General features: G+C 43.8%; 48 protein-coding genes, 2 tRNA genes and 1 other RNA gene (2 of these 51 running past the window's edge). 24 read left to right on the top strand and 27 right to left on the bottom strand.

Annotated elements, in window-relative coordinates:
• The 8 genes from moaA to modB all read left to right on the top strand — a co-directional run.
• Positions 1–153, top strand: partial view of a GTP 3',8-cyclase MoaA gene (gene moaA / locus JMX70_RS00750; RefSeq protein WP_201588780.1) — the end only. It extends 951 nt beyond the left edge of the window; 153 of the gene's 1,104 nt are visible here — the last part of the coding sequence; its start codon lies off the left edge, out of view; it ends in the stop codon at positions 151–153.
• 67 nt (positions 154–220) lie between these two features.
• Positions 221–751: a molybdenum cofactor biosynthesis protein B gene (gene moaB, locus JMX70_RS00745; RefSeq protein ID WP_089555991.1), complete on the top strand. Its 531-nt coding sequence runs from the start codon at positions 221–223 to the stop codon at positions 749–751.
• 3 nt (positions 752–754) lie between these two features.
• A complete protein-coding gene (gene mobA / locus JMX70_RS00740; protein ID WP_201588778.1) occupies positions 755–1,525 on the top strand; it encodes a molybdenum cofactor guanylyltransferase in 771 nt (256 codons plus the stop codon).
• A gap of 71 nt (positions 1,526–1,596) precedes the next feature.
• Positions 1,597–2,142, top strand: a complete 546-nt coding sequence (gene moaC / locus JMX70_RS00735) for a cyclic pyranopterin monophosphate synthase MoaC (protein WP_201588775.1) — start codon at positions 1,597–1,599, stop codon at positions 2,140–2,142.
• Between the two features lie 79 nt (positions 2,143–2,221).
• Positions 2,222–2,512, top strand: coding sequence for a MoaD/ThiS family protein (locus JMX70_RS00730; RefSeq protein WP_201588773.1), 291 nt, complete (start codon positions 2,222–2,224; stop codon positions 2,510–2,512).
• 135 nt (positions 2,513–2,647) lie between these two features.
• On the top strand, positions 2,648–3,139 hold the full coding sequence (locus JMX70_RS00725; RefSeq protein WP_102077822.1) for a molybdenum cofactor biosynthesis protein MoaE: 492 nt from the start codon (positions 2,648–2,650) through the stop codon (positions 3,137–3,139).
• A gap of 174 nt (positions 3,140–3,313) precedes the next feature.
• Positions 3,314–4,219, top strand: coding sequence for a molybdate ABC transporter substrate-binding protein (modA, locus tag JMX70_RS00720; protein WP_201588771.1), 906 nt, complete (start codon positions 3,314–3,316; stop codon positions 4,217–4,219).
• 210 nt (positions 4,220–4,429) lie between these two features.
• Positions 4,430–5,131: a molybdate ABC transporter permease subunit gene (modB, locus tag JMX70_RS00715; protein ID WP_201588769.1), complete on the top strand. Its 702-nt coding sequence runs from the start codon at positions 4,430–4,432 to the stop codon at positions 5,129–5,131.
• Positions 5,132–5,180: 49 nt separating this feature from the next.
• On the opposite strand, the gene JMX70_RS00710 is transcribed toward modB, so the two are convergent.
• The 5 genes from JMX70_RS00710 to msrB form a co-directional block, all read right to left on the bottom strand.
• The gene (locus JMX70_RS00710; protein ID WP_201588767.1) at positions 5,181–6,197 is read right to left on the bottom strand and encodes a D-cysteine desulfhydrase family protein; all 1,017 of its coding nucleotides are present in this window, start codon (positions 6,195–6,197) and stop codon (positions 5,181–5,183) included.
• A gap of 189 nt (positions 6,198–6,386) precedes the next feature.
• A tRNA-Asp gene (locus JMX70_RS00705) sits at positions 6,387–6,463 on the bottom strand.
• Positions 6,464–6,514: 51 nt separating this feature from the next.
• Positions 6,515–6,590, bottom strand: a tRNA-Val gene (locus JMX70_RS00700).
• Positions 6,591–6,886: 296 nt separating this feature from the next.
• Complete coding sequence (locus JMX70_RS00695; protein ID WP_201588765.1) at positions 6,887–7,372, bottom strand: glutathione peroxidase; 486 nt, start codon at positions 7,370–7,372, stop codon at positions 6,887–6,889.
• 131 nt (positions 7,373–7,503) lie between these two features.
• Entirely contained in the window at positions 7,504–7,926 is a 423-nt protein-coding gene (msrB, locus tag JMX70_RS00690; protein WP_144297195.1) for a peptide-methionine (R)-S-oxide reductase MsrB, read from the bottom strand.
• Positions 7,927–8,350: 424 nt separating this feature from the next.
• Here msrB and JMX70_RS00685 point away from each other — a divergent pair, with 424 nt between their 5' ends.
• Positions 8,351–9,982 (top strand): aminotransferase class I/II-fold pyridoxal phosphate-dependent enzyme, encoded by a 1,632-nt coding sequence (locus JMX70_RS00685; RefSeq protein ID WP_201588763.1) that lies wholly within the window; start codon positions 8,351–8,353, stop codon positions 9,980–9,982.
• A 99-nt stretch (positions 9,983–10,081) separates the two neighbouring features.
• Here the strand turns inward: JMX70_RS00685 and JMX70_RS00680 are convergent, their stop codons facing one another.
• Both JMX70_RS00680 and JMX70_RS00675 read right to left on the bottom strand, forming a co-directional pair.
• A complete protein-coding gene (locus JMX70_RS00680) occupies positions 10,082–11,689 on the bottom strand; it encodes an inorganic phosphate transporter (RefSeq protein WP_201588761.1) in 1,608 nt (535 codons plus the stop codon).
• Between the two features lie 679 nt (positions 11,690–12,368).
• Positions 12,369–14,021, bottom strand: coding sequence for an ATPase (locus JMX70_RS00675; protein WP_201588759.1), 1,653 nt, complete (start codon positions 14,019–14,021; stop codon positions 12,369–12,371).
• A 282-nt stretch (positions 14,022–14,303) separates the two neighbouring features.
• Here JMX70_RS00675 and JMX70_RS00670 point away from each other — a divergent pair, with 282 nt between their 5' ends.
• From JMX70_RS00670 to JMX70_RS00650, 5 genes are all read left to right on the top strand, one after another.
• Positions 14,304–15,014 carry an FFLEELY motif protein gene (locus tag JMX70_RS00670; protein WP_201588757.1) on the top strand — a complete coding sequence of 237 codons (711 nt, stop codon included), beginning with the start codon at positions 14,304–14,306 and terminating at the stop codon, positions 15,012–15,014.
• Positions 15,015–15,426: 412 nt separating this feature from the next.
• Complete coding sequence (gene ubiE / locus JMX70_RS00665; RefSeq protein WP_369811322.1) at positions 15,427–16,275, top strand: bifunctional demethylmenaquinone methyltransferase/2-methoxy-6-polyprenyl-1,4-benzoquinol methylase UbiE; 849 nt, start codon at positions 15,427–15,429, stop codon at positions 16,273–16,275.
• A gap of 214 nt (positions 16,276–16,489) precedes the next feature.
• Positions 16,490–17,185 carry a ubiquinone biosynthesis accessory factor UbiJ gene (locus JMX70_RS00660; RefSeq protein WP_201588755.1) on the top strand — a complete coding sequence of 232 codons (696 nt, stop codon included), beginning with the start codon at positions 16,490–16,492 and terminating at the stop codon, positions 17,183–17,185.
• Between the two features lie 90 nt (positions 17,186–17,275).
• Positions 17,276–18,934, top strand: a complete 1,659-nt coding sequence (locus JMX70_RS00655) for an ABC1 kinase family protein (RefSeq protein WP_201588753.1) — start codon at positions 17,276–17,278, stop codon at positions 18,932–18,934.
• Between the two features lie 180 nt (positions 18,935–19,114).
• Positions 19,115–20,551, top strand: a complete 1,437-nt coding sequence (locus tag JMX70_RS00650; RefSeq protein ID WP_201588751.1) for an FAD-binding oxidoreductase — start codon at positions 19,115–19,117, stop codon at positions 20,549–20,551.
• Positions 20,552–20,773: 222 nt separating this feature from the next.
• Here the strand turns inward: JMX70_RS00650 and ruvB are convergent, their stop codons facing one another.
• The 5 genes from ruvB to JMX70_RS00625 all read right to left on the bottom strand — a co-directional run bounded on the left by ruvB (position 20,774) and on the right by JMX70_RS00625 (position 26,064).
• Positions 20,774–21,754: a Holliday junction branch migration DNA helicase RuvB gene (gene ruvB / locus JMX70_RS00645; RefSeq protein WP_201589625.1), complete on the bottom strand. Its 981-nt coding sequence runs from the start codon at positions 21,752–21,754 to the stop codon at positions 20,774–20,776.
• Between the two features lie 203 nt (positions 21,755–21,957).
• On the bottom strand, positions 21,958–22,578 hold the full coding sequence (gene ruvA / locus JMX70_RS00640; RefSeq protein ID WP_201588749.1) for a Holliday junction branch migration protein RuvA: 621 nt from the start codon (positions 22,576–22,578) through the stop codon (positions 21,958–21,960).
• 104 nt (positions 22,579–22,682) lie between these two features.
• The gene (fba, locus tag JMX70_RS00635; protein WP_144297718.1) at positions 22,683–23,720 is read right to left on the bottom strand and encodes a class II fructose-bisphosphate aldolase; all 1,038 of its coding nucleotides are present in this window, start codon (positions 23,718–23,720) and stop codon (positions 22,683–22,685) included.
• A 467-nt stretch (positions 23,721–24,187) separates the two neighbouring features.
• Complete coding sequence (locus JMX70_RS00630; protein WP_191692201.1) at positions 24,188–24,574, bottom strand: hypothetical protein; 387 nt, start codon at positions 24,572–24,574, stop codon at positions 24,188–24,190.
• 287 nt (positions 24,575–24,861) lie between these two features.
• Positions 24,862–26,064 (bottom strand): phosphoglycerate kinase, encoded by a 1,203-nt coding sequence (locus tag JMX70_RS00625; protein WP_201588747.1) that lies wholly within the window; start codon positions 26,062–26,064, stop codon positions 24,862–24,864.
• Positions 26,065–26,486: 422 nt separating this feature from the next.
• On the opposite strand from JMX70_RS00625, the gene JMX70_RS00620 reads away from it, so the two are divergent.
• Positions 26,487–26,816, top strand: a complete 330-nt coding sequence (locus tag JMX70_RS00620) for a TraR/DksA family transcriptional regulator (RefSeq protein ID WP_144297721.1) — start codon at positions 26,487–26,489, stop codon at positions 26,814–26,816.
• A gap of 95 nt (positions 26,817–26,911) precedes the next feature.
• Here JMX70_RS00620 and JMX70_RS00615 read toward each other — a convergent pair whose 3' ends face one another.
• Positions 26,912–27,580 carry a thiamine phosphate synthase gene (locus JMX70_RS00615; RefSeq protein ID WP_201588745.1) on the bottom strand — a complete coding sequence of 223 codons (669 nt, stop codon included), beginning with the start codon at positions 27,578–27,580 and terminating at the stop codon, positions 26,912–26,914.
• A gap of 92 nt (positions 27,581–27,672) precedes the next feature.
• Positions 27,673–28,752: a serine hydrolase gene (locus JMX70_RS00610; protein WP_201588743.1), complete on the bottom strand. Its 1,080-nt coding sequence runs from the start codon at positions 28,750–28,752 to the stop codon at positions 27,673–27,675.
• A gap of 449 nt (positions 28,753–29,201) precedes the next feature.
• On the opposite strand from JMX70_RS00610, the gene JMX70_RS00605 reads away from it, so the two are divergent.
• The 3 genes from JMX70_RS00605 to JMX70_RS00595 all read left to right on the top strand — a co-directional run bounded on the left by JMX70_RS00605 (position 29,202) and on the right by JMX70_RS00595 (position 33,601).
• A complete protein-coding gene (locus JMX70_RS00605; RefSeq protein ID WP_102076814.1) occupies positions 29,202–29,837 on the top strand; it encodes a response regulator in 636 nt (211 codons plus the stop codon).
• A 74-nt stretch (positions 29,838–29,911) separates the two neighbouring features.
• Positions 29,912–31,810 carry a sensor histidine kinase gene (locus tag JMX70_RS00600; protein ID WP_227671108.1) on the top strand — a complete coding sequence of 633 codons (1,899 nt, stop codon included), beginning with the start codon at positions 29,912–29,914 and terminating at the stop codon, positions 31,808–31,810.
• A 63-nt stretch (positions 31,811–31,873) separates the two neighbouring features.
• Positions 31,874–33,601 (top strand): sigma-54-dependent transcriptional regulator, encoded by a 1,728-nt coding sequence (locus JMX70_RS00595; protein ID WP_201588740.1) that lies wholly within the window; start codon positions 31,874–31,876, stop codon positions 33,599–33,601.
• 69 nt (positions 33,602–33,670) lie between these two features.
• Here JMX70_RS00595 and JMX70_RS00590 read toward each other — a convergent pair whose 3' ends face one another.
• Both JMX70_RS00590 and gpmI read right to left on the bottom strand, forming a co-directional pair.
• Positions 33,671–35,338, bottom strand: coding sequence for a S41 family peptidase (locus JMX70_RS00590; RefSeq protein WP_227671107.1), 1,668 nt, complete (start codon positions 35,336–35,338; stop codon positions 33,671–33,673).
• Positions 35,339–35,632: 294 nt separating this feature from the next.
• Positions 35,633–37,291 (bottom strand): 2,3-bisphosphoglycerate-independent phosphoglycerate mutase, encoded by a 1,659-nt coding sequence (gpmI, locus tag JMX70_RS00585; RefSeq protein ID WP_191692209.1) that lies wholly within the window; start codon positions 37,289–37,291, stop codon positions 35,633–35,635.
• A gap of 246 nt (positions 37,292–37,537) precedes the next feature.
• Here gpmI and ssrS point away from each other — a divergent pair.
• Positions 37,538–37,733: non-coding RNA, 6S RNA (gene ssrS, locus JMX70_RS00580), on the top strand.
• Positions 37,734–37,870: 137 nt separating this feature from the next.
• On the opposite strand, the gene JMX70_RS00575 is transcribed toward ssrS, so the two are convergent.
• A complete protein-coding gene (locus JMX70_RS00575; RefSeq protein WP_201588738.1) occupies positions 37,871–38,488 on the bottom strand; it encodes an FxsA family protein in 618 nt (205 codons plus the stop codon).
• A 152-nt stretch (positions 38,489–38,640) separates the two neighbouring features.
• Between JMX70_RS00575 and ruvC the strand changes: the two genes are divergently transcribed.
• Positions 38,641–39,225 carry a crossover junction endodeoxyribonuclease RuvC gene (ruvC, locus tag JMX70_RS00570; RefSeq protein ID WP_201588736.1) on the top strand — a complete coding sequence of 195 codons (585 nt, stop codon included), beginning with the start codon at positions 38,641–38,643 and terminating at the stop codon, positions 39,223–39,225.
• 148 nt (positions 39,226–39,373) lie between these two features.
• On the opposite strand, the gene JMX70_RS00565 is transcribed toward ruvC, so the two are convergent.
• From JMX70_RS00565 to JMX70_RS00550, 4 genes are all read right to left on the bottom strand, one after another.
• Entirely contained in the window at positions 39,374–40,354 is a 981-nt protein-coding gene (locus tag JMX70_RS00565) for an META domain-containing protein (RefSeq protein WP_201588734.1), read from the bottom strand.
• A 289-nt stretch (positions 40,355–40,643) separates the two neighbouring features.
• Entirely contained in the window at positions 40,644–41,303 is a 660-nt protein-coding gene (locus tag JMX70_RS00560) for a glutathione S-transferase family protein (RefSeq protein WP_102076821.1), read from the bottom strand.
• Between the two features lie 242 nt (positions 41,304–41,545).
• On the bottom strand, positions 41,546–42,184 hold the full coding sequence (locus JMX70_RS00555) for a peroxiredoxin (protein ID WP_068406656.1): 639 nt from the start codon (positions 42,182–42,184) through the stop codon (positions 41,546–41,548).
• A gap of 420 nt (positions 42,185–42,604) precedes the next feature.
• On the bottom strand, positions 42,605–44,344 hold the full coding sequence (locus JMX70_RS00550) for a glutamine--tRNA ligase/YqeY domain fusion protein (protein WP_201588732.1): 1,740 nt from the start codon (positions 44,342–44,344) through the stop codon (positions 42,605–42,607).
• Between the two features lie 274 nt (positions 44,345–44,618).
• Here JMX70_RS00550 and JMX70_RS00545 point away from each other — a divergent pair, with 274 nt between their 5' ends.
• Both JMX70_RS00545 and JMX70_RS00540 read left to right on the top strand, forming a co-directional pair.
• Positions 44,619–45,134: a peptidylprolyl isomerase gene (locus tag JMX70_RS00545; protein ID WP_068406650.1), complete on the top strand. Its 516-nt coding sequence runs from the start codon at positions 44,619–44,621 to the stop codon at positions 45,132–45,134.
• A gap of 77 nt (positions 45,135–45,211) precedes the next feature.
• Positions 45,212–46,054, top strand: coding sequence for a UDP-2,3-diacylglucosamine diphosphatase (locus JMX70_RS00540; protein ID WP_201588730.1), 843 nt, complete (start codon positions 45,212–45,214; stop codon positions 46,052–46,054).
• 146 nt (positions 46,055–46,200) lie between these two features.
• Here JMX70_RS00540 and JMX70_RS00535 read toward each other — a convergent pair whose 3' ends face one another.
• The 3 genes from JMX70_RS00535 to surE all read right to left on the bottom strand — a co-directional run bounded on the left by JMX70_RS00535 (position 46,201) and on the right by surE (position 49,581).
• Positions 46,201–47,505: a lytic murein transglycosylase gene (locus tag JMX70_RS00535; RefSeq protein WP_201588728.1), complete on the bottom strand. Its 1,305-nt coding sequence runs from the start codon at positions 47,503–47,505 to the stop codon at positions 46,201–46,203.
• Between the two features lie 112 nt (positions 47,506–47,617).
• Positions 47,618–48,421 carry a M23 family metallopeptidase gene (locus JMX70_RS00530; RefSeq protein ID WP_201588726.1) on the bottom strand — a complete coding sequence of 268 codons (804 nt, stop codon included), beginning with the start codon at positions 48,419–48,421 and terminating at the stop codon, positions 47,618–47,620.
• 359 nt (positions 48,422–48,780) lie between these two features.
• A complete protein-coding gene (gene surE, locus JMX70_RS00525) occupies positions 48,781–49,581 on the bottom strand; it encodes a 5'/3'-nucleotidase SurE (protein ID WP_227671106.1) in 801 nt (266 codons plus the stop codon).
• A 488-nt stretch (positions 49,582–50,069) separates the two neighbouring features.
• Between surE and JMX70_RS00520 the strand changes: the two genes are divergently transcribed.
• Together JMX70_RS00520 and JMX70_RS00515 are read left to right on the top strand one after the other, a co-directional pair.
• Positions 50,070–50,507, top strand: a complete 438-nt coding sequence (locus tag JMX70_RS00520; protein WP_068406636.1) for an MCR_0457 family protein — start codon at positions 50,070–50,072, stop codon at positions 50,505–50,507.
• Between the two features lie 524 nt (positions 50,508–51,031).
• Positions 51,032–52,198: a D-alanyl-D-alanine carboxypeptidase family protein gene (locus tag JMX70_RS00515; protein WP_144297297.1), complete on the top strand. Its 1,167-nt coding sequence runs from the start codon at positions 51,032–51,034 to the stop codon at positions 52,196–52,198.
• Positions 52,199–52,353: 155 nt separating this feature from the next.
• Here JMX70_RS00515 and JMX70_RS00510 read toward each other — a convergent pair whose 3' ends face one another.
• The 3 genes from JMX70_RS00510 to bamB form a co-directional block, all read right to left on the bottom strand.
• The gene (locus JMX70_RS00510) at positions 52,354–54,327 is read right to left on the bottom strand and encodes a sensor histidine kinase (protein WP_201588723.1); all 1,974 of its coding nucleotides are present in this window, start codon (positions 54,325–54,327) and stop codon (positions 52,354–52,356) included.
• A 240-nt stretch (positions 54,328–54,567) separates the two neighbouring features.
• The gene (der, locus tag JMX70_RS00505; protein ID WP_201588721.1) at positions 54,568–56,010 is read right to left on the bottom strand and encodes a ribosome biogenesis GTPase Der; all 1,443 of its coding nucleotides are present in this window, start codon (positions 56,008–56,010) and stop codon (positions 54,568–54,570) included.
• Positions 56,011–56,470: 460 nt separating this feature from the next.
• On the bottom strand, positions 56,471–57,671 hold the 3' portion of the coding sequence (gene bamB, locus JMX70_RS00500) for an outer membrane protein assembly factor BamB (RefSeq protein ID WP_201588719.1). The gene runs 8 nt beyond the window's last position; 1,201 of the gene's 1,209 nt are visible here — the last part of the coding sequence; the start codon falls outside the window, past its right edge; its stop codon occupies positions 56,471–56,473.

Genomic DNA, 57,671 nt, shown 5'->3' with positions numbered 1-57,671 from the left:
GGTAACTACGATATTCGTCAGTATCTCGAGCAAGACGATGTCGCAGGGCTTGTGAGTACACTGCATAGCTTTATGCCGATTAAACCTGAGCATCATCATCTTCACGAATCAAATAGCGGCATGATGAATAATTTGTCGATGATTGGCGGTTAGAATCAAAAATATACTAATAATCAAATTTTTCATTTTTTATCACAAGCGTATTTATTAAGGAACATTCATGAGTAAGCTGCAAGCACCCTTTACCCCGCTTAATATCGCTATTTTAACAGTTTCTGACAGTCGTACTCTTGCAGAAGATACTTCAGGGCAATATTTGGTCGATCAACTGACCGCAGCAGGGCACCAGCTGGCAGATCGTCAGCTGATTATTGATGATATTTATAAAATCAGAGCCGTTATCAGCGGTTGGATTGCCGACCCAGATGTGCACGCTATTATCACCACTGGTGGTACTGGTTTTTATATCCGCGACAGTATGCCAGAAGCGGTTGGCGTCTTGTTTGATAAATCAGTCGATGGCTTTGGCGAGATGTTCCGCTTAATCTCAAAAGACGATATCGGCATGTCGACGATTCAATCTCGCGCCGTGGCTGGTATGGCAAACGGTACGGGTATCTTCTGCCTGCCCGGTTCGTCAGGTGCCTGCCGCACTGCGTGGGAAGGTATCTTACAAGAGCAGCTCGATAGCCGCACGCGCCCTTGTAACTTTGTGCCGCACTTTATGCGTACCAACCCAGGTCACGATTGATTGATGTTGGAAGTTGCAGACAGCTCAACCCAAGCTGATGAACTCAGCTGCTTAGCCGGTATCGTTATCCTAGCAGGTGGAGCCTCCAAACGTATGGGGTCGCCAAAAGCTGAGCTTATCTTGCCAACAGGTGAACGTTTGCTTGATTATCATGTCAGACAAGCGCTTGAATTAAGTGCTGCGATGACGAGCGATCTACCTATTATGATTGCGGATAATGGGCGTGGTTTTAGCGTCAATGCAGATTTGTCTAAGAAAAAACTGCCGTCGCCAATTTTCCATATTACTGATTATCTTTCTACTAACACTCTTTCTAGTAAAAGTGTTTCTAAAAAAGATGATAAACCGATTGAAACCGGCGGCGCGTTGGTAGCGATTGAGGCAGCGCTGCAATCATTAAAGCGTTTGGCAAGTTCAAACCCATTAACGAAAAACGCAAACTGGCAGCAATCTTGGCTACTGGTCATTAGCTGTGATAGCTTGATTCCTATCAGCGATTTATGGCAAAAACTGCAACCTTATATCACGCAAGCTGACGACAAGTCTGTCATTTGCCTGACCGATGACAGTCATTTATATCCATTATTAGGTTTATATCGTTTAAGTATTGAGACTGAGTTAAAGCAATATATTGACGACGGACAGCGGCAAGTAATGAAATTTATTAAGCCGATTGTGCAGCCTGTACCCTTTACCAAAGCATGGCAAGCGTTAACCAATTTTAATACGCCTAAAGATTTTGCCCGTGCTTGTTTAGCCTTGAACAACTTATAAAAAGGTTTATTTAAAGGTTTGGTTAAAGAAAGCAACTTTAAGAAAAATGAGCCCTTTAAGAGAAATAAAGAATGAATAGCGATAGTCAAAAAGACAACAACCAAGCGACCAAACAAGCAACTAAGCTACCAAGTAACCAGTCTGGCTTATCACATCTAGATAGCGACGGTGATATCACCATGGTTGATGTGAGTGGCAAGACAGCCAGTACCAGAGAAGCGTATGCAAGCGGACAAGTGGTTTTTCCTGCGGACATCTATACGCAAATCAAAGCCGCTGACGGTATGACCAAAAAAGGTAGCATCACTCAAACCGCTCATATTGCTGGTATCATGGCAGCCAAACGCACCCACGACCTGATTCCCCTTTGTCACCCCCTGCCCTTAGATAAAATTGGTCTAAGCTTTACATACGATGATGCCCATCATAGCATTACCGTGACCGCCACTGTTAAAGTCACACATAAAACTGGGGTAGAAATGGAAGCGTTAACCGCCGTTAGCGTCGCCTGCTTGACCATTTATGATATGACCAAAGCCATCTCGCATGACATTGTGATTGATAATATCCATCTTATGAAAAAAACCGGCGGTAAATCCGATTATCAGCATAAGTAAGAATGATTTAAAAAAATAAAGTTCTGAAAAGCATACCGTTAGACAGTGAATAAGCAGTTTATAAATAAGGGAGATTGCTATGAGCACCTTAGTAGAAAGCAATACAGACTCTAAATTAGAAACCATGATGAATATTAACGTCTTATATTTTGCCAGCTTAGCCGATGAAGCCAATTGCCATGAAGAAAAAATCACGGTGCCACAGTCGACTTCATTAACTGAGCTATATGAGCAGCTGCGCCAAAAACATCGCTTCAGCCGTCCGCAGTCGGAGCTACGGGTGGCGGTAAATGATTACTTTGCCAAGTGGACGGATGAGATTTATGACGGCGATAGTGTAGTTTTTATCACGCCAGTGGCTGGTGGTTAATTTAACATAGATTTTTATTAACCTACTTATTCATCCTTTTTTATCAATCTACTTTTTATAAGCGCCGTGACTTTTTGCAAGGCTTAAAAGTTAAAAATCTCGTTATACAATATTGTTAAATAATAGGCAGAAAAAATGACAGACAACGTACATGGGCAATCTATGAGTATCAAACGTAGCATCGATGAAGCGTACCTCATCGCTGAACGTGATGGTTTTGCGCTGTTAGATACCGATATTGACGAAAGTCGCCTTAAAAAGACGCTCGATAATGACAGCTGCGGCGCCTTTGTCTGCTTTGAGGGTCGCGTACGCAATCATAATAATGCCACGAGTGTTAATCGTCTAACCTACTATGGCTATGAAGATTTGGCCATCAATCAAGGCCGAGCCATCATTGAAGAAGCCAAAAAGCGTTTTGAGATTCTCGATGCCATTGCTATCCATCGCATTGGCGCGTTAGAGATTGGCGATGTGGCAGTTTGGGTTGGTGTGGTTTCTGCCCATCGCTATCCTGCTTTTGACGCTTGCCGCTGGATATTAGATACGATTAAAGCCGATATTCCGGTGTGGAAACAAGAATATTACCAAGATGATTCTTCAAAATGGCTGAGCAATAATGGCTAATTAACGGTTAATTAATGACGACTCACTCAATAACATTGATGAAAAATATGTAGTCGTGATATGCATATCGTTTAGAAAATAATTAAGCCAATAACTATAAACAACTGATATATACTGCAAAATTATTAATTCTTACTGACTATTGTTCTTTTTTTAAAGTAGAGGATGTAGGTTATGCTATCAAAATCATCAAATGCTCAGCATCAACCCATTACCAATTTGTCTTATTTAAAACGGTCTAAATCGATAGCAATATTGGGCGCATCCGCGTGCTTGGCTTTGACGTTAGGCGCTTGTAGCCAAGAAAACAGCCCTAATGAAACGGCGACCGTTGCAGAAAACGCACCACAGACCACTCAACCTAGTGAAGCCATTCGTATTGCTGCCGCCGCCAATTTATCAGATGTATTGTCTGAAATCATCGAAGGCTATAAAAAAGATAAGAACCTGCCCAATCAAGAGATTGAGGTTACCTTTGCTTCTTCGGGTAAGCTATATTCGCAAATCACTGCCGGCGCACCTTACGATATTTTTTTAGCCGCCAACCAAGAGTTCCCCGCTAAATTGGTCGATGAGATGTTTAAAGGTGACAGCAGCCATACGCCGTTTACCTATACTCAAGGTCAACTCTCCATTTATAGCGCGACCAAGCCGGTTGATAGCTTGAATCAGAGTACACTGACGGAGCTATTAAAGCGTGATGACAAGACGAAAATTACTATTGCCAACCCTGAGCTTGCGCCTTATGGCGAATCTGCCAAGGCTTATTTACAAGCACAAAACCTTTACGACTCTCTAACGGCACAAAAGCGCATCATTCAGGCGGAAAATATTGGCCAAGCTTTTCAATATGCGCACACGGGTAATGTCGATTATGGTTTTGTGGCTCAGTCGCAAGTGACCGCCACCAAAGCGACGCCCGAGCAATTTTATATTTTACCAGCCGACTCTTATCCTGCTATCCTTCAAGACGGTATCGTCATTACCGATGGTGCTAGCGCAGCAGATTTTACTGATTACCTGCGCTCGCCTGCTGGACAGGCCTATTTTGCTAAAGCAGGTTATTTGGCTGTTAAGTAGCTTGTTTGTAGCAATCTATCGAGAGAATAAGTACGGCTTAGGTTTGCTCAAGTGAATACTTTAGCCCTTTGATAAGCTTGCCTGCGTGAAATAAGTGAAATGTGACATAAGTGACACGTTATCAAGGCAAGCGATCTATAAATAAAGTAGCAGCATAAATAATGTCCTATCAGCGGCGCACTGGATAAAAGGTAGATAGATAATCACGCTATGATGTCCCCGTTTCTTATTTCAGACATGCTGCTGCCGGTATGGGTAAGCATCAAGCTTGCCAGCATTACCACCCTTTGCTTATTGTTATTTGCAACGCCACTCGCCTATTGGCTTGCCAAGCCTAGCCGCGGAAATGTCGCTGGGCGTATAAAGATTCTATTGATGGGCATTATTGCGATGCCGCTTGTTTTACCGCCTACCGTCATTGGTTTTTATTTATTATTACTGCTAAGCCCGAGCGTCGGTATTGGACAATGGCTTATCGAGCATAATATTAGCCCTTTGGTTTTTACCTTTGAAGGGCTGGTGATTGGCTCCATCATCTACTCTCTACCTTTTTATATTCAGCCTGTTTACGCTCAGTTTTTGCGCATTCCCCAAAGCGTGATGGAAGTGGCAAGCTTATTAGAGCCTAGCCGTCTTAGACGTTTTATAAAAATTGTCCTACCGCAAGCGCGCATTGGCATCATTCTAGGCGGCTTAATCAGTTTTGCGCATACCATTGGCGAATTTGGCGTGGTACTGATGATAGGTGGCAGCATTTCAGGTGAGACCAAGGTTGTCTCTATTGCGATATATGAGCAAGTAGAGGCGCTAAATTATGAAGCAGCGCACCTGATATCAGGGATTCTTATTATTATGGGTATTATTATGGTGGCGCTGATTGCTGCTGTCAGTCGGCTTAATCAGCGCCCATAAGCACTTGTTTTATAAACCCCTAACAAGTCAAATTTCTTTCTTTAAGCAATCAAACTTCTGGCTTACGGCTTTTTTTCGCCAAATCCAAATCGTTGGCATAAGCAAATAAAGCCGGCGCACCACCAGTATGCCAGAATAAAACGCTGTCAGTTTCTTTGATTTTTCCCGTACGAATCATATCGATAAGCCCGCCCATCGCGCGACCAGTATAAACAGGGTCGACCAATATCCCTTCTGTTTGCGCCGTTAAAGCAATCGCCTCATTTTCTAATGCGCCCACTACGCCATACCCTTCACCAACGTAATCAGAGTTAAGAAACAAGTCTGACGCGGTAAATTTATAATCTGTCTTGATTAATTTTGCCGTATTATTAGCAAGCGCCAAAGTATATTGATCAAAGGCGACTTTATCGGTTTCGCCTTTATCAATATTAATACCGACGATTTGATAAGGTGAGTTAAAGATTTTGTTGCCAAGCATTAGGCCTGCTTGCGTGCCGCCAGAGCTTGAGGCAAACACGATGTGGGTCAAGGAGAAGCCCATGCTTTGACGCTGCGATTCTAGCTCTTTAAACGCCTCTACAAAGGCTAACGCCCCAAGCTCGCTTGAACCACCGTACGGCACCACGTAGACGTTTTTACCTTGGTTGGTTAATTGCTCAACGATGCGAGGAATATCCTCGCCTTTGCGATGATTGCCTGCCCAGTGGATATGACAACCAAACAGCTTATCTAGCAAAAGATTCCCATTTGCCTGCTCCGGCTCTTCGCCGCCTAAGACTAAATGACACTCCAGTCCTAAGCTTGCCGCCGCTGCTGCTGTCTGACGGCAATGGTTTGACTGTATCGCGCCCGCAGTGATGATGGTATCGGCACCTTTGGCGAGCGCGTCACCGAGGATAAATTCAAGCTTACGAGTTTTATTGCCACCCAATGCCAGCCCCGTATTGTCATCTCTTTTCATATAGATTTTGGGACCGCCCAAGGCTGCACTCAATCGTTTCAGCTCAACCAGAGGGGTTGGAAAAAAGCCTAGCAGCTCTCTAGGTATGTGGTTATATTCCATGTTATTTTCTATCCCTATTATCAATAGCCATGTAGAAATTATCTGTTAGCACAGCATACAATAGAAATATAAGTCACGCCGCTACTATTTAAAACGAGCAGACACAAAAAAACCCCAAACAATCTAATGTTTGAGGCGAAACTTGCTTAGACTTAACAGTCTAAATTCGTTTTCTAATACTACAGAAAATGGCGCAGCGGACGGGACTCGAACCCGCGACCCCCGGCGTGACAGGCCGGTATTCTAACCAACTGAACTACCGCTGCTTAGGTCGTCTTTAGCATTTCGTCTTCTAAAAGACCCACTCGCTAAATGAGTGGTGGGTGATGACGGATTCGAACCGCCGACATTCTGCGTGTAAGGCAGACGCTCTACCAACTGAGCTAATCACCCTGAGAAGCGTTAAAAAATTGCACTGCAATTTTAGCTTCGCAAGGGAAATCCTTTAAATAGGATTTCCTGAAAGTTTTAACATTCAAAGCTGTCACCCTTTAAATAACTTTCAACAGAAGAGAACTAACTAAAGCCTCGCTCTGTGGGTGTGTATTATATACATTTACACATGGCTGTCAAACCCTATTTGCCGTTTTCTTGCGTATTTTTTCTTAATTTAGCCATAATTTATGCAAACCTATGTTTTTATTGGCTTTATATTTTATATAAAACCAATAATTTCTCTAGCTTATTATTTATTTGGCCGCCAATGCTTGTTCGATATCTGCTTTTAAGGCATCAGGCTTGGTGGTTGGCGCATAACGGTCAATCACTTGCCCATCGGTGCCAATTAAAAACTTAGTAAAATTCCATTTGATACCATCTGTCAGCAGCCCGCCTTTTTGGTCTTTAAGCCAATCAAAAATCGGATGGGCGTCTTTACCATTGACATCAATTTTTGCCATCATTGGAAAGCTGACGCCGTAATTTTTTTGGCAAAACGCGCCAATCTCCTCGTTAGTACCGGGGTCTTGCGCGCCAAACTGATTACAAGGAAAGCCAATCACCACCAATCCTTGCTCTTTATATTGTTGATACAGCGCCTCTAGGCCTTCAAACTGTGGCGTAAAGCCACATTTGCTGGCGGTATTGACGATTAATAATACTTTGCCTTTATAGTCAGCAAAGGCTTGCGAGGTGCCGTCCATACATTCAGCGGTAAAATCGTAAATAGTGCTCATGATTCATCCTTAAATTGATTGTTTTATTATTTTTACTATTAACATGCGTACTGATAAGAAAAAAGGAAGCACTGCGTACTTCCCTTTTATCATGCCAACTTTGGCTAAAACATTAATTATATTAATACTTATTATTCAGCTTTATCCAAATCGATAGACACTGAGTTGATACAGTAGCGCATACCGGTGGTCTCACGTGGACCATCAGGGAATACGTGTCCCAAATGCGCGCCGCAATTGCTACACGTCACTTCGGTACGGCGCATGCCAAGTGAATTGTCTTCGTGCTCATCGATAGCGCTATTATCGATACTCTGATCGAAGCTTGGCCAGCCGCAACCGGCGTCAAACTTATTGTCCGACTCAAACAAGCTGGCACCGCAGCCTTTACAGCGGTAGATACCTTTATCATTGACGTCGTTATAAACGCCAGTAAATGGGCGCTCTGTGCCCTTCTCGCGCATGACGTGATACTCATCGGCAGTGAGGCGCGCTTTCCAATCTGCGTCGGTCAATTGGCTGATTTCTTCTTTGCTTAATTGATTGTCTTGCATCTTTTATCCTTATTAAATGATTGGTTATCTCATTTGCGGTGTGTCAGTTACTGACCAATTTATCGTACGTTTTTATAAAAACGCTAGGCTTTATCTGCTGCTGATTGTCTGACTATTCAAGGTAGTGACTATAAAAGTCCTCAATCTAGCAGTGTAAAGTTTCAGGTTTAAAGAAATAACATTAGAGATAGAAAGATAAAATATAGCAAATTACGCTGCCGCCTCAATCAGTAAAGTTGTAATTTTATTAAACGAGCATTTGGCTCATTTTTTTATTACTGAAAAATCACGATAGATTGCAAGTTATTCTTGCATAAAATATCAACTTTATAAAAATTCTGTCTTTAGGCTTGCATTAATAAAGTGTATGCAATAATATCTTGCATTAGGAATAGATTATCTTTAATAAAAGGCTTAAACAACAATGGCTGATAGCGAATTTTCCCAAACTTCTCAAAGCACGCAAGCCGAACGACTGGTACAACTGCGCCGCGATAAAGGCATGACCGCCGAGCAATTGGCGCAGGCGATGACGGCAGCAGGTGCCAAGGTGAGTCGCGGTGCTATTTCTAATTGGGAGCGCGGCACCAATGGCATCGTGTCATCGAAGCTGCCGACCCTAGCGCGTATCTTAGGCTGTAGTGAAGGCTATTTATTACGTGGCGATTTGCAAAACGACATGGATAGCGTTGCTAATTCAAATCAACCTATCAATTCTTATAATAAAACCAATAATCATAATAAAAACGAAACGCCTAGGCAGCAAAGCGTATCCCCTACTTCTACCGCAAATTTACAACCCAACCCGATAAGTGGTCACTCTATGAATCCAATTAAAAAATCCGATAAATTACAAAACGTTTGCTACGATATTCGCGGTCCGCTTTTGCAAACAGCCAATAAAATGGAAGCTGAAGGTAAGCGCATTTTAAAACTCAATATTGGCAACCCTGCGCCATTTGGCCTTGAAGCACCGCATGAGATTTTGCGTGATGTGGCGATGAATTTGCCAGAAGCGACGGGATACTCGGACTCGCAAGGGATTTTTGCGGCACGTAAAGCGGTCTTGCAATATTATCAATCAAAAGGTCTGCTGTCGGCTGTCGATGTGCGCGATGTATATTTGGGTAATGGCGTCTCTGAGCTGATTGTGATGACCATGCAAGCACTCATGAACGATGGCGATGAAGTGCTAGTTCCAATGCCCGACTACCCGCTTTGGACAGCAGCGGCCAATTTAGCAGGCGGTACAGCGGTACATTATCGCTGTAATGAAGACGACAATTGGCATCCAGATATCGAAGATATTAAGTCTAAAATTACGCCCAAAACCAAAGGCATTGTGGTGATCAACCCCAATAACCCAACGGGCGCACTGTATAGTGATGAGGTGTTATTGCAAATTATCGAAGTCGCCAAAGAGCATGATTTAATCATCATGGCCGATGAGATTTATGACCGTATTCTTTATGATGATATGGCGCATACGCCGATGAGCACCTTGACCGATGATGTACTGGTGCTGTCTTATAACGGTTTATCAAAGTCGCACCGTATCGCCGGTTTCCGTGCGGGCTGGATGATGGTTTCTGGTAAAAAAGACCACGCTGCCGACTTTATCGAAGGCTTAGACATGTTGGCGTCTATGCGTTTGTGCTCAAACGTTCAAGGTCAATATGCCATTCAAACGGCAATGGGCGGCTATCAAAGTATGAAAGAGCTCACTTCAAAATCAGGACGGCTATCAAAGCAGCGCGAACTGGCCGTTTCACGTCTTAACGCAATAAAAGGTATTTCTTGCACCATGCCGCAAGGGGCGTTTTATTGCTTTCCAAAGATGGACCCTGAGGTTTATCCTATCAAAGACGATATGCAGTTTATGATGGATTTATTGATAGAAGAAAACGTCTTAATGGTACAAGGGACCGGTTTTAATTGGGATGCACCTGACCACTTCCGCTTGGTGTTTTTGCCCAATCTGCATGATTTAGAAGATGCCATGGATAGATTGGACCGCTTCTTTGCCAAAAAACGTAAGCAGTTTGGTACCGAGTAAACATTCAAACTTGTATAAAAAAACGCTTATCAGCAGCTGCCGATAAGCGTTTTTTATTCTTTAATAAAACACTATAATAAAAAACAATAGAACTTTTATTTAAAAAATATTACTTAATAACAGATAGCTGATAGCCGACATCGAAGCCGCCGCAGGCAGGGTAATTACCCATGCCAAACCAATAGGCTTCATCAGTGCCCAGTTGGTATCTCTATTGACGATACCGATGCCTAATACTGCACCAACCAAGACATGCGTGCTCGATACCGGTAGCCCCATCGTCGATGCACCCATGACAACTGCTGCTGCTGCCAATTCCGCTGAGAAGCCAGAAGCGGGATGCATTTTTGCCAAATTGGTACCGACCGTCTGAATAACTTCTTTACCGATAAACCATAAACCGACAATTAGCGCCACCCCAAAGGTTAGCATGACTACTGGAGGTACTGCCGCTTCTGTTGCAATACTATTGGTACGGATAACGTCCATAATCGCCGCAAAAGGACCGACGGCGTTGGCGATATCGTTTGAACCATGACTAAAGGCAAAGGCTGACGCGGTAAAGACTTGCATCCAGCTAAACATAATAAATGTCGCTTTGGTCAAATCTTCCTTATGCTTACCGCGGATACTCTTGGTATAAATAAAGGTCGCCAGCCATACCAGCGCCGCTATCATACCCATGATAAAAAAGCCTTGAATCGTCGTCATGTTACTGTTGACGTTTTTTAGGCCTTTGAACACCACCAACGAAGTCATGACCGCGCCGCCTGCGCCAGCGATGAGCGGTACCCATTGTTTAAGGGCTTTTAGGGTATCAAGGTTGCTACGTTCGTGCTCAATCTTATAAAGCTGTTTGTAATAATCGGTTTCTAAATCCTCGATGTCACAATCATCATCTTTATAGATTTCTTGATCGCGCAGCATCGCTGAGGTATACGCCAATTGCTCTGACTCGGTTAGACTTTCTAGATACTCTTTATGGTTTTGCTTGACAGTTTTTTTATCGTCTTTTAGCGTCGCAATATGCGCTTCGGTTCGATCATTATATTCAATGATTTTTTTCTTAATTTGACCATATAAAAGGTAAGAAAATACGCCGCCTAACACGGGTGAGATGACCCAAGAGATAGCAATTGTTCCAATCGTACCCCAATCGACGGTCGATAGTGCCATGTCGGTACCACCTAAAGAGATACCGAGTACAATAGAGCTACCAACGACGCCGCCAATAATGGCATGGGTGGTCGAAACAGGCAGACCTTTTTTGGTGGCAAACAACAGCCAAAATGCTGCCGCGATAAGCGCTGATAGCATGACGTAAATAAACTGATTGGGCGACACCGCTAAACCATCTAAATCAACAATGCCGCTGCGAATGGTATCGGTGACTTCACCGCCCGCCAGTACCGCGCCCGACACTTCAAATATCGCGGCAATACCCAAAGCTTGCGGAATCGTTAATGTACCTGCTCCCACTGAAGTACCAAAGGAGTTGGCGACGTCGTTACCGCCGATATTGAATGCCATAAATACACCAAAAGCCGTCGCTACGATAAATAGCGTCGTCTGCTGATGCATGGTGTAGTCTAGACCCCACCACAAAAAGTAAGCGGTCATCGCGATCAGTAAAATGGCAAAAAATAGATTGATTCTCATAGAACCGACTGCTTTGGTTGGTCCTGTAGAACTGCTGCTAATACCCATACGTTGATACGTCCTGCGTAAGCTGATTGAAATTATAGGTGATTAATGACGTTGCGGTGCTAACGATGGCGTTGTTTTCACCACCCAACATTATGATAGCGCCTCCGCAACGTGTTTTTGACTTACTATATTGAATTTGTTTCTCGAAATACTGGTCTGAATGTACGAATTTGAAAATAGGGTTATAAAAAATTGCTATCTACTGCGCTCTATATTGTCCTGATAGTTCTGCGTGCTTGTAAATATTTACGCGCCAGCTTGCCCACCTATCAGCGAAAAACCTAGGCCAAAAAATGCCATAAAGCCGCAAGTAGTCTTGCCAAATCGTCCGATTACAGCAGCTTGCGGCTTAGGTTTTATAGTGATAGCGTCGATTATAAAAAATCTGTTGTTAATAATTAAAGCATTTATAGGATAAATACCGTCTCTGACTGTGCAGCTATTTTGCGAGCAGGCAGAAGTTATTACGCGCCTATTATATTAAATATAGACACAGATTGCATGATGATATTACGAGATTTGTAACTTTGAATATATCACTCAAAAAAGCTGCTTATTTAGTAGAAAAATGTTGTTAATTTTTCCTAAGACTTCAAATAAAAAATAATATTAACTTTTAAACTCGTATAAAGCCTTTATCACTATTACTATTCAATACGAGCCATCACTTATCATCCATTTATTTAGTATCAGCAGTGATAGACAATGCCGCGGATAGCTGTTTAATAGCGTGGTCTAATACCTCTAGGCGCGCTTGGCGTTTATCATTAGTCGCGATGATTGCCCAAGGTGCATCCTTAGTATCGGTACGTACCAACATATCAGCTGCCGATTGCACATAATCCACCCATTTATCACGATTACGCCAATCATCATCGGTCAGTTTAAACTGTTTATGCGGCGTCTCTTCGCGCGCCTCAAAGCGTTTGAGTTGCTCCCCTTTATCAATAGCGAGCCAATATTTGATAACTATTGTGCCAGCAGCGACCAAATCTGCTTCAAAACGATTGATTTCGTCATAAGCGCGCTGCCATTCTGCGTCAGTCGCAAAGCCCTCGATACGTTCGACCAATACGCGCCCATACCACGTACGGTCAAAGATGGCGATACGACTGATACGATCGATTTGCTCATTGGGCAGTTTGGTCCAAAAACGCCATAAATAAGGATGCTGCAATTCATATAACATCGGTGCGCCAATATTATAGATCTGATATTCGCGCGGATCGAGTGGCGCAACCAGTCTTTTGATCGCGCCGCCTTTGCCAGCCGCGTCCATCCCTTCAAAGGCAAAAACCACATGCCGACCCTGACGCGCCCGTAGCAATTTGGCAAGGTGTGCTTGCTTATCGGCAAGCGCTTTATGATAGTCAGATTTATCTATCTCGGTATCGTCAACTTCTATCAAAGTTTTAGGGATTGCTACAGGCTCGAATTTTGCTGCTTCTTTTATATTCTGACTTTCTACTTTACTGCTTACTAGCGCCTTTTGCATCGCCTGCAATACTTCATGACAAAAATGAGTGGCAGCCTCTGATTTATCATCACCATTGATAATAATCCAGTCATTCTGCTGGCGTAATAGCGCGGTTGCTACCTTATTAAAAGTATCGACGACCTGTTTACTTTTCCAATCGATTTGATATAAAAACTCTGGATCAGCTTCATCGTCATTTAGGCGCGCCTGCAAGGTTTCGATATCGACATGAAACCAACATTTAAGCAACTTGGTTTGATTAGCAGCAAGGTCTTGTTCAAAGGCTTGTAGTTTGGTGAGCTCTTTCTTTAAATAGTCTTGCCATTGGCCAATAGGCAAGGCGTTATTTTTCAGCGTCTTATTATTCTTATCTTCACTTTTTTTCACCTTATCGTCATCATCTAGGGTCGCCATGCGCATGACGTTATAGAGTAAGTCGGCATACCAGTTGCCAAAATACACCATCACATCGCCATGACGTGGCAGCGCTTTGGTATGCGCTTGCCAAATCGGCTGATGCTCTAAGGGACAATCTCCGATAGTCGCCTCAACCTTGAGTAAGCGCGGGTCAACCCATTGCCGCAGCTGGGTGACTGCGGTGCCCTTGCCCGCTTGCTCCATGCCGTTGACCAACACCAAGAGCCCAGTTGGTTTATTGGTAGTCGGCGGTGTTTGCTGCCGCGTGGCGCGTAGGGCAAACTGAGCGGTGACTAACGCCAAGCGCAATGTATCTTTGTCCATAGCAAAGATATTTAACGGATTGGGCGTCAAACGCTGCTCAACGACTTGCTTACTAAACTGGTCACTTATCGCTTCTGGCGCTTGGCTTTCAGTCGATTTATTTTTTTTGCTCATGTCCATACTCGCTTTATTGTTAGATAATTTTTATACATCTCTTATTTGTAGTTTTTATAAGCTGTCTTATTTATATAGTGAATCATAGCATTGAGTAAAACCAGTAAATAACCCTGCTATGTAACAGTTTGGCATTTGTATTCTGTGGTATTTTCTTTTAAGGTGAACAAAATCTTGCGCGCATGCTTTAATAGCTGCCCACAAAGATAAGAATTTAGTATCATTTCCACTCTTTTATTAGCAATTTTATTGCCATTTTTACTTTTTATAGGATTACCTGCCATGTCTGCGTTAGCCAATTTACAACAGCACTTAAACCGTTTTTGGGCGCTGCCACACCATAAAGATGCTGCCTTAAATACCAAGCTCAAAGAAGTGCAAGCATGGCAACAGGCACGTATTAAGCATACCCATAGCGCGCTGTTTGAACAACCAAAAAACAAACCGATGGCAGAGTATTTTTTAACCCAGCTATATGGTGGTGATGAATTTAAAGTATTGGCAGAGCAGTTAGATCGTATTCTCCCCAAAGCCAAAAAATTAGAGCGCCTTGCTAAAGAAGCTTCTTTAGAAGCGGGCAGCATGGGCATTCAAGCGTCTATCTTGGCGATTGAGTTGGATTTACATTTGGCCGAGTGGTTGGTTGCGCAAGATTTAGCAGTCAATGAAGAAAATATGCTTGCCGCTTACCGCGCAGTCGATGAGGCCAATGAGCGCCGCGTGCAGATTAACAATCTAAAAGAGGTCTGCTACCGTACCGATAAAGATTTGAATTCATTTATGCTCAAAAAAGCCTTTGGTCTCGCAAAAGGCACGGCTTATCGCCATAACTTCCAGCCGCTTTACGACTTTATCGATTCAGGCTTTAAAGCGATGAAACCGCTAAAAAGTGTCAGCAGCTTTATTGAACCGTTTTGTGAGCGCGAGCTTGAGATTATTGACGAAGTTCATGACACCGATAATGGCGGTAAGCCAGCAGCGTTTGGTGTATGATAGGGTCAATAATGCCCGTGGCTAACTGACCGTTATAGTGCTTAAATAGGGTTTAAACCGTATGCAATCGGTGTTTAAACCTTATGCAAACAACGCTTAAATACGCCATCATAAAAACAAATAATAGGATAATCGTATGACTGATAACTCAAATAACAACCCTAGCCAAGCCGATCAATCCCATACTGATAACCCTACTTCTCATGGTCATCTGCAAGATAAATTGGTTAAAGACAGTATTGCTCATAATCAAAGCATCACCGCGCAAGTAAAAGCGCGTCAAAACCAAAGCGCTAGTACGACGCTGAATGCCAATGCTGCAGCCGATAGCAGCGATAATAACGACTTCACCCAAGTGCAAGACTTACCAACCGGAACCCCACAAGGTCAACAAACGACTATGCCAAACACCATAAATAACAGCGCCAATCCTACTGCTACGCACGCACAAACAGCCAAACAAACGCTATTTAACCAACGTGATGACATCAATAATCCACATACGCCTGATACCGATGGTAATGAGCAAACGCATTTTGGCTATAAAACGGTCAATAAAGCAGAAAAACAAGCGCGCGTTGCCGATGTTTTCACCTCAGTTGCGAAAAAATACGACATCATGAATGACTTAATGTCGTTTGGTATTCATCGCCTGTGGAAACGTTATGCGATCAGCTTATCGGGTGTACGCGCCGGCCAGCAGGTGCTCGATATCGCTGGTGGCACGGGTGATTTGGCCAAAGTATTTAGCCGTGAAGTGGGTCGCAACGGCCATGTGGTATTATCAGATATCAATGCAGCGATGCTAGAAGTTGGCCGCGAACGCCTCATCAATGCCGGCTGTAATAACGTTGATTTCGTCTTAGCAAACGCTGAAACTTTGGCGCCATTTGATGATGAAAGCTTTGATTTGGTGACTATCAGCTTTGGTCTGCGTAACGTCACAGACAAAGATGCGGCGCTAAAATCTATGTATCGCGTCCTCAAGCCAGGCGGTCGTTTATTGATTTTAGAGTTCTCAAAACCTGTGTTTGAGCCATTATCTAAAGCTTATGATTTGTATTCATTTACGGCGTTGCCGATTATGGGTAAGTTGGTTGCCAATGACTCTGAGAGCTATCAATACTTAGCAGAATCAATTCGTATGCACCCTGATCAGCAAACACTTAAGCAGATGATGCAGCAAGCAGGCTTTGAGAATTGTGATTATCATAATTTGACCGCTGGTATCGTTGCAGTGCATCGCGGCTTTAAAGCTTAGTTTTAAAAAATCACAGTTTTAAAAAATCACAGTTTTAAAAAAGCACAAGTTTAGAAAAAGAATAGCTTTAGCGCTTTTCAAAAGCTGCTTAGATAAACACGCTTTTTATAATACAAAAACGTCTGTCGTTGAGCAGGCGTTTACATCGTTATAACAGCCAATATTGAAATATGCGCCGCGCTTATGGCGCTCAACCAAACATTGTGAGGGCCTTATGCTGACTGTGTTACTTTTGGCAGGTGCCGAAAAGTTTATTAATATCGCCATTGCCAGCGATGAGATTACCAAAGCTGGGTTAGCGCCGCTTGCGGGCAAAGTGCTGCGTCTCGATATGGGCATGCCTGAGATTAATCTAGACGTTTTATTTACCGAAGAGCGTTTGCGCTTTGAGCCGGTTATGACTGAAAGTGTGTTTGAGCCAAGTGGTAATATGAATGAGCGCCAACAGGCCAGCCTAGAGCGTTCGCGACTTGGCCATAGTCGACCAGACTGCACCATTACCGTTGATAATCCTGCGCAGCTGCTGAATCTGATGCGCGGTACCGAAGGCAACTTACCGATTGCAGGGGATTACAAAGTTTTGATGCAACTCAAACAGCTGGTTGCAGGATTTGACCCTGATGTCGCCGGCCAGCTTGAGCCCTTTATTGGTAAGCCGATGGCCAGTCAGCTGCACCTGCTTATCTCACAGCTAAAAGGTAGCTGGCGTCATAATGCCAAACGCGCCTTTAACGATGTCAGCGACTGGGCCAATGACGTAGCGGGTAATGTTACTCCTGACCCGATGGAAGCTGCCGAAGTCAATGATCTAAAGCAGCAGTTATTAAAACTGCGTGCTGACATTGAGCGTGAAGAAGCCAAGCTTGCTGCTATCAAAGATGAGCAAGCACGTTTAACCAATCATAGATAATAATAAATAGAGTCTATGACTGTCTAAACGTTCATCACATATAGGCATAGACTCTGCCCTATTTTCGACTTTTTAGAGTAACCCTATCTCATGCTACTATCCCATCGCGCCCGCTTGCTTGAACTTTGGCGTATTGCCGCCGCTTATCGCATTGATACCCACCTTTCTGTCGAAGAAGCGCCGCAGCTACAACCGTTAGCGCGTTTAATCCGTTTACATCCGGCGGCTTGGGGTAAAAGACATCAGCCTAATGCCATTAAATACGCGCTTGAGGACATGGGGACATTATTTTTAAAACTGGGACAACTGCTCTCGACGCGCCGCGATTTGGTGCCGCCTGAGATTATCGAGCAATTGGTGCAGCTACAAGACAAGGTCAAGCCTTTTGACTCTGACGTTGCTATTGCCCAAATCCAAGACCCAAAACATGGTTTGGGTCAATCTATCGCTACGCTATTTGCACGCTTTGACGTTAAGCCGTTAGCAGCAGCCTCTATCGCTCAAGTACATACGGCGGCTCTGCACGATGGTCGTGAGGTAGTAGTGAAAGTGGTTCGCCCTGATATTCGCACCACTATCGTGGCAGACTTTGAGCTACTGCGTGAGCTTGCTAATTGGGCATCGGCGCGTATCGAAGCGGCGCGCGCGATTCACATTGTTGATATTGTCGAAGATTATCGCCAAGTCATGCTTAATGAATTAGATTTGACCTTAGAGGCAGACAATACTACCCAGATGCGTAATAACTTTTTGGGTTCGGCCCTGATGTATGTGCCTGAAGTTTATGACGCTGCTAAAAATGTCATGATTATGGAACGTATTCAAGGCGTCCCTATCTCGCAGGTTAAGGTATTTGATAAGCTTGGTTATGACCGTGCGACACTGGCAGAAAAAGGCTTAACGATATTTTTTACCCAAGTATTTCGCGATAACTTTTTTCATGCCGATATGCATCCTGGTAATGTCTTTGTAGAAACGCCACCGGTTAAAACGCTCACGGCAAATATGGCAGCAGTTAACCTAGGGCATGAGCCACGCTATATCGGGCTTGATTGCGCCATTATGGGCACGCTATCAAAAGACGATCAGCTTATCGTCGCACGCATGCTTTTGGCAGTGATGAATAATAATTTTACCGCGATGGTTGATATCGTCAGCCGTGCTGGGTGGATACCGCCCAATACCGATAAGCATGCCTTGATGCGTGATATGAAACGCACGGTTGGTCCAATGCTGAAAAAATCCATTAACGATATCGACTTTGCTGGCGTCTTGATGCAAATTTTGGATATCGCCCGACGCCACCATATGAGTATCCCGCCACAACTCATGCTGCTACTGAAAACCTTGGTGCATGTCGAGGGACTTGGTCGCGACTTATATCCTGAGCTGGATATTTGGTCACTTGCTAAGCCCATTTTAAGCGGCTGGATCAAAGAGCAGCTCGACCCGATGCGTAATCTGCAACACTTACGCCAGCAGTTGCCAGAGATTTTATTATCAACGACGGATATTCCTAAGCTGCTAGATCAAGGATTGCAAAGCCTTGCCTCACAAGGCTCGCGCCAAGACAGTCAGCTACGAGAAATCCAACAAATACGCGCTGATATGCTCAATGACCGTCGCCGAGATTGGTTAGCACTATCAGGTTTTGCGGTGTTTATTGCTATCGCCACACAAGTCGGTTGGTTTGCGCCTATTTTTTACCTATTGGCTATCATCGTCGTTATTTGGCGGGTTTTAGCTTAGGCTATTAATTTTTAACGAAAAAATATCCGTTAATTATTATCAAAAAATCCCACTTGAATAAGCTCTAATGCATTTTAATTGCCCTTTAACGACAATTAAAATGCATTAGAGCTTAACTTTTTATCTTATTTAGCATGTCGTTTACCCAGTAAATATACGTCTTATATGGAGAATTTACCTATGTCGACCATATCATCTATATCGCCTTCCAAATCTCATGATTTAATTAAATCAGACCATAGTGACGCTATTGCCGCTTTGCAAACACGCTTTGGCAAACAACTTAGCACCAATACCACTGTACGTGAACAGCATGGTCATACCATGACCTGGCTTACTAACCAGCCACCCGACGCGGTATTGACCGTGCAGGATAAACACGAGGTTGCTGCTGCGGTTGAGATTTGCAATCAGCATCAGATGCCAGTCATCGCCTTTGGTATTGGCTCATCCTTAGAAGGTCAATTGAACGCGCCCTATGGCGGGCTATGTATTGATATGCATGGCATGGATGCGATATTACAGGTTAATAATGAAGACCTGACCGTTACCGTACAACCTGGGGTCACGCGCGAGCAGCTCAATCATTATTTACGTGATACTGGACTATTTTTTCCAATAGACCCCGGTGCCAATGCCAGTATCGGCGGTATGGTCGCGACCCGTGCTTCAGGCACCAATGCCGTCCGTTATGGCTCCATGAAAGATGTGGTACTCGCCCTTGAAGTGGTGACCGCGAGTGGTAATATTGTGCGCACAGGTACTCGCGCCAAAAAGTCGGCCGCTGGTTATGACTTGACGCGCTTAATGATAGGCTCTGAGGGGACACTTGGCATTGTAACCGAGATTACGCTTAAACTATTTGGTATTAGCGAGTGTATTGGTAGTGGTATTTGTCATTTTCCAACGATTGAGGATGCTTGTCAGGCGGTGATGTTGACTATTCAAATGTGCTTGCCAATTGCCCGTATCGAGCTGCTTGACGCGATGCAAATCAAAGCTTGTAACCAATATGCCAATTTGAATTTAACAGAAACGCCTACGCTATTTGTAGAATTCCATGGCACAGAAGCCAGCGTCGCCGAGCAAGCGCAAATCTTTACCAATATCATCGAAGAGTTCGGCGGTACAGATTTTGCTTGGGATACCAACGAAGCCGAGCGTAAACGGCTGTGGCAAGCACGCCATAACGCCTATCACGCCAGCTCTGCCCTACGACCTGAGGCAAGCGCTTTATCAACTGATGCCTGCGTGCCCATTTCACGCTTAGCAGAATGCGTCAGCGCTACGGCAAAAGATATCGAAGCGTCAGGCATGATTGGACCTATCGTCGGTCACGTCGGTGATGGTAATTTTCATGTTTTATTATTGGTCGATACCAACAACCCTGAAGAAGTCGCTACCGCTGACGGTATCATCAGCCGCTTAGCGAGCCGCGCGATAGAGATGGATGGCACCTGTACCGGCGAGCACGGTATTGGGCAAGGTAAGCAAAAATATATGCAGCAAGAGCATGGTAATGCCCTAGTGCTGATGCAAGCGATTAAGTCAGCCCTTGACCCTAAAAACATTTTAAATCCAGGGAAGATATGGCCTGAAGCTTTACCTAAAGCTTAATTTTAAAAAACTGCAGTATGAAAAAGCGTTTACCTTTAATCTCACAATTAAAGGTAAACGCTTTTATAGTTTTAATATGGTTCATTTATTTTGAAATAAATGCGTGGCTGCAGGTATGAGTTTTTCAAAGCCTCTGGAATGCAAAGCACATAGCAAGCGAAGAAAATTGATACCCGCACCATGCTATTAAAGACACGCTTCGTGCGTTTCGAACTGACTATACTACAACATCTGGTCAATCGCCATTTGTGTCAATACCCGACCACGCGCCGTACGCAGCACATAACCTTGTTGTATTAAATATGGCTCAATCACATCTTCAAGCGTACCGCGATCTTCGGCCATCGCTGCTGCTATTGCTTCAACGCCTGCTGGGCCACCATCAAAACGCTCGTGTAATATTTCGATATAACGTCTATCTAAATGATCAAGCCCGCGTCTATCTACGGCGAGCATATCAAGCGCACTACCCGCTATCGCGCCATTGATACTACCATCACCTTTAACTTGCGCGTAATCGCGAACACGGCGTAATAGCCGATTGGCAATCCTTGGCGTACCGCGCGAACGGCGCGCAATCTCTACTGCGCCATCTTCGCTCATCGGTACCCGCATCAAACGCGCCGCACGGCTAACAATCGTTGTCAGATCAGCGATATTATAAAACTCTAAGCGCTGCACAATCCCAAAACGATCTCGCAATGGCGAAGTCAGCAGCCCTGCGCGCGTAGTTGCTGCCACCAAAGTAAACGGCGGTAAATCCAGCTTGATAGAACGCGCCGCTGGTCCTTCGCCAATCATAATATCGAGCTGAAAATCTTCCATTGCTGGATAAAGAATTTCTTCAATGACCGGACTTAGACGATGAATCTCATCGATAAAGAGGACATCGCCCGCTTCTAAATTGGTCAGCATGGCGGCCAAATCCCCTGCACGCTCAAGTACAGGCCCTGAGGTAGAACGCAGATTGCCACCCATTTCACGAGCGATGATATTGGCAAGTGTGGTTTTACCAAGCCCCGGCGGACCGAAAATCAAGGTATGATCTAATGCCTCGTCGCGACCACGTGCCGCGCCAATAAACACTTCCATTTGCTCACGCACCACCGGCTGACCGATATATTCAGCCAATAATGCCGGTCGAATATTAGAGTCAGGCGCATCACCTGCCCCTTCTAACGGATTAATCAAACGATCTTGCATCATAGGTTTTATCATTTTATTAAAATCATTATTTTTAAAGGACTAAATCATAAACAGCATAACCAAACGCTGCGCATAAGTCATGCAAAACATCATAAAGCAGGTAGTCAATAAAACACAGCCCAAAACGAAAATAAGCGACAATCAATGTCGCTTATCTGTTTAAAATTAAGATGTACTGTTGCTACTCGTAGTTTAAATAATTAAAAGCCAGAGAGCTGTTGCAGAGTGGCTTTTAACAAGCTTTGCGTATCGGCAAAGGTATCGCCGTTACTTTTCGCTGCTTTAATCGCTTGCTGCGCTTCTCGTTCTTTATAACCCAAGCTAATCAGCGCGCCTTCTACCTCAGCGATGATACTGCCTTCAGCAGAAATAGGCGCAGGTTGAAGCGCAAATTCTAAACTACTATTATCAACCTCGATATTTTTCAGCTTATCTTTTAGCTCAATCAATAAACGCTGTGCGGTCTTTTTACCGATACCGGGGATGCGCGTTAATGCCGTCTCAGACTCTTGCTCGACGTGCATTTTTAGCTCAGCCGCTGACATCGCGGACAGCATCGCCAGCGCCATTTTTGCCCCAACGCCATTGATTTTAATCAATTGGCGAAAGACATCGCGCTCTTTACGATCGATAAAACCAAAAAGCAGCTGCGCATCTTCACGCACGTGAAAATGCGTCCAAATGCTCGCCTGCTCATTAAGACGCAACTGGCAAAATGACGGCAGCGGCAGCTCTATATCGTAGCCTACGCCAGAGGCAGTCATGACACAGGCAGTCGGCGCCATCAAATATTGCACCTGCCCCGTAATCAATCCAATCATTAATCCACCACCTTTTATAAGATTTAATATAAAAACTGCTTATAGCATTTGCGCTAAAAATAAGCGGCTGTTATGGCTCAATGAGCATGCTTTGCTAACCACGCTTATTTATAAAAATCGACCATACCTTCAAGGCTGATAGGACGAATTTTATGCGCCTGACCCGCTGAGCCAAAGGCTTCAAAACGATTGGTACAGATATCTGACATCGCAACCATAGAGGCTTTGAAATATTTACGTGGATCAAATTCGCTAGGGTTTTCTGCCAAGAATTTACGGATCGCGCCCGTTGATGCCAAACGTAAATCGGTATCAATATTGACTTTGCGGACGCCGTGCTTAATCGCTTCAACGATTTGCTCAACCGGTACACCATAGGTTTCACCGATATCACCGCCGTTTTCATTAATAACTTTGAGCCATTCTTGCGGCACTGAAGACGAACCATGCATCACCAAGTGAGTATTCGGGATACGCGCATGAATCTCTTTGACACGCTCAATCGATAAAATATCGCCTGTCGGTGGGCGAGTAAATTTATACGCGCCATGACTGGTACCAATGGCAATGGCTAATGCATCGACATTAGTATCTTTAACAAACTGCTCGGCTTCATCAGCACTGGTCAATAGTTGCTCGTGATCCAATACGCCTTCTGCGCCTGAGCCGTCTTCTTCGCCTGCCATGCCGGTCTCAAGGCTACCTAAGCAACCGATTTCACCTTCGACAGACACGCCGCACGCGTGGGCCATTTTCACCACTTCGCGGGTCACGCTGGCATTATAATCATAATCCATTGGCGTTTTTCCGTCTTCACCGAGCGAGCCGTCCATCATCACCGATGAAAAACCAAGCTGAATTGAGCGCTGGCAAATCGCAGGTGACATACCATGGTCTTGATGCATCACCACCGGAATATGCGGCCATTCTTCAATCGCAGCAATAATTAGATGACGTAAAAATGCTGACCCTGCATAACTACGCGCGCCCGCACTGGCTTGCACGATAACAGGTGAATCACAAGCGTCGGCCGCCATCATAATGGCACGCATCTGCTCTAAGTTATTGACGTTAAAGGCAGGGACACCATAGCTGTGCTCAGCGGCATGATCCAAAAGTTGACGTAAAGATATTAAGGCCATAAAACGCTCTCTGATTAGATTTTAAAATAAATACTTATAACTATTAGGTGATTACAAGTGTTCCATCCTCGCTGCAAGGTAGGTAAATCGACAAGCAGCACTATAGAACAGTTGGGAAAATGCAGGATTTTTACTAGCAATTATCACGCGCAGATTATAGCAAATTTTGCCCACGCTTCGTAGCGGTTGAGCGACTATTTATTAGGCTCACATTATTAAGCTCGATTAAGCTTGCGGTTTTATTGAGCATACCGATTGTATTGAGGTTACAGCTTTGGTTTAATTGATGAATGATGCTATTGCATACTTTACTTTTAGCAATGCATAAAACGCAAAAAGCCTTGGTCATCACCAAAGCTTTTTAGTATTTCGAGGCTTATAAGACCGCTATTGATTATAGCGCTATGCATGCAAGTCAATTATTAAAATCAAATAACTTGAATGAATCATAACTGCTTAGCAATCAATTAGTACTGTTGTTCTGCTTCTACTGCGTTTTCACTGGCTTTCTCTTCAACAGCAGAGGCACCATCAGCAACCACGCCAGCAGTAGCGGAAACGGCTTCATTTGCGCCAACTACAACTGCTTCACCAGTATTTTCTATCGCGTCAGTCGCAGCAGCACCAGCTGTTTCAGCGCCTTCGGCAACTTCTGCGCCGGCGTTTTGGGCAGCAACTTCTGCGTCAGCAGCAGCGGCTTCGGTTTCAGCAGTAGCAACTTCTGTGTTAGCAGCAGCATCATCACCCGCAGACTCAGCAGCAGCTTCCGTTTTATCTTGTGTTTCTTGGCTACATGCAGTAATTGCAAAGGTACCAGCAAGGACACTAGCAAGTAACAAATGACGTTTTAACATAATAAACCTCTCGTAAATAAAGCATGCCAAATACATGATTTTCGCTATTTTATAGAGTACAAATTGGGCATGCAATCATAATTTTCAGTATGGAAACAAATAATTACTACTTAATAATAAGCTGTGACCTTTCACGCTCACTTTTATCCTGCAGCTCTCATATAGACAGGCCAATCAGCAATAAAACCAAACACGGTGGTCACTTTATTATTTTTATAGCCTACCCCAGATGCTCATAATAAGTTGTACGTCTAATGTTACTTAATTGATAAATGACGATAGAACGATTACTCGGTGATTTGTAAGGCGGCAACCGCAGGTAATACTTTACCTTCTACAAATTCTAAGAACGCGCCGCCGCCCGTTGACATATAGCTGACCTCATCAGCCACTTGATATTTATCAATTGCCGCTAACGTGTCACCGCCGCCCGCAATCGAGAACCCTTGGCTGTCTTTAACCGCGTTTGCCACAATTTGCGTACCTTGTCCAAAAGCATCGACTTCAAATACGCCGACCGGTCCATTCCATAAAATGGTTTTTGCCTTAATAATAGCAGCCGCTAATTGCTCAGCGCTCTCTGGCGCGATGTCTAAAATCATGTCATTATCGCCGATGGTATCGACCGACTTGATAGTCGCCGCCGCTTTTTGTAATGAGCCGTTAAAGTCCGCAAAATCAATCTCATTTTTATCGGCCACGACCACATACTCTGGCAATAAAATCTCAGTCTTACTCATAATATCACGAGCGGTATCGACCAGTTCCGCCTCATATAATGATGCTCCAACGCTATGACCTTGCGCTGCCAAAAAAGTATTGGCAATACCGCCGCCAACGATAATTTGCGAGCAGACTTCAGCTAAGCTATGCAGTACTTCAAGCTTGGTCGAGACTTTTGAGCCACCAACGATTGCCAGCATCGGTTGGGCTGGCGTTTCAAGCGCAATACTTAAGGCATCAAGCTCAGCGGCCAATAAAGGTCCAGCGCAAGCGACTTTGCCCGCTTGATGCATCGCTTGGGTCACGCCTTCGGTTGACGCTTGCGCGCGGTGCGCCGTGCCAAAAGCGTCCATGACAAAGACATCGCACAAATCCGCATATTTTTGCGCCAACGCTGTGTCGTTTTTCTTCTCGCCGTTATTAAAGCGCACGTTTTCTAACAGCACGACTTCGCCTGCCTTGATTGCCACGCCTGCCGTTAGATAGTCTTTATTTAAGCTGACTGGCGCAGCTAGTTTATCGCTTAAATAATCAGCAACTGGCGCAAGCGAATAGATGGCCTCAGGACTGCCTTCTGTCGGACGACCAAGGTGTGAGCAAACAATCACCGCCGCGCCTTTTTCTAACGCCATTTTGATGGTAGGCAAACTGGCTTGCAGACGCGCATCGCTTGCGACTTTGCCATCTTTGATAGGCACATTTAAGTCTTCACGAATCAATACCACCTTATCCGCTAAGCTCAGCTCACTCATACGCAAAAAATTCATTACCTGCTCCTATGCATCATCTATGGTTAATCTACAATATGGCTGTTTGCTAACTGCAAAACGTTTTTACGAAATAGTCATCTTAAAACGTATATTATGGGTCATTCTCGCACTTGGTGCTATAGAACTGTCCAAGCAAGAATTTCAGCGGTGTATTCTAGCAGTTTTTAGTCTTCTCTTATAAAGAACTGCGATAAATTTTGCGCTATAGATTATCAATCCATATAACTGCCAAATTTCAATAGTAATCACACGCACTAAAAACAGTAACATTTCGTGGTGGCACTTCATCATTAGGCTGTTTATGATAAAGGCGTGTTTATGATAAGCACCGTTGGCTCTAAAAAAGCAGCTTATTATAAAACCTATGATGATAATGAATAATAAACCTAACAATAAAAACAATTTCTCAGGAGAAAATTATGAGTATTGATATTGAAACTGCCAAACAAGACCTGCTAAACCTAAAGGAAGAATATGAAACTCGCATTGATAAAATCGAAGACCATATTCAAAACCCGCAAGACGACCTCAATGAACATTGGGAAGATCAGGCCATCTCATACCGTCAAAACGACATGCGCGCAAGCTTGATGGATGAAGCGCGTCAAAGCCTTATCTACGTCGAAAACGCGCTAAGCCGTATTGAAAACGGTACCTACGGTGAATGTGAAGTGTGCGGTAAACAAATTGAAGCGCAACGCTTAAAAGCGCTGCCATATGCTACGTTGTGTATGGAACATGCAGAATAATTTTTAATGGCTATTTTAAATAAATGTCACTTAAAATAATGTCATTTGAAATAAATGTTAGCTTTAAAGATTAAAGAATTGATATAACTTTCTAATCAAGCAGGTGTTTGCCATCTGCTAAGCGCCTGCTGCCATTGCTGACAACGCGCGGCAATTTTCTCTACAGGCAAATCCATAATATCGCCAACGACCGCCACATAGGCAATTGGCAAACCTGCCAGCTCGGTTATATTTTCCGCCGTCAATCCCCCTATCACGCAGATATCAATCCCCTGTTGACAACCTTCGATGAGCTGCTGGCGAGATATCACATGGGCATTAGGTTTGGTATTTGAAGCAAAAACTGCGCCCATCGCCGCATAGCTTGCGCCGTTTTCTTTTGCCTGTTTGACCAGCGCTACATCGCCGTGACAAGTTCGCCCAATAATTTGTTCGACTGCAAGATAACGTTTGGCATCATCGATAGCGCCATCTTGTTGACCTAAATGCACCCCGATGCCAAGTTTTTTGGCAAGTGCAACATCATCGTTCATTACAACTGCAACGTCATGAGCTTTGGCCAAGCTGACTATCTGCTGCGCTTCCTCATAGAGTTTTACTTTACCATTGACCGCTTGTAAGGTTTTTTTACGGCGAATTTGCAATAATGCTACTAGCCCTGTTGCTAATGCTGCTTCTAGTTTTGCATATAACACTGCGAATTCATCATCATTGGTCAGTAAATATAGTTTGGGCGCGGGCGTCATAGCCGATACTTGGAACATATGGTTTTTCCTTAAACGGGCTTAAATTTGACCCAATAAAAAGGCTGTTATATCGCATAACAGCCTTATACATCAATATTAAAATAGCACGCTTATACGGTACGGCGAGTCGCCAAACTGTTTAAGATATTTTTCGCATCACCCCAACGTGTCGCTGAACTGTTTGCGCCCAAAATCACGATAATCGCTGGACGATTATTAACGCGGGTTTCCATCACCACGCAGCGCCCTGCTTCATTGATAAAGCCAGTTTTTGAGATACCGATTGGATAGCTGCCATCACGCACTAAGCTGCTGGTGTTGTTGGCTTTATAGGTACGGTTGCCGCTTGAGTAGTTAGAGACATAAAAGTCATAGCTTTTGGTGGTCGAAAAACGACGAATGACATCGTAGTTGCCAGCTGCACGTACCATTTTAACGAGGTCATTTGATGAAGCGACGTTACGCTTATCAAGACCCGTAGGGTCACCGAAGAAAGCGGTGGTCATGCCCAAATCTTGGGCTTTACGGTTCATAGCGCGCATAAAGGCACTATAGCCACCTGGATAATTACGCGCTAGGCTTTTTGCCGCTGGGTTTTCTGATTTCATCAATGCCATGAGTAGCATCTCAGCACGGTTCAAACGGTCACCTGATTTAAGGTTTGAGCTGGCGCGTTTTGGACCGACGAAATCTTCTGGATCAAGGGTAATCTCTTCACGCATGTCAAGACCGGCGTCTAGCACCACCATCGCTGTCATAATCTTAGTAATACTTGCCATCGGACGGGCAATATCAGCAGCTTTTTCGTAGATAGATTCGCCGGTTTCAGCATCGATGACCACAACACTGCGCGAATCGGTACTGATCGGAATCATACTACCGCTGTTAAAACCACCACGATAGGCGGTGTTATAGCTGTTGGTATTATTGAAGCTACCAAAACTGTGTGCATTAGTAATATTGGTGGCGCCGTAGCCATTGTCTACTTTTTTAATCGCCGAGCTATTACTGCTGTTGTACATGATTTTACGCGCTTCAGATAAGCTGTCGGCACCGCCCCAGCTCACACGAGCACTAGACTCAGAGCCAGAACTACCATTAATGGTAAGTGCCGCTTGTGCAACACTGCCCAAACTCAATGAAATCAGAGCAGCGATTAATTGCTGTTTGGTTAATGGTAGTTGCTTCATTATGCCTCCTGCAGCCGCGCTGCCATTAGTTAGATAATCGGTTACATACTAACTAATATCAACAACGTACGTAGCGTTTGTGGTTGTGTTTGTAGATACTCGCATAGAGTTTTTGTATTTTTAGTGTATCATGGTTTGCATTTAAGTTTAATCTACTAAATCAATTAGATGTCGTTTTTTGACCACATTCAAATTTTACTACATTTACTTTATATTACAGCAATATTAATTAACAATGGCGCAATATAGCATTACATTTAAGCTTATAAGGGCGCAATTGCAAAGTTCATATAAAAGTATGCTGCTTAATATAAAGGAATTTGTGAGTTTACATATTTTAGTCAATAAATTTATAGCAGCTGACATTTATAATAAGAAAGTAAAATCATTTAGATAGTTTAAGTTTAACAGTGCACCCTTTATTCTGACCAATAGAAAAGAGTATAACTATGATTCGAGTACTAGTAGTAGATGATCATGATTTGGTGCGAATGGGCATTAGCCGCATGTTGGCAGATAGTGCCGATATCGAAGTCGTCGGCGAAGCAGATAGCGGCGATATGGCGATTAAACTGGCAAAACAGCTGCGTCCGGATGTGATATTGCTCGATGTCAATATGCCTAATATTGGCGGGCTTGAAGCCACCAAACGTCTCATTCAGCTTGATATGGGCTTTAAGATTTTGGCCGTGAGTAGCATGTCAGCGCAGCCTTACCCGTCGATGCTCATCAAGGCAGGTGTCAACGGTTATATCACCAAAGGGACACCGCTTGATGAGATGATACGCGCGGTGAAAAAAGTCTATCAAGGCGGGCGTTACTTTAGCCAAGACGTTGCCGAGCAATTGGCGGATGTTCTGCTATCTGATAATGCCAGCTCACCTTTTGACTTATTAAGTGACCGTGAAAAACAGGTCGCCATGATGGTGGTAAATTGCCAAAGTCCGCAGCAAATCGCCGACCAGTTATTTGTCAGTGTCAAAACCATCAATACTTATCGTTACCGCATTTATGAAAAAGTCGGTGTCGATAGCGATGTAAAGCTGACCCATTTGGCCATTCGCCATGGGCTTATTCAACCGTAAGTTAGTAAGCATAAATAACTAAGTATAGTAAGCACCTTCCCTTCTGTTACGCTCAACTTAAGGCTTTAGAGCCAGTGAACACTTTAAAGCCTATGAAACCTTCAAAGCCTGTGCCATCGTCAAAGTCCAAGCAACATGAGCAGCATAAGAAATCTGCTCCTAGCGTTATAGCCGCTATTACGGATTATTTTCAGCGCGATGACACCTTACCTTTGCCGCAGCTGCGCAGGTTAGGATTGATTTATAGCAGCTATCGCTTTGTCGTCAGCCTATTTTCTATGCTGATGGTGTATATCACAGCGCGCGCTAGCGATGGTTCATCATTACCAAGTTTTTTGCAGCAAACCGCGCTCAGTTTTTATGTCCTTTTAAGCTTAATTTTATTGGGTTTATTTTATGTGGTGACCAAGCATCCACGGCAACAGCTGGCGTTTGGTTTAGCGGTAGACGTCATTATTTTAAGCTTACTGCTCTATACCGCTGGCGCGCCTGATTTGCAGTTGACCATGCTGTATATGGTGGTGGTTGCCGCCAGCTTTATGCTGCTTCATAGCTCGCAAGCGCTGATTATTACTTTACTGGCGATTATTTTCGTTATCTATCAGCAGTTTTTTTATGCGATTGCCAATAGCATGAATTTGGCAAATTTAGGCGATGCGCTCCTGATGTCAGCCAGCTTTTTGGCAGTCGGCGGTTTGAGTTGGTCAATCTCGCAGCGCTTGGTACAAGTTGAGAAAGTAGCGGCCCGCCACGCCAAAGAAGTCGAACGCTTAAACGTTATCAATCAAGAAGTCATCACCCAAATGGCCAACGGTGTCATCGTCATCGATTGTGAACAAGTGGTTTTAGCCAACCTTTCGGCTTATCAATTACTGAGTATTCCAAATGCTACGGCAATGGATGCAGAGTATGTTGAGACAAATGCTGCGCTAAGTAGCTCACAAAATGATTCGTTAAACAATTTTTTAAACAGCACTTCTCCAAAAAATCATACAAAAAACACTTCAAATCATCTTGCAGATAACACCCTCTCTGACTTTCAGCAGCAGCTTCGCGCGCAACATTTGCAGCTTTTTGAAGCCTGCCTATCGATAGAAACAGGACAATCTCGCAGTTTTATTTATGAGTTGCCAACTACTGCCAATGCGTCTGTCTTTGGTAAGCTGCGCGTCGAAATCATCCCACTAAAAAATGACAGTAAGCTTGTCATATTGGAAGACTTACGCCGCGAACAAGCCAGCGCCCAACAATTAAAATTGGCCTCACTCGGGCAGCTGACCGCCAGTATTGCTCATGAAATAAGAAACCCTTTAGCCGCTATCTCGCAAGCCAGTCAACTACTAATAGAAGATGTTGAAGAAAATCAGACAGTAGAGGATGTAAGCGCAAACGATGCCTTGGCTGGTAATCATGAGCTTTATAAAATGATATTCACGCAAACAAAGCGCGTTAATCGTATTATTGAAGATGTTTTAAAACTGTCACGCCAGCAAATCGCCAATCAGCAATTGATTGCCCTTGCCGATTGGATGCCAGAATTTTTGGCAAACTACTTTCAAGGTCACGATGTTTTTTTACACAGCCATGCGCAGCCGACCATCTCATTTGACCCGCATCAGTTAGAACAAATTTTTATCAATTTGATTAACAATGGCTTACGTCATAGCAGTTATGCTCACCCTCATGCCGTTGTGGAAATCGAGATTTATTGTGCCGACAACGATGTTATAATTGATGTATTGGACGATGGCACAGGTGTAAGCACGGCAGACTTAACCCACCTGTTCAATCCATTTTTTACTACTGATAAGGCGGGCACAGGTTTAGGCTTATATTTATCGCAAGCATTTTGTGAGGCCAACCATGCTCGCCTACTTTATATTCCAGAACACAAAAAAACTTGTTTTCGTTTGATTGCGCCTGCTATTGACAACGCAGCCATTGATAATGAAGCAGCTAATAAAATGAAGTAGTTGAAAACTTAGACAAAACCTATTTTTAATGCCTTGTAGTATTTTAAGACAATGAGATGATGTATGACCACAACCGCGCTAGTCGTTGATGATGAAGTAGATTTATGCCGCTTGATGCAAATTACCCTAACCAAGATGGGCATCAAAAGCGATGTGGCTTATACCTTATCGCAAGCCAAAACCTATTGGCAAGCAAACGACTATGACTTTTGTCTAACCGATTTAAAACTCCCTGATGGTTCAGGCTTAGAGTTGGTTAAACATATTAGCAGCAGCTCAAGTACGCCCATTGCCGTGATTACCGCGCATGGCAGTATGGATTTGGCGATTGAAGCACTGAAGCTGGGCGCTTTTGACTTTGTTAATAAGCCGCTTGAGCTGCCGCGCCTGCGTCAATTGGTTGAAAATGCACTCAAGGTTATTCATCAAGATAACGCCGCAAAGTCAACGCCTGAGCGCTCACCTGAGCAACAAATGCTCGATAGTCGTTTGATTGGCGACTCAGCCGTCATGCACCCGCTAAAAAATACCATTTTAAAATTAGCGCGTTCGCAAGCGCCAGTTTTTTTATCGGGGGCATCGGGCACTGGTAAAGAAGTGGTTGCGCGCTTAATCCATGACTTAAGTCCGCGCCGTGATGGCAGCTTTGTACCAGTCAACTGCGGCGCGATTCCATCAGAACTGATGGAGTCAGAATTTTTTGGTCATAAAAAAGGCAGCTTTACTGGCGCTGTCGCTGATAAACAAGGACTGTTTCAACAGGCCAATGGCGGCACGCTATTTTTAGATGAGGTCGCTGACTTGCCACTAGCGATGCAGGTCAAATTACTGCGCGCCATTCAAGAAAAAACCGTGCGTGCAATCGGCGATACCAAAGAAGTGCCAGTTGATATTCGTATCCTATCAGCGACGCATAAGGATTTAAATCAGCTGGTACAAGCAGGTAGCTTTCGCCAAGATTTATATTACCGCATCAATGTCATTGAGCTTAAACTGCCGACGCTTAACGCAAGACGTGATGATATACCGGTATTGGCCAAGCACTTTTTGACCCTGATTGCCGATGAATGGCAATTGGAGTCGCCGCCAACACTGACCCATGCTGCGTGCGCGCGTCTACAACATCACGACTTTGCTGGGAACGTACGCGAATTACGTAATATCCTTGAACGTGCAATAACCTTGGCGGAGACATCCACTATTGATGCCAGTCATTTGGGCTTGGCTGATTTCGACAACCAACAACTAGAGAACGCGCAAGAAGCTATTGCAGAAGTAGAGCAAAATAACAACGCTGACAAAGCGACCCTTTCGAGTAATACTATTTTAGATAAAAGTGAAAGCTTAGAAGCGCAATCTATAAAAGATAATGTGGTAAAAAATGACGTAGAAGCCGTAGAAAAAGACAGCGCACAACAAGCAAAAGCTACTATATCTCCTTATCGCACCATTACGCAGCACTATCCTTCAATGAATGCGCACGCTGCAGCCAGTCCTACAGCACAACCTGATAAAACAGCAGCCAGCGCTATGTCAGAACCATTAAGCAATGAAGCAGAAAATTCAGAAAATTTAAGACCACCCGTAAATCAAGAAAATATTAGCACCGGTCAATTACCTGCCCAAGGCTTAGAGCATTATTTGCAAGAGCAGGAAAGGCAGCTGATTATTACCGCCCTTAAACAGACAAACTGGAATAAGACCCAAGCTGCTGAATTGTTGGGCACCACTTTCCGCTCGTTACGCTATCGTATGTCAAAGCTTGGAATTGCTGAAAACCAGTCTGAATAATATATAAGCGCTAACCATAAGACGATAATTAAATCAGTTCGAAAAGTCTCAGTTTAAATGCTAACGAAATTAGGGCTTGGCTTTAACAGTCGGCTTTTCAGTCACGTGCTCGATGATTGTATTGTTTTGAGTCACTTTATTTTTAACAACTTTAGTATTAGTGTCATCTTGATTAGGAACGTTTGCTGCTTGAGATTTTCGTACAAAGCGAACACCCGACGGCAGGGCTTTTTGTCTGAGTAAATCAAGCGCCTGTTGCTCCCATGTGCTTTCACTTCCTGTTAAAGTCACATCAGGCGCTACCCCAACCCCATCTATTTTTTTACCCGAAGCGGTCATGTAATGAGCAACGGTCAGCTTTACCGCCTGCTCGTCATTAAGCGGTATCACGGACTGCACCGAACCTTTACCATAACTGACCTCGCCTAAAATAGTCGCGCGTTTTTGCGCTTGCAAACTACTGGCTAAGACCTCAGCCGCTGAAGCAGAATAACGATTTTGCAACACCATAACTGGCATGGTATCTAATAACGCTGCACCTTGCGTCGATAGTGTGCGGGATTCGCTTTGACGACCTTTGACTTGTACCACATCGGTATTGGTCATAAATAAGCTGGCAACGCTTACCGCTGACGCCAATACACCGCCTGGGTTGTCACGCATGTCTAATAAAATTCCCCTAACAGGCGCATCCAAATCAATTAACCCTTGTAACAGCTTTTCACGGCTATTGTTTTGAAAGGCGGGTAATCTAACAATAGCCATTCCATCTACCAGGCGCGTTTCAATAACTTGTGGATGGTTGTGATTACGCTGTAAAGTCGTGGTATGTTTACGCCGGCCTGCTTTTGATGTCACCACATCTACTTGGGTACCTGCAATGCCCGTTAGCAATTGCTCAATGTCATTACTTTCTTCGTCTTCGCCAAGTTTAAACTCGTCTACTTGGTGCAAATAATCACCAACGGCAATGCCTTTTTTATCAGCAGGCGAGCCATCAACCACCTCAGTAATCACCCAATAGCCTACTTTAGGCTGATACTGCACCTTGATACCGATATCGCCGACGTCGCCTTCAGTAAAAGCGCGCAGATTCTCATAAGCTTCTGCATCCAAAAACTCAGCGTGGCTATCAAGCTTGGTCAACATCCCGCTCATGGCATTGCTAAATAACTCTTCGTCATTCACCGTATCCACATATTCGCGTCGTACCAAATCAACGACAGCTACAAAGGTTTTAAGCGTTTCAGGCGAAATGGCCTTTAACGATACTTGCGCAACTTCGGCGGGAATATCGGTGTTTATCACCTCTGACTCGTCATTTAGCGCGCTTTCATCGGCGACAGCATCTATCGAGTCATCGACTTGATCGGCAGATTCGAGCATATCGGCGATATCTGATAAATCGTCGGCGCTATTAGCTTCCTCGTTATTATTTAAGGATACATCGTCGTCGTTAAGTCCAATCAATTGCAAGCTTGCTGTGGGATTTTTGCCAGTATTATTGATTTTTTGATTATCATTGGTAGCAGCCTGTGCCGGCATATTGACCACACCCAACCCTACCACACCGCTAATAAGGGCGGGTTTTAATAGCTGAGAGCCGATTGATTTGACATTAAAAGACTTCATTTTAAAAGATTTAGAAGCAATAGATTTAGAAGCAACAGGCAATGGCATGATGATATTTCTCAAGCTTTTAGACCGCAATAAGGATAAAGGGCGAATTGGACGCATAATAAATTACTCAAAAAAAGGATTTGGTTATTATTTTTATAACTTTCAGATTATATGGATATTTATGATTATAAAGTTATTCATGAACGATGTCGTCTAAAATAACACTGAGCTTCTATCTAAGACTAGGACAGTATTGCAAGTAACTTAAACAATATGTATCAAGCAAAATGCGGCGAAGCGTAGAAAAAATGCAAAAAAAGGGAAAGATACTCAATACCTTTCCCTTTTTATAAAACCCAATAGCTTTAGCAGTAGTAATAGACTGCTAAATAACCCTATTAAATGTCTAGTTTATGTAGCCGAAAGCAGTAAGTTTTTACCGGTCATCTCATCTGGCTGTTCGATATCCATTAATGCCAAAATCGTAGGCGCGATATCACTAAGCTTACCGCCGCTACGTACTTTTACGGCTTTCTCACCAATATAAATCAATGGCACCAGCTCAGTGGTATGCTGCGTATGCACCTGACCACTTTCATAGTCTTGCATCTGCTCACAGTTGCCATGGTCAGCGGTTATCAGCATATCGCCACCCGCAGCGCGTACCGCTTCTTCTAAACGACCAATGCACACATCCAACGCCTCTACCGCTTTGACAGCAGCTTCAAAGACACCTGTATGCCCGACCATATCGCCGTTGGCATAATTAACCACCAACACATCATATTTACCAGATTCGATAGCAGCGACCAGCTCATCGGTCACTTCAGGCGCGCTCATTTCTGGCTGTAAATCATAAGTAGCAACATCAGGCGATGGCACTAAAATCCGCGTCTCGCCTTCATATTCATCTTCGCGGCCGCCGCTAAAGAAAAAGGTCACGTGCGCATATTTTTCAGTTTCAGCGATACGTAGCTGGGTCTTACCTTTATCTTGTAAATACTCGCCAAGCGTGTTGGTCAAAGACGCTGGATAATAGGCAATACTGGTTTTTGGATTGTCCGCTAGCACGTCAGAATACTTCGTCAACATCACAAAAGCAGCAAGCTTTGGTTGCTTATGACGGGCAAAACCAGAAAACTCATGATCTGGTAGCACAAAGGCTTGCGCAAGCTCACGGGCACGGTCAGCGCGGAAGTTCATAAAAATAAGTGCATCATTGTCATCGACAGTATAAGGCACTTCGTCGCGACCAATCACCACCGTTGGATTGATAAACTCATCAGTTTCGCGTGCTTTATACGCCGCTTGTATGGCGCCATCGGCACGTGTTGCTAAGCGATCGGCTTTACCTTCGGTGATAAGCTCATAGGCTTTTTGCACGCGGTCCCAGCGATTGTCACGATCCATTGCATAATAGCGCCCGATAATACTGGCAATTTGCACGCGGCCACCTTCGTAATGGTCATTAAGCTTAGCAATATGGTCACGTAAGCGGTTGATGTACTTATCAGCAGATTTGGGCGGCGTATCGCGACCGTCTAAAAAACAATGCACAAAGACATTTTTGGCACCGTGTACCAATGCCGAATGGCACATGGCTTCGATATGATCTTGGTGCGAGTGCACGCCACCATCAGACAACAATCCCATAATATGTACGTTACCGCCAAGCTTATTTGCCGCTTTCACCGCATTAACTAAGGCTTCGTTTTTATAGAACTCACGATTGGCGACTTCATTTGAGATACGAGTGGAGTCTTGATAAAGCACGCGGCCGGCGCCCAAATTCATATGGCCAACCTCTGAGTTACCAAACTGACCATCTGGCAGACCGACATCTTCTCCTGAAGCCGATATCAATCCATGCGGATATTGCTGATAAATCTTATCCAAATTTGGCATATGGGCGGCAGCAATCGCATTATCCTTATCGTCTTCACGATGCCCAAAACCATCTAATATCATTAAGACATGGGGCACTTTTTTATTTTGCTCGCTATCTTGCTTATTATTGAGCTGAGCCTGACTATCGTCGATAATTTCTGCTTGTTGCTGGTTATGGGTCATGGATTACCGCTCCTCAAGTGAATGAACGCCTAGAATGCTATCTTAGGATGTTTACAGTCCTCTATATTAACACATATCTCGAAATAGCTGAAAAATCGCCCTTTTAAGCCATATTTAAGCCCTTAAAAATTCTGTCATTTCATGGTAGATAAAGTAAATACTCAACATCATTCATGCTGCTCATTAACCCTACGTAGCAATCTGTAAATCGTACTTGCAATCACTCAAGTCATTGGTTAAGATAATTATATTCTGAAGTGTTGGCTAGTAGATGTTTATTCCCTGAGCCGATAATGCTTTACCAGGATGTGGTACCTATTGCCTCATTGTGTATGCCTGCACCGCTTGCGGTGTCTCAGGAAACCTGCAGAGGCAGTGACGCATCCGCCCTGAACTTCACGGTTCATGGGTCACCATCTTACGGCGGCACTTCGGTTGTTTTATTCAGTTATTAGCTATTTTATTTATAAATATTATCTTTTATAAAAAATGGTTTTTAACACTCAAAAAGCCCCTTTTATTAATGATAAAAGGGGCTTTTTTTATGCCAGTAAAAATGTCTATTTAATAATAAATTGATTATTCGTCATTGGCAGATTTGGTAATTTTCTTCACATCTTTAGGGATGTTTTTAGCCGTCCCATCGACAGTAGTATGTTGTTTAAACACATTGCCAAACGGATTTTGTTGCTGTTGACCAAATGGATTTTGGTTGTTCATACCACTAGCACCGCCAAATGGATTTTGACCGCCCATGCCGCCTGCGCCACCAAACGGGCTTTGTCCACCCATCTGTTTTGCCATCATCTCCATCATTTTTTGCTGATTGTTCATAACGTAATTATTAGCAAAGTCTTTGAGCTTTTTTTGCACCGGCGGCAATATCACCAGTAAAGCTAATAAATCACTGAGCACACCCGGAATCAGCAGCAAAAGACCCGCCGCTGCTACAGCGACACTTTTAATCATGGTTGATTCTTGTGGACGCATCGCAGGGTTCATCATACCGCCCGCTTTCATCTGCTGCGCCATTGGATTGAGTGCTGCCATCCCTTTACGTATAAGAGAGATACCGATAACGGCAGCGATAATAAACCACATAAACACCCACCAACCGCTCATAAACTGCGCAAGTAAATACCAAAGCAGCATCTCAATAATAAACCAAACGATGGCAATACCAACTATCTGACCCATAAAGTGTCGTCCTATAAGATAAAATCTAAAAATTAAGCGCCATGCAAATTAATATGGCTAACATATGATGTATATGGGGATTGATTGCTATACTATCAAACTTACGGCTGATTTTTAAGCCATAAAACAAAATGTAAGTAAGACGGAATACTATGGCAATTATTATCGGGATTGACCCGGGTTCGCGCATGACCGGTTATGGCATTATCCAACAAACGGGCGACAAACTTACGTATATAGACGCAGGCACCATTCGCACAGATACCAAAGAGATGCCTGAGCGCCTAAAGCGTATTTTTAATGGCTTAACGCGTATCACCCAGCATCATTTAAAATATGGCGACGAGCCAATTTATACCGCTATCGAGCAAGTTTTTATGGCAGAAAACCCAGACTCAGCGTTGAAGCTCGGGCAAGCACGTGGTGCGGCGATTGCCGCTATGGTCGCTCTTGATTTAGAAGTATCGGAATATACTGCTCGCCAAATTAAGCAAGCGGTTTGCGGCTATGGTGCGGCGGCAAAAGAGCAAGTACAAGAGATGGTCTGCCGCATTTTGGCGTTAGAAGTTGTACCCCAGCAAGATGCCGCTGATGGGCTTGCCTGCGCCATTTGTCATGCGCATTCAAGCCATTCAATGAACAAACTGATATTAAACAGCGCCATGCGTGGTCGCGGTGCTTCGAAGAAAAAAGGCCGCTGGCGTTTGACCGAAGAAGACTTAGGCAATTTGCGTTAATATAAAAACAGATATTCATAGAATAAAGCAAACGCCCATAAAAAAACACGCGTGCAAACGGCGCGTGTTTCTTGTTTAAATTATCTCTTCTATTTGAGTCATCGTTTAAAATAATAAAAATGACCAACAGACCTACTCTAACAAAGCATTACTCTACCACGCTACTCTCAATCACTGCATCGAGTACATAGGCATATTCTTGCGCTTCTTCATTCTCGTTAGCGTCTAACTGATAGCGCTGAAGACGTAGTACTTCATCGTGCATACCATCGGGCTGATAGCCATCGATTTCACCGTTAAAGGCTGTCCACTCACCTTCGCTAACCTTGATACCTTGGTCATCATAAGTAATGGGTTTTACTTGTAAGCATAACTCTGAACTCTTGTCGGCGCAGGCTACTTTCTTAGCATTGACCGCCCAAAATACCGTTTCACCTTTACTGTTATATTTGGCTTGTGAGGTTAACTTACCTGCCCAAACTAGCGTCGCCGCATCGCTTGTTATTTGCGTTAAGATTGGTTGACGACTTTCAGCCGTTGCGCTCTCAGCACGACCGTTTTCGACATTGGCGTCTAATACTAAGGTCAATTGATTCTCGCCTTGCATTAGCTCATTCAATTGGTTTTCAGCCTTATCAAGCTCACCGCACGACATTTTGGTGCTCATACCGTCTTCGATGGTCAACGTCTGACCTTGAAGCTGATATCCTGCGCTCATGGTATTGCAGCCGACACTATAATTTAGGCTATTCTCGCCTTGGTATTGGCTAAAGCTCAAGCGCACTTGGTCTTTGATATCGAGCAATGTATTTAGTGGCTGGGCGCCTTTATCGCTTGCAGACATCAGTGTCCAGCGATAACGGGTAAGATTGGCTATCATTTGTTCTTCAGTGCTCATCTCAGCCGCCTTGGTCTCATCATTTTCTAGCGTAGCATCAGGCGTAGCAGCATTACCATCGACTCCGTTAGCATTTTCTGTCTGTACATCATTATCGCTTGGTACTGAGGATTCTTGGCAGGCAGTTAATGTCAGACTTACCGCTAGAATGCTAGGCAATACAGCAAATCTAGCCAAAGACTTTATAAAAGATGATTCCGTAAAATATTGGGTGTCAAAAGATGAGGTCATAACAGTCATACCTTGTGAGTAAACCTTTTCGATATTCCGCTTTTTAGCATACGAAGTTTTTACTATACAAATCGCAATTGTATCTATTTTTGTAAAGTGTTCATAATTTGACCACTATAGCGCCGATGTCATCTATTATTGTTACAAAGTGTTTAATTTTATAGATTGATAGTAACTGTTTTCGATAGTTTTTCTAATTTTACAATAAAAAAAGCCTTAACTGGCTAATATGGTGGTTAGCGCATTAAGGCTTCTGGCTATGTAAAGCTCGATTTATAAAGCGACCTTATCATTCATCATAAGCAGGTTTGGCTTTTGCCATATTTTTAATACTAAAGCGCTCATGCATCATTTGATAAAAACGCGCCAAATTTTCGCCCTGCTCGTTTGGATTAAATTTTAGCGCTTTACCAAAATCTAGACCCAAATACAGTACGATATCGGCAAAGCTTAACTGGTCACCGACCAAATAATCATGACCGTTTAAGGCATTTTCAAAATAAGGTAGGGCTTTTATCGCGCGGGCAATAGAGGGCGCGACAAACTCAGGTACTTGCTCGACACGCTGCGCTTTGGACGGATGGCTATGCTGAAACGCCAGCATAAAGTTGTATAGCACCTCAAACTCGGCAATACGGCGCATCGAGCATACTTGCGCCCGCTGTACGACGTCATTACCCATCACCGAGCGCTCGCCATAAACACGGTCGAGATACTCGCATACCGCCTGCGAGTCATTCAGCACCGTACCATCATCCAAGGTTAATACCGGCACCGTCTGCATGGGATTGATTTTGGTAAATTCCTCGGACATCTGCTCATTGGTAGCAAAGTCGATATCGACCACATCAAGATCATCCATATCATCGACATCGATACCTTTTGACGCTAATAAAATAAGCGCTTTACGTGGATTTGGGGCGGTACGGGTTAAGTATAATTTTTTCATGGCAAACTCCTTGTAAGACGGTTTTAAAGCGACTCAGCGCCCTTTGGTTTTATTATGATTATTGCATTATCGTTCATGGATAAAATTATGAATATCATGTGTAGATATTTCAGCCTGTTATTATCATAACAAAACCTTATGAAATATGCTGTTTTAATAAAAATCTGAGAAAGTAAAAGCCCTATAACATGACGTCATAGGGCTTATTAACTTAAAACAACTGCTTGGACTAACTGCTCAACTTATTTGTTAGGCGCAGGCGTGGTACGGAGATAAGGTTTAATTTCGGTATGGCCTTTTGGATAATTGGCGGGAATATCTTCATTTTTCACGCTTGGTGGAATGATAACGTCATCGCCTTCTTTCCAATCAACTGGCGTTGCGACGTTATACTCATCAGACAATTGCATCGCATCGATAACTCGGACGATCTCATCAAAGTTACGGCCACAGCTGGCTGGATAAGTCAGCGTTAAGCGTACTTTTTTGTTTGGATCAATGATAAATACACTTCGAACCGTCGCGGTATTGTCGGCATTTGGATGAATCATGTCATAAAGATCCGCCACTTTGCGATCTGAGTCCGCAATGATAGGGAAGTTAACAGCGGTACCTTGGGTTTCTTCAATATCTTTGGCCCAGCCTTTATGGTCCTCTAAACCATCAACTGATAGGGCGATTGCTTTTACATTGCGCTTTTGGAACTCACCGCCTAATGCTGCGGTACGACCAAGCTCAGTGGTACATACTGGCGTGTAATCTGCAGGATGTGAGAAAAAGACAACCCAACTGTCCCCTGCCCATTCGTGGAAATTGATATCACCATCAGTGGTTGTCGCGTCAAAATTTGGTGCAGTATCACCTAAACGTAAATTTGCCATGCTTTATTCCTTATTTATATGAGTGATGAGCGTTAGTATTTATTCACCTCTAAAGGTATCCATGCGCTCTATTGTTATAAACGTATTTAGTTATAAATGTTCCTAGTTATAAATGTACTTAGCTATCAACATACTCGGTCAATACTACACAATAACTCAAATTACGTCAGCAAGAATTCTCTTCTATCTTAGCAAACTGGTTATGAATGTCTTGTGATGGATTGTAATGCGCTTATGCCATTTATTACTAAGAATCCAAGTTTGCATTTAAAACATTAACCAAATCAATATTCTGAACCCTTCAAGAAAATCCACGTTCATAAAAAAGCCCATCTCTAGCGTACTAGAAATGGGCGATTTTGAAAACTACTATTGTTGAGTGCGTTCTTAAACGTTGCGAGCAAAGCCAGTAGCTATAATTTAAGCCGGTTTATAGCTGTCACGCAAGCTCACGATTTGATTAAATACAGGCTTGTCGCTCATATGGTCTTCACTATCAGCAATAAAGTAGCCTTCACGCTCGAACTGGAAACGCGTACCAGCATCGCTATTTGCCAATGATGGCTCAACTACGGCATCGAGCTCAATCAACGAGTTAGGATTTAGCGCTTGATGAACGTCGGCGACGCTACTTGGATCTTCAGCGCTAAATAGCTGCTCATACATGCGTACCGTCGCTTGCACGCCTTGGCTTGCTGAGACCCAATGAATCACACCTTTAACCTTACGGCCTTCAGGGTTGTTACCTAAAGTCGCAGGGTCAATCGTGGCTTTTAGCTCAACAACATTGCCAGCGTCATCTAGCACATGCTCAGTCACTGCCAACACATAAGTGTTACGCAGACGGATTTCTGGCTTTTCTGGAGATAAGCGCTTATAGCCTGCTGGCGGCTCAATCTCGTAATCGCCTTGGTCAATATAAAGGGTTTCGGTAAACGGAATTTCACGCTCGCCCATATCGACATTTGGATGGTTTGGCTGGGTTAACCATAAAGTCTGAGCGTCTTCATCCCAGCGCGCATTGACGCTATCAGCTTTTTGCGATTCCCAACTGCTAACCGCATCGCTAAAGTTAGTAATCGTCACTTTTAAAGGTTTGAGAACCGCCATACCGCGCGCCGTCGTCGTCTCTAATGACTGACGAATACTAAATTCTAATAGACGAAAATCAACGACGCTGTCTACTTTGGTCACACCGACGCGTTCACTAAAATCGCGTAAACCTTCAGGCGTATAACCGCGGCGGCGCATACCTGCAATCGTCGGCATACGTGGATCATCCCAACCGCTAACGATACCTTCGTCAACCAACTGCTTTAATTTGCGTTTACTGGTCAAGGTATGGTCGACGTTTAGACGACTAAACTCGTACTGGTGCGGCGGCACATCAAAGCCAATTTTTTCAACTGCCCAATCATAAAACGGGCGATGGTCTTCAAATTCCAGTGTACATAAAGAATGGGTAATGCCTTCGAGTGCATCAGAGAGCGGATGGGCAAAATCATACATCGGATAAATACACCATTTATCACCGGTTTGATGGTGCGCTTGGTGCATGACGCGGTAGATAACAGGGTCGCGCATATTCATATTTGGGCTTGCCATGTCAATCTTGGCGCGCAGCACGGCTTTGCCTTCGGCAAACTTGCCTTCTTTCATATCATTAAAGAGTTTTAAGTTTTCTTCGACACTGGCATCACGCTGCGGCGACGGCGTGCCAGCTTCATTAAATGAGCCACGATTTTCTTTAATTTGTTCAGGCGATTGCAAGTCTACATAAGCATCACCCTGTTCAATCAATTGCACGGCCCATGCGTACAACTGGTCAAAGTAACCGGACGCATGGTGCGCCTCGCCTGCCCACTCAAAGCCAAGCCATTTCACATCATTTTCAATATTATCGATATAGTCTTGCTTTTCTGCAGTTGGGTTGGTGTCATCAAAGCGCAAGTTACAAACGCCGCCAAACTCTTCGGCGATACCAAAGTTTAAGCAGATAGATTTGACATGACCTAAGTGCAAATAGCCGTTTGGCTCAGGCGGAAAGCGCGTCACGATTTGCGGGTATTTTTGCGCTTTGATATCGTTACGAATGATATTACGAATAAAGTCATTTTTTTGTTCGTCTTTTTGTACATTGTTGCTTGAGTGCTCACTCATTACTCATTGCTCCTAGCGCAAGGTTTCAGTCTATAACACGTGTCATTACGCTTTATAAAAGGTTCAAAATAAGAAAATTTAAAATAATCAATCAAAAATCGCTGATAAAAGATAACGTTGCATTATTCTATCAGCTTTTGCAAAGGCATTAACAGCCTGATACATGACAGACGACAAAAAAGCCGTTAGACTAGCCATAACTTTTTAGTCAGCAAATTTTTAACCACCACTTAACAGCGTTATTTTAGACGCTATAATCAAAAAGGAATATCACATGGTAGACATGCCACCAGTAGTAGAACTTGACACCAATATGGGTGCGATCGTTATCGAACTCAATGAAGAAAAAGCACCAAAAACGGTCGAAAACTTTTTAAACTATGTTAAATCTGGTCATTATGACGGGACGATTTTCCATCGCATCATTGACGGCTTTATGATTCAAGGCGGCGGTATGGACGCTGAAATGAATGAAAAAGCGACCAATGCACCCGTTGAAAATGAAGCGGACAATGGCTTGAAAAATGACAAAGGTACGATTGCGATGGCCCGTACGCAAGACCCACATTCAGCAACCAGCCAGTTTTTTATTAACGTAAAAGACAACGATTTCCTAAATCACTCTGGCAAAAACATGCAAGGTTGGGGCTATACCGTATTTGGTAAGGTCACCAGCGGCATGGATGTTATCGACAAAATGCGCGGCGTACCAACCGGTCGTTTTGGCATGCATGCTGATGTGCCAAACGAGCCTGTGGTCATCAACTCTGCGACTATCATTACGCAGTAATCGTTTTTTATAAACGGTATAAGATAAGCGGTTTGTCATTAATAGCCGCTTATCTTACCTTATGAGGATAAAGATACATGCAAAGCTTTAATCATTTAATCACGACCCGCCCTCATGAGGTGCGGCAAGTTTTGATTAGCGATTTGCATTTATCGCCAGAAGAGCCTGCCTTAGTGCAGGCTTTTTTGGCCCTGCTTGATGATTGCCTTGCCCTGCCTCAGCTTAAACGTTTATTTATCTTAGGCGATTGGTTTGAGGTTTGGATTGGCGATGACGCTTATTTGACCTTATCAGAAGACGCGCGCCAAAACCATTGGCTCACGCCGCTTATCGTTAAACTAAAAAAACTGCGAGTCGCTGGCTGTGAGATATTGGTCATGCATGGCAACCGTGACTTCCTCTTAGGTCAGCCCTTTTGTAGCTTATTTGGCGGTGAGCTGATTTATGAGCCGTATTATTTAACCGTCGGACAGCAGAATTACCGCTTAGAACACGGCGATGCCTTATGTACCGATGATAAAAAATATCAGTTTTTTCGTAAAATGATGCGTAACCGTTTGACGCAGTGGTATTTACTCAATAAATCGCTGACAAAGCGCTTAGCGATTGCCGATAAATTACGGCAAAAAAGTCAGCAAAATAATGCCAACAAAGCCGCTTATATCATGGACGTCAATGAAGATGCAGTAATACAAGCCGTAGCTGATAACAATGCGTTGTTACATGGTCATACCCATCGCCCAGCCATTCATCAGGCGACGACAGATAAAAAACGCTACGTACTTGGCGATTGGCGCTTACTTGATAAAGAGTCACGCCAGCCAAAAGTCAGCGCCGTGATTGGGGCGGTGACGGCAGATGGTGATACAGGCGATAATGCTGCTGAGTTTGAGTTGGTTGAGTTTAAGATGACTGTCTAAACCCTATCTAACCTGCTGCTACAATTTTTATAAAACTGTACGAACAAAAAAAACTCCGCTTAGCACGGAGTTTTTTATTGGTTTAGTTATTTTTTAAACCATCGTTGTAAATAACGATTATCCAAAAACAGTGACTTTACTCTGTCTCACCATCCTGCCAACGAAGATGCTGTGCGTTGAGTGATAAAGCCGTCTGGCGTTTGACCATTATCTGCTTGCCAGCGCTGGAACGCCTTACGCGTATTGGTACCAACGATGCCATCAGCGCCTTTGGTATCATAACCCATGCTGGTTAAACGCTGCTGCAAATTACGCACTTGCGCGGTCGATAATGGACGCTCATAGCGCGGCCATGATTTTTGTAAGCCGCTCTGACCTGCCAGCGCTTTACCAAGTAAGCTCACACCAAGCGCATAGTTTGATGAGTTGTTGTAAACCTTGATGACATCAAAGTTTGGGCTAAGTAATAGGACTGGACCATCTTTACCAGCAGGTAGCCATAGCTCCATTTGCGTATTGGCATCTAAATAAACATCAGCGATGGTATCCACGCCCATCGCCGCCCATCTAGCCGCAGGTTGCTTGGTACCAACCGTTGAGTAATCAAACGACGCAGGTACAGTCGCTTCATAAAATGGCGCAAGGCCTCGCACCCAACCTGAATTACTCAGGTAATTGGCAGTAGAGGCCAGAGCATCGCTCGTTGCCCATGGGTTACGATGACCGTTACCATCACCATCAACGCCGTGTTTCAGCCAGGTATCAGGGATAAACTGCGTCTGCCCCATACCGCCTGCCCAAGAGCCATCGAGCTGTGACCATGAGACATCGCCGCGCTGCAATAGCGTCGCTAGTGACAATAACTGGGTTTCAGCAAATTCTTGGCGACGGCCATCATAAGCAAGGCTGGCAAGCGAGCTTGGAATACTGCTATTGCCCGTTACCACACCGTATGATGACTCCATGCCCCAAATCGCAGCGATGATTTCTGCATTGACGCCATATTGCGACTCTAACTGTGATAAAAAGGCGCGTTGCTCGGCAAACTTACGCTTACCTGTGCTGACACGGCCATCTGATACGGCAGAATCGACATATTCCCAAGGCATTTTAGAAAACTCTGGCTGCCCTGAATCCAGCGAGATAACTTGCTGGTTTAAATAAGCCGTATCAAGCAAACGACGCACGGTCGAAGCATCGTGACCCGCTGCAATGGCGCGCATCGAAAAGTCAGATTTCCAATCGGAAAAACTGTTATAGCTTGGTTTAGTAACCGGCTGCGGCTTGACGACTGGTACAGGCGTTGGCTTTACCTGAATGGTTTGGGTTTGGGTAATTTGCACATTACCTTGGCGTACAGGGGTACTCGGCTTTTGCATTGCCTGCTGACTGGTACAGCCGACCATAACTAACGCGGGAAACAAGGCAAGGTATTGTTTGTTTAATAACATAAATTTCTCAAATATGAATAAGTAAAGCAACTGATAGCTAATAATTAATAGCGAGCAAGCAATAACAATTAACAGCCACCAAAAAATTGCAGCAAATTTAACGTCTTAAAGTCTAACGTCCAAGCACCGCACGTGGGTCGATAGGGTTACCATTTAGGCGTACTTGGAATTCTAAGCCAACTTGGTTGCTCTCACCGCTGCTACCCATATTTGCAATACGCTGTCCGCGCTGTACCGCTTCACCTTCTTTTACCAGCAAGGCACTGTTATGCGCATAAGCAGTAATGTAGTTATCGCTATGACGAATCATAATTAGGTTGCCATACTCAGGCAGGCCGTTACCTGAATACAGCACCGTACCCGATTGGCTGGCAAGCACTGGATCGCCGACATTACCGGCAAACCACATACCCATATTACCGGCAGCAGCATCAAAGTTACGAATCACTTGGTTGCGACTTGGATACTCATAACCAGACGTTGCGTTGGCGGTCACTTCATAAACAGGCGTTTGCGAATAGTTCGGAGTATTGTTCACAGGTGGTGTATAACTCGGCTGTGGCCGTGTTTGAGCAGGGGCGTTATAGCGATTGTCATTATTGGCGCTTACTGGTTCGCCTTGCCATAATTTTAGCCATTGACCACTATAAATCGTATATTTGCTATCTAAACCATTGATCGCACCGATTTGGCGATAATTGAGACGATAGCGGGCGGCGATTTGACTGACAGTGTCGCCACGCTGCACACGATAATAATTGGGCACGCCTTGTCCATTGGTGATAACCTTCGGTCCCTGATTAGCCCCTTGATAGGTGGGTTTGGTGGCACAGCCGACCATCGTCACGGTCGCTGCCGTCAATGTTCCCATCAAGGCTAGGGTTGCTAAGCGTGATCCAGCAATAAGCTTCTTCATACAAGATTTCCTATTCTTTATGTTACTCACAAACTCCTTGTGTTACTCACAAGCATTTTGCTAACGGTTGTAACGTTTAATGTCCTAAACACCATAATATTCATTTAATAAACCCCACTCTCAACTTGTTTTTCTAAGGTATTGGTTTACTTAGTTTTTAAAATTTCAGTTAAAACAATTAGAATTTTAAATTCTATAAAAATCAAAAGCCTACGATAAGTTGAGATTGGCGTTTAATAACCAATGGTTTTTAGCTCATTCAATAATAAATGGTTTGTAGCGATTTTAAGCTCTAATAAATTTAAGCACTGACAAATGTCATCATGGACTTAGATAAATCAGTCAATTTACAGCACTAATTACAGTACTAAGGCTGAGAGTGACGCAAGGGTTTCGGTCGGCGTATGATGCAGGCGCACAGGCGATACACTAATATACCCTGCTGCCACCGCTTGGTCATCCATCATCTGTATTTCTGCTGATTCAATACTTGCGTCGTCTGTTAATAATTCCCGTTGGCGTTTGCGTAACGATAGCCAGTAGGCATCGCGTCCGCGTGGATCGACCACATGATGAACGGGACGCGCAATCTGACTGTGACTCAGCGCTGTTATTTTTCGACCTTTAATCGCAGCTACGCTTTTGACATCAGGAATATTAACGTTTAATACATGATAGGGCAAATTTTTGCAAGCCTCCAATATCGGTGTATCGGTCATGAGTTTGACAATCTCATTGGCCGCCATTTGATAATGACTGGCCTGCTGCGCTTCGTCATTTTTTGTGCCGCCACCTACCAAAGAGGTTGCGATCGCTGGTATGCCAAAAAGCTGGGCGGTCAAAGCCGCGCCAAAGGTACCCGAAAATAAAACGTCCTGACCAAGATTGGCACCGGAATTGATGCCAGTAATCACCCAGTCAAAATCGCTATGACGATAGAGTTCATGTAACGCCAAATAAACGCAGTCAGCGGGTGAACCATTGACTGCTATAAAACCCGAATCTAACTTATGGGTATATAACGGCGTTGAGATGCTCAAAGCGCTGGCGCAGCCGCTTTGCTCATTACTTGGTGCGACCACCACCACTTCTGCGATGGTCGACAATGCCTGATAAAGCGCCAATAGCCCTGGCGCATGCACCCCATCATCGTTACTCATTAAAATTTTCATTTTTGCCCAATTTTGCTTAATATCGTCATTAATGACCGTCTGTCAGGTTCTCTACTTTTCTATCCTAAAACCGCTATAATTATGCCTGCCGAAATCAAGAAAAATAAAGACAGACATTATGGATAGTGCTGTCGCGTTTTAGATTTTGGGCGATTATACCCTACTCGCCTCGCGAGGCGAACCCAGACTTTGAGCAAGTTCAAATTACTATTTGATTTTATTCATAATTTTAATAGTAGCAGTAAGCATCTTTTGCAAAAGGTAAGACGTCGCGGTTACAGTAGGCAACAAGGGACAACACGATCAATTGATACTTTTATGTTGAGGTAACTTAGGGCGATATAATGCTGATATGTTGCTGTAAAGGCGGCTTAGCTCACAATATATCTACACATAAATCAATATTTTATGTGACTTTTATTTTTTTACCCATTAACATAGCACCATCAAACAAAGATAAGCGAGTGTAATACTGAATGAAAAATCAATCGATATTATCTATAGCTTCTGTGATAGCAAAGACCGCCTCAAAAGTTGGTCTTGCAGGACTGATAACGTCTATTGCTATGCTGTCTCAAGCGACCCAAGCTGCGTCCAATGCGTCGACTACCATTCCAGTAGATTTATCGGGCATTAATATCACCAAGCATGAAATTGCGGTGATGCATGTGTTATCAGAGATTTGCCCACCGATGTTAACTGGCAAACAAAAACAGCGCTTTTATAAATCTTATAACGTACAGCTGCATGAATTGATGCCGTCGTTAGAGGATCCAAAAGCGGCTATTCAATACTTGTCTACGCAGCAAGATTACCGTCAAATTCTGCAAGGTATTCGTAGTTGGACCATGGGCTTCTCAAAACAAGAGAACAAAGCCTTATGCGAAGATTTGGCCAATGCTGAATATCATTAATCCGTTTCGATAGAAAAGTAAATTCGCTAAAATCTAGCATCTGGTCAACGTAAATAAATACCTTTACTATTAACGACAATAAAATCTGGTTATTATGACGTGATAGATGCTAGGCAAAAACCTTTGATAATCAGCTTTTAGTAATTGCTCTTATAAATTTTAAATAAGAATCTGCATTAAGCCTATACTGGGTTTATTAAAGACTACATTTATATTGCAAAATCAGCTTGCTGTATCGTCCGCTCATAGCAGACGATACAGCAAGTTTTTTTATGGATATTAAAAAAGTTGCTATAAATCCAATTTCTAATCGTGAATAATTTTATTTTATTTATCATTTCCCCATCGAGCGGCATTTTGCTAAGATAAGGCGTTAATTTTATGTCCATCGCTCAGTCACTAAGGCTTTCAGCAAAAATCTGTTCTGACGCTTATTTTAAAGCGCTTATGTTAGATTAACTTGAGATTTAGCCTGTGATGGCAGCGATAGATACATTTGGTTTTATGATGCGGTGTAACAATCTATGACAGTAAAGCATGTGAAAAAACAGCTGGTACAGCTGGTAGTGGGCGTTAGTGTTTCTATGAGTGCAATGATGGCGGGCGCAGCCATTCAGCCTCCTGAAATGGACAATACCGCCTATGTATTAATGGACTATAACACGGGTGAGATACTGGCGCAGAAAAACGCCAATCAACCACTGCCACCAGCGTCTTTGACAAAGATGATGACCAGCTACATGATTGAGCAGCGCTTAGCGTCAGGTGATCTTAAAGAAGACGAGCAAGTACTGATGAGCGCCAATGCTTGGTGCCGCGGTAGTAGCAGTGAGTCATGCATGTATGTACCAGTCAATAAAAGCGCCAGCGTGATCGATATGCTACGCGGTATCATCATTCAATCAGGTAACGATGCTTCAAAAGCGATGGCCGAACACATCGCTGGTAGCGAAGCTTCGTTTGCGATTTTGATGAATGAAGAAGCCGAAAAAATCGGCATGAAAAATACCCATTTTGTCAATGCCACAGGTATGCCCGATGAAGGCCACGAAGCATCAGCTTTAGACTTAGCAAAACTTTCGCGTGCTATTATCAAAAACAGTGGCGACTATTATGGTCTTTATTCGGAAAAAGAGTTTACCTATAACGGTATCACGCAGGGTAACCGTAACGCCCTACTTGCGACCGACCCGACGGTTGATGGCTTAAAAACAGGTCATACTGACGCCGCAGGCTATTGCTTAGCAGCGTCAAGTAAGCGTGACGATATGCGCCTTATCTCTGTCATTATGGGCACAAAAAGTCAACAAGCGCGCGCCGATCAGTCACGTGAGTTGCTAAACTGGGGCTTTGGCCACTTTACCACCGTCACTAAAGCGCCGGCTGGCCAATTCGTCAGTAAAGTACCGGTTTGGTTTGGCGAAGCAAAAGAAGTGGAGTTGACAACCGGTGACAGTTTGCAGATTTTGACCAGCAAAACCCAAAAGAATAAAATCACCACCGTGGTCGATATTCCTGAAAGCTTAGAAGCTCCTATCAAAAAAGGTCAAGAAATTGGCAAAATGATGGCGGTAATTGATGGTAAAGCAGTTGCCTCAGTTCCTGTCGTTGCTACGAGCGATATCGAACAATCAGGATTTATGAGCCGTATTTGGCAACGTTTCACGCGCTGGGCACAAAACTTGTTTTAAGCACTTGTCTTAAATCTTTAGCTTAACAATTCGTTCTAAAAGCCATTTGATATTAGATAACAGTGTTTAGCGAGCTTAATATAAAAAAGACGCCTTTGATGGGTGTCTTTTTTATTGGTCTTTTTTTAACTTTAGCTTCATGAATACCGTCATATTTAAGAGCAAGCAAGCCAGCTTTTTAGCAAATTACTCAGCGCTTTGTCTTCATAGCTCGCCACCTGACAGTAATCTACCCCAGCGGCTTTTAATCCATGCTCAAAACTACCCAAATGTAGCGCCTGCTGCTGCGAATACCAATACACCAATAAAGCACGATGACTGGTCTCAGAAGCACGAATACGTCTTGCCAAGGCTTCAGCGCTACTTGGTAATACATCTTCAGCAAACATCACCATATCGAAATTTTTATCGTTTATATCATCAATAACCAGCTGTTCATGTTGATAGCAGGTGACACGTGCCCCTAGTCGTTGTAACTCCTCTAGCAAAGCGCCGCTATCTTGATAGTAATAATACATAACGTCAAGCCCAGACAGCAAATACTGCTGGCGCGATTGACGCTGATTGGACAGCTGCATAGTAACTATAAATTCTGTTCCGACCCCTAGCGTGCTATTTACCTCGACACTAGCGCCCATCAGCTGCGCCATTTGCTTAACGACCGGCAAGCCAATACCCGTGCCTTCATACTGACGGGTTTGCGATGAATCTACTTGAAAGAACGGATTGAAAATATCTTCTATAAAGCTGCTATCGATACCGATACCGCTATCTTTTATCCTTATCTGCCAGCGGTTGCTGTGGTCGAAATGGGTCAGCTGCGAAGTAACGCTTACTTGCCCTGCTGGGGTAAACTTAATAGCGTTACTCAGTAGGATCGACAGTATCTGCTGGATCTTTTCGGCGTCGCCTTCGAGGCTATAATCAATATGATGAATATGACTGCTTAAATCCAAACCTTTCTGCTTGGCAATAGGTTCATATTCGGCCAATAGGTCTGAAATTAATTGTAGCGGATTAAACTCACTGATTTGTAGGCTGATTTGCCCTTTTTGAATTTGATTCAGTTGTATAATTTGATTGAGCGCCAATACCAATTTATCACTGCCATTGTGAATAATCTCAACTGCGTCTTTTTGCTCAGCGTTTAGCTGTTCACCTTCTAATAACTGTAAACCGCCAACGATGGCATTCAATGAAGTTTTTAGCTCATGGGTTATCATACTTTGAAAATTATGCAGCTGCACGTCAAGCGATAAATCTTTTTGATGTAACTGCTGCTCAAACACGGCCAGCGCTGCATAATCTTGTTTCGACGCTTGCAGGCGATTAAACAAAGTGATAAAAGCCTGCTTAATCTGCACCAATTCTTCAAATTTAAAGCGCTGCGGAATCGCCGGTAGCTGCTCAAGCTCAGGGTTTTTTAGCACGATATCGCAAACTTCGGTCAGCGCGGCGATATCTTTTGATGGCCAGTTTAGTTTGCGCAGAATAAACAACGCCCAGATAATCGCCAACGACGTTGTCATTAACCACAGCCATAAATTGCTTTGCACCCAATCTGCCCGCAGTGCCGCCACATTTAAAGTAATATTGATATAGCCAACCAAGGCGGTATCAGACGACATTTCGCTCACTGAGTCGCTTATAGGGTCGCTCTCTGAGTTTGAGTTAGTATTGATGGTGGTCAAAGTCGTAAAATTTTTCTGCTCGCCGTTTAGCGTATCACTACCGATAGAAAGTGTGCTAGTACCATCAACATAGTCACCGACGACCGGATAATTAAAGCTGACCGCATTGGCAAATAAAGCATTTTTCCAATCGTCTTTTGACAGATTGCTATCAGCAATTGGCTGCGAGGTGGTATAAAACAAAATACTTTCGATATTTTGCTCATTTTCTAACAAAAAACGCACTTGATCAGCGACTACCTCATCGCCATCTACGCTCGCCGCGCTAAGCGTCAGAAGGTTCGCCAACTGCTGAGTATGCCGACGTTCTTCCTTATAATGCTGCACCAAGCCATAAACAAAAGACAATAAAAAACCTGCCAATACAGCCAAAATCATGGTCTGCATGATAGATTGCCAAATAAGCATGGGTAAGGTTTTTGGAGAGCGGTTGTTCATATGACTCAACTGAGTGAAGGCAACTTGTAATTATAATATAGATATATTATAGAGAGGATAAGGATAATGCGACATTTTAATGTAACTTAACACAGTCTTAAATTAAAAAATGCCATGACGACTGATATAGTCATCATGGCATTTTATATTACAGAAAAAGCTAAGAATCGAAAAACAGCAAAGTTAAAATAAAATGTTCTTTATTTGCTAAAAAATAAAGAAACTCACTATCTGGCAAAATTAACGCTTTTTATCTTTATTGGTAAATCTGGGCTTATCTTTGGTGGTAAATTTTTGCGCGCGATTGCGTTCACGTTGGCGTAATTGCTGGGCCTTTGCTTTGGTTGGTGTATCACTTTTATTGGCGTACGGGTTTTCATTTTGCTTAAAGATAACATTGAGCGGCGTGCCTTCAAGCTTAAAGACTTGACGGAATTGGTTTTCAAGATAGCGTTGATAGCTTTTTGGCAGCGCAGACGTTTGATTACCATGAATCACAATCACCGGCGGATTATGACCACCAATATGCGCAAAACGTAGTTTAATACGGCGACCAGCAACCGTTGGCGGCGGATTGGCCGTGACCGCATCTTGTAAAATCTGCGTCAAGCGGTTGGTTGATACCTCAAACATCGACGACTGATAAGCACGTAAGATAGAAGGATATAAATTACCAACCCCAGTGCCGTGTAGCGCCGAGATAAGATGTACTTTGACATATGGGATAAAGTTAAAGCGGCGATCCATTTCAAGCTTGATATAGTCTTTTTGATCTTGCGTCAGACCGTCCCATTTATTAATGGCAACTACCAATGCACGCCCTGCATCAAGCGCATAACCAATCATATTTAAGTCTTGGTCGACAATGCCTTCGTGCGCATCAATCACAATGATGGTTACGTTAGAATCTTCAATCGCTTGCAAGGTTTTAATGACCGAGAACTTCTCTACCTTTTCATCGATTTTACCGCGGCGACGTACGCCAGCCGTATCAATCAAAACATAATCTTTGCCATCGCGTGTATAAGGAATATAAATACTATCGCGCGTCGTACCGGGCATATCAAACACCACCACACGGTCTTCACCCAATAAACGGTTGACCAGCGTTGATTTACCAACGTTTGGACGACCGATAATCGCAAGCTTTAGCCCTCTTGGCTCGACGATATTTTCTTGCGTTGGCATATCAGCGGTCAACGCTTCTAGCAAGTTACCGACACCGCGCCCATGACTGGCAGCCATCGGATACGGCTCACCTAAACCTAACGCATAAAACTCTGCCGGCGCCGCATCATGGACACCATCGACTTTATTGGCGACGACATAAACAGGCTTACCAAGGGTATGCAAAAACTTACCAATCTCAGCATCGGCACCAATCATACCGGCACGCGCATCAACGACGAAAACGATAATATCGGCTTCATGAATGGCAGTATGCGACTGCTCAGACATATAGTCATCAATGTTGCCGCTACCATCGTCTGCCTCACCAATACCGCCGGTGTCGACTACGATAAAGGATTTGTCTTCGTAGGTTGCATCACCGTATTGACGGTCACGAGTCAGCCCTGATAAATCAGCAACCAATGCCTGCCGACTTTTAGTGAACTGGTTAAATAAGGTAGATTTACCGACGTTTGGACGGCCAATTAAGGCGACCACAGGCTTGATACTCATGGGTTACTCTCAGTGAATGACACAGTGATGTGTACAATGGCGGACGCTGCGTTTACGCTTATATTAAGAAGAATAACGCTACTCAACCGCAAATTTAAATAAATGATAAAGATAAAATGATGATAAATAACAGTGGGCTTTTTGTATTAAGCAGTTGCTATAAATGGTTAATATGTCGCTTAAAGTATAGATAATTCAGACATATAAGCATCATGACCAATCAATCGTCATGACTTATACCATTAAAACCTAGCACTTATCGGTCGCATAGAGTACGCGAAAGCCACTACTTAAACAAGCAATTTACACAAGGCACGAAACGCTGACAAAGCAGCGTTTTTCTTGAACCTAATATCAGTATGCTTATTTAACGCTTTATTCGACAACTAGTTTTAATGCATTGTTTTAAAACATCGCTTTAGAACATAGACGTTTAAATAAGCCATTACTTATAACAAACCTAGCGTGCTAATTGCCAAATCGCTACTTGTCCTGCTGTACTTTGGGTCATTAACAGACTGCCTTGTACTTGCAAATTGGTCAAAGCACCTTTGGTCTGCACGCGGCTGACGATTTTACCGCTTACAGGATCAAATAAATGTACCACGCCATCAAAATCGCCTACTGCAATATAATTGCCAATCATTACAGGATTGGTGAGGTGACGGTAAGCCAACTCTTCGCTTTCCCATAACACTTCACCATTACTGCGGTTATAAGCGACCACTTTACCGTCTAAACTGGTGGCAATCACTTGCTGATTATTGACCGCAAGTGATTTTAAGCTAGCAAGTTCATTGACGAACATGACTTGACGCGAGGCTAAGTCAATACCGAGCAGCTGACCGCTATAACTGATGGCAAATAACTGATTATTATCAACAATCGGCATACCATCGACATCGCTCATGCGCTCAACTTCGCTACTACCCGCTCCGACGCCAACGCGGCGTGACCACTGCGGTAGACCATTATCAATAGTAATAGCATGTAAGCGACCGTCAGCCGTTGCTAGGAGTGCAGTTTTATCATCTAACAGTGTCGGCGCTGCTGTACCGCGTACGCTGATAGGAGGTACTTGGGTGGCAAACTGCCAAACAGATTGACCGTTTTGTAGCGACAGACCATGCAAGAAACCATCATTGGCCGATAAAATTACTCGGTTATTGCTGATTAATGCTGGGGTCAAAACCGTACCCGTTAATTGCTGCTGCCAGCGCTTGGCACCAGTGGCACTATCAAATGCCATCACTAAACCGCTGCGTGTACTCACAATAGCCGTCTGACTAAGGGCGTCTAATGCCACGCCGCCGGTGATTTGATCGCCTACATTGACTGACCATAGGCGCTGACCCTTGCTATCAAAGCCAGTCAAATCACCACCGCGCGAGGCAGTGACGATTTGCGAGTTGGCATAACCTACTTGCAGGCTAAGAGGATCTTTACTACTGGCTTTTTTGCTACCGACATCGGTACTAAAAACAGGTTGTAGTACGCTAATTGGCTGTGCGATTTGTACCAACTTTACAGGATCATTGACGACTGGTTTGATACCTCGATTACACCCAACGACTGCTGTTGCCATCACTGCGATGACGGCGACATGCATGGCCGTCGTTTTGATTGTCTTAACGTTTATCGTTTTATTTGAGCGAATAGCT

The sequence above is a fragment of the Psychrobacter pulmonis genome, assembly GCF_904846465.1.
Taxonomy (GTDB): Bacteria; Pseudomonadota; Gammaproteobacteria; order Pseudomonadales; family Moraxellaceae; genus Psychrobacter; species Psychrobacter faecalis.
Note: the sequence above shows the minus strand (reverse complement) of the source record. Positions and strands in the feature narration are given on the sequence as shown.

Excerpts from the sequence above, each read along its gene's own strand:
- ruvA (WP_201588749.1), bottom strand. The coding sequence starts at position 22,578 with ATGATTGGATTGATTACGGGGCAGGTGCAATATTTGATGGCGCCGACT.
- JMX70_RS00565 (WP_201588734.1), bottom strand. The coding sequence starts at position 40,354 with ATGACCTCATCTTTTGACACCCAATATTTTACGGAATCATCTTTTATA.
- JMX70_RS00620 (WP_144297721.1), top strand. The coding sequence starts at position 26,487 with ATGAGTATTGATATTGAAACTGCCAAACAAGACCTGCTAAACCTAAAG.
- mobA (WP_201588778.1), top strand. The coding sequence starts at position 755 with ATGTTGGAAGTTGCAGACAGCTCAACCCAAGCTGATGAACTCAGCTGC.
- msrB (WP_144297195.1), bottom strand. The coding sequence starts at position 7,926 with ATGCAAGACAATCAATTAAGCAAAGAAGAAATCAGCCAATTGACCGAC.
- JMX70_RS00670 (WP_201588757.1), top strand. The coding sequence starts at position 14,304 with ATGTCTGCGTTAGCCAATTTACAACAGCACTTAAACCGTTTTTGGGCG.
- JMX70_RS00680 (WP_201588761.1), bottom strand. The coding sequence starts at position 11,689 with ATGGGTATTAGCAGCAGTTCTACAGGACCAACCAAAGCAGTCGGTTCT.
- modA (WP_201588771.1), top strand. The coding sequence starts at position 3,314 with ATGCTATCAAAATCATCAAATGCTCAGCATCAACCCATTACCAATTTG.
- modB (WP_201588769.1), top strand. The coding sequence starts at position 4,430 with ATGATGTCCCCGTTTCTTATTTCAGACATGCTGCTGCCGGTATGGGTA.
- JMX70_RS00520 (WP_068406636.1), top strand. The coding sequence starts at position 50,070 with ATGAAAAATCAATCGATATTATCTATAGCTTCTGTGATAGCAAAGACC.
- JMX70_RS00575 (WP_201588738.1), bottom strand. The coding sequence starts at position 38,488 with ATGGGTCAGATAGTTGGTATTGCCATCGTTTGGTTTATTATTGAGATG.
- gpmI (WP_191692209.1), bottom strand. The coding sequence starts at position 37,291 with ATGACCCATAACCAGCAACAAGCAGAAATTATCGACGATAGTCAGGCT.
- fba (WP_144297718.1), bottom strand. The coding sequence starts at position 23,720 with ATGGCCTTAATATCTTTACGTCAACTTTTGGATCATGCCGCTGAGCAC.
- JMX70_RS00660 (WP_201588755.1), top strand. The coding sequence starts at position 16,490 with ATGCTGACTGTGTTACTTTTGGCAGGTGCCGAAAAGTTTATTAATATC.
- JMX70_RS00555 (WP_068406656.1), bottom strand. The coding sequence starts at position 42,184 with ATGGCAAATTTACGTTTAGGTGATACTGCACCAAATTTTGACGCGACA.
- moaC (WP_201588775.1), top strand. The coding sequence starts at position 1,597 with ATGAATAGCGATAGTCAAAAAGACAACAACCAAGCGACCAAACAAGCA.
- JMX70_RS00675 (WP_201588759.1), bottom strand. The coding sequence starts at position 14,021 with ATGAGCAAAAAAAATAAATCGACTGAAAGCCAAGCGCCAGAAGCGATA.
- JMX70_RS00540 (WP_201588730.1), top strand. The coding sequence starts at position 45,212 with ATGCAAAGCTTTAATCATTTAATCACGACCCGCCCTCATGAGGTGCGG.
- JMX70_RS00710 (WP_201588767.1), bottom strand. The coding sequence starts at position 6,197 with ATGGAATATAACCACATACCTAGAGAGCTGCTAGGCTTTTTTCCAACC.
- ruvC (WP_201588736.1), top strand. The coding sequence starts at position 38,641 with ATGGCAATTATTATCGGGATTGACCCGGGTTCGCGCATGACCGGTTAT.
- der (WP_201588721.1), bottom strand. The coding sequence starts at position 56,010 with ATGAGTATCAAGCCTGTGGTCGCCTTAATTGGCCGTCCAAACGTCGGT.
- JMX70_RS00650 (WP_201588751.1), top strand. The coding sequence starts at position 19,115 with ATGTCGACCATATCATCTATATCGCCTTCCAAATCTCATGATTTAATT.
- JMX70_RS00560 (WP_102076821.1), bottom strand. The coding sequence starts at position 41,303 with ATGAAAAAATTATACTTAACCCGTACCGCCCCAAATCCACGTAAAGCG.
- ruvB (WP_201589625.1), bottom strand. The coding sequence starts at position 21,754 with ATGCAAGATCGTTTGATTAATCCGTTAGAAGGGGCAGGTGATGCGCCT.
- JMX70_RS00685 (WP_201588763.1), top strand. The coding sequence starts at position 8,351 with ATGGCTGATAGCGAATTTTCCCAAACTTCTCAAAGCACGCAAGCCGAA.
- JMX70_RS00535 (WP_201588728.1), bottom strand. The coding sequence starts at position 47,505 with ATGTTATTAAACAAACAATACCTTGCCTTGTTTCCCGCGTTAGTTATG.
- JMX70_RS00630 (WP_191692201.1), bottom strand. The coding sequence starts at position 24,574 with ATGTTAAAACGTCATTTGTTACTTGCTAGTGTCCTTGCTGGTACCTTT.
- JMX70_RS00695 (WP_201588765.1), bottom strand. The coding sequence starts at position 7,372 with ATGAGCACTATTTACGATTTTACCGCTGAATGTATGGACGGCACCTCG.
- surE (WP_227671106.1), bottom strand. The coding sequence starts at position 49,581 with ATGAGTAACGATGATGGGGTGCATGCGCCAGGGCTATTGGCGCTTTAT.
- JMX70_RS00605 (WP_102076814.1), top strand. The coding sequence starts at position 29,202 with ATGATTCGAGTACTAGTAGTAGATGATCATGATTTGGTGCGAATGGGC.
- JMX70_RS00625 (WP_201588747.1), bottom strand. The coding sequence starts at position 26,064 with ATGAATTTTTTGCGTATGAGTGAGCTGAGCTTAGCGGATAAGGTGGTA.
- JMX70_RS00730 (WP_201588773.1), top strand. The coding sequence starts at position 2,222 with ATGAGCACCTTAGTAGAAAGCAATACAGACTCTAAATTAGAAACCATG.
- JMX70_RS00590 (WP_227671107.1), bottom strand. The coding sequence starts at position 35,338 with ATGCGTCCAATTCGCCCTTTATCCTTATTGCGGTCTAAAAGCTTGAGA.
- JMX70_RS00515 (WP_144297297.1), top strand. The coding sequence starts at position 51,032 with ATGACAGTAAAGCATGTGAAAAAACAGCTGGTACAGCTGGTAGTGGGC.
- JMX70_RS00595 (WP_201588740.1), top strand. The coding sequence starts at position 31,874 with ATGACCACAACCGCGCTAGTCGTTGATGATGAAGTAGATTTATGCCGC.
- JMX70_RS00510 (WP_201588723.1), bottom strand. The coding sequence starts at position 54,327 with ATGAACAACCGCTCTCCAAAAACCTTACCCATGCTTATTTGGCAATCT.
- JMX70_RS00725 (WP_102077822.1), top strand. The coding sequence starts at position 2,648 with ATGACAGACAACGTACATGGGCAATCTATGAGTATCAAACGTAGCATC.
- JMX70_RS00610 (WP_201588743.1), bottom strand. The coding sequence starts at position 28,752 with ATGAAGCAACTACCATTAACCAAACAGCAATTAATCGCTGCTCTGATT.
- moaB (WP_089555991.1), top strand. The coding sequence starts at position 221 with ATGAGTAAGCTGCAAGCACCCTTTACCCCGCTTAATATCGCTATTTTA.
- JMX70_RS00655 (WP_201588753.1), top strand. The coding sequence starts at position 17,276 with ATGCTACTATCCCATCGCGCCCGCTTGCTTGAACTTTGGCGTATTGCC.
- JMX70_RS00550 (WP_201588732.1), bottom strand. The coding sequence starts at position 44,344 with ATGAGTGAGCACTCAAGCAACAATGTACAAAAAGACGAACAAAAAAAT.
- JMX70_RS00530 (WP_201588726.1), bottom strand. The coding sequence starts at position 48,421 with ATGAAGAAGCTTATTGCTGGATCACGCTTAGCAACCCTAGCCTTGATG.
- JMX70_RS00545 (WP_068406650.1), top strand. The coding sequence starts at position 44,619 with ATGGTAGACATGCCACCAGTAGTAGAACTTGACACCAATATGGGTGCG.
- JMX70_RS00615 (WP_201588745.1), bottom strand. The coding sequence starts at position 27,580 with ATGTTCCAAGTATCGGCTATGACGCCCGCGCCCAAACTATATTTACTG.